The 57,671-nt window shown below is 56.0% G+C and carries 40 protein-coding genes and 1 pseudogene (2 of these 41 cut by a window edge); 22 read left to right on the top strand and 19 right to left on the bottom strand.

What is annotated here, in order from left to right; translation table 11 throughout:
- On the top strand, window positions 1–779 hold the 3' portion of the coding sequence (locus tag FHS27_RS10945) for a DUF1559 family PulG-like putative transporter (protein ID WP_009098317.1). It extends 127 nt beyond the left edge of the window; the window shows 779 of its 906 coding nt (coding positions 128–906); the start codon falls outside the window, past its left edge; its stop codon occupies window positions 777–779.
- Between the two features lie 162 nt (window positions 780–941).
- On the opposite strand, the gene FHS27_RS10940 is transcribed toward FHS27_RS10945, so the two are convergent.
- Complete coding sequence (locus tag FHS27_RS10940) at window positions 942–2,156, bottom strand: argininosuccinate synthase (protein WP_009098315.1); 1,215 nt, start codon at window positions 2,154–2,156, stop codon at window positions 942–944.
- A gap of 141 nt (window positions 2,157–2,297) precedes the next feature.
- Between FHS27_RS10940 and larB the strand changes: the two genes are divergently transcribed.
- Complete coding sequence (larB, locus tag FHS27_RS10935; RefSeq protein ID WP_184304977.1) at window positions 2,298–3,206, top strand: nickel pincer cofactor biosynthesis protein LarB; 909 nt, start codon at window positions 2,298–2,300, stop codon at window positions 3,204–3,206.
- Between the two features lie 34 nt (window positions 3,207–3,240).
- Entirely contained in the window at window positions 3,241–4,122 is an 882-nt protein-coding gene (locus FHS27_RS10930) for an NAD(P)H-hydrate dehydratase (RefSeq protein ID WP_184304976.1), read from the top strand.
- Window positions 4,123–4,244: 122 nt separating this feature from the next.
- On the opposite strand, the gene FHS27_RS10925 is transcribed toward FHS27_RS10930, so the two are convergent.
- Complete coding sequence (locus FHS27_RS10925) at window positions 4,245–5,738, bottom strand: Do family serine endopeptidase (protein WP_184304975.1); 1,494 nt, start codon at window positions 5,736–5,738, stop codon at window positions 4,245–4,247.
- A gap of 328 nt (window positions 5,739–6,066) precedes the next feature.
- Between FHS27_RS10925 and glgC the strand changes: the two genes are divergently transcribed.
- The 7 genes from glgC (at window position 6,067) to FHS27_RS10890 (ending at window position 15,964) form a co-directional block, all read left to right on the top strand.
- Window positions 6,067–7,338, top strand: a complete 1,272-nt coding sequence (glgC, locus tag FHS27_RS10920; RefSeq protein WP_044253781.1) for a glucose-1-phosphate adenylyltransferase — start codon at window positions 6,067–6,069, stop codon at window positions 7,336–7,338.
- Between the two features lie 28 nt (window positions 7,339–7,366).
- Window positions 7,367–8,344 (top strand): GGDEF domain-containing protein, encoded by a 978-nt coding sequence (locus tag FHS27_RS10915; RefSeq protein ID WP_184304974.1) that lies wholly within the window; start codon window positions 7,367–7,369, stop codon window positions 8,342–8,344.
- A gap of 120 nt (window positions 8,345–8,464) precedes the next feature.
- On the top strand, window positions 8,465–9,424 hold the full coding sequence (locus FHS27_RS10910; protein ID WP_184304973.1) for a bifunctional riboflavin kinase/FAD synthetase: 960 nt from the start codon (window positions 8,465–8,467) through the stop codon (window positions 9,422–9,424).
- Between the two features lie 43 nt (window positions 9,425–9,467).
- Window positions 9,468–10,460: a DHH family phosphoesterase gene (locus FHS27_RS10905; RefSeq protein WP_184304972.1), complete on the top strand. Its 993-nt coding sequence runs from the start codon at window positions 9,468–9,470 to the stop codon at window positions 10,458–10,460.
- 55 nt (window positions 10,461–10,515) lie between these two features.
- A complete protein-coding gene (locus FHS27_RS10900; protein ID WP_221225011.1) occupies window positions 10,516–12,648 on the top strand; it encodes an FAD-dependent oxidoreductase in 2,133 nt (710 codons plus the stop codon).
- Between the two features lie 89 nt (window positions 12,649–12,737).
- Complete coding sequence (trhO, locus tag FHS27_RS10895; protein ID WP_184304971.1) at window positions 12,738–13,727, top strand: oxygen-dependent tRNA uridine(34) hydroxylase TrhO; 990 nt, start codon at window positions 12,738–12,740, stop codon at window positions 13,725–13,727.
- Between the two features lie 47 nt (window positions 13,728–13,774).
- On the top strand, window positions 13,775–15,964 hold the full coding sequence (locus FHS27_RS10890; protein WP_184304970.1) for an APC family permease: 2,190 nt from the start codon (window positions 13,775–13,777) through the stop codon (window positions 15,962–15,964).
- Window positions 15,965–15,994: 30 nt separating this feature from the next.
- On the opposite strand, the gene FHS27_RS10885 is transcribed toward FHS27_RS10890, so the two are convergent.
- Window positions 15,995–16,507, bottom strand: a complete 513-nt coding sequence (locus FHS27_RS10885) for a DUF2585 family protein (protein ID WP_246419444.1) — start codon at window positions 16,505–16,507, stop codon at window positions 15,995–15,997.
- A 308-nt stretch (window positions 16,508–16,815) separates the two neighbouring features.
- Here FHS27_RS10885 and FHS27_RS10880 point away from each other — a divergent pair, with 308 nt between their 5' ends.
- The 3 genes from FHS27_RS10880 to FHS27_RS10870 all read left to right on the top strand — a co-directional run bounded on the left by FHS27_RS10880 (window position 16,816) and on the right by FHS27_RS10870 (window position 22,870).
- Complete coding sequence (locus FHS27_RS10880) at window positions 16,816–19,137, top strand: SHD1 domain-containing protein (protein ID WP_184304969.1); 2,322 nt, start codon at window positions 16,816–16,818, stop codon at window positions 19,135–19,137.
- Between the two features lie 169 nt (window positions 19,138–19,306).
- The gene (locus tag FHS27_RS10875) at window positions 19,307–21,673 is read left to right on the top strand and encodes a TonB-dependent receptor (protein ID WP_184304968.1); all 2,367 of its coding nucleotides are present in this window, start codon (window positions 19,307–19,309) and stop codon (window positions 21,671–21,673) included.
- Window positions 21,674–21,913: 240 nt separating this feature from the next.
- The gene (locus FHS27_RS10870) at window positions 21,914–22,870 is read left to right on the top strand and encodes an acetyltransferase (protein ID WP_184304967.1); all 957 of its coding nucleotides are present in this window, start codon (window positions 21,914–21,916) and stop codon (window positions 22,868–22,870) included.
- Between the two features lie 393 nt (window positions 22,871–23,263).
- On the opposite strand, the pseudogene FHS27_RS10865 reads toward FHS27_RS10870, so the two are convergent.
- Window positions 23,264–24,651: pseudogene (locus FHS27_RS10865) on the bottom strand (IS701 family transposase).
- Window positions 24,652–24,878: 227 nt separating this feature from the next.
- On the opposite strand from FHS27_RS10865, the gene FHS27_RS31370 reads away from it, so the two are divergent.
- Window positions 24,879–25,778: a diguanylate cyclase gene (locus tag FHS27_RS31370; RefSeq protein ID WP_261363920.1), complete on the top strand. Its 900-nt coding sequence runs from the start codon at window positions 24,879–24,881 to the stop codon at window positions 25,776–25,778.
- A gap of 158 nt (window positions 25,779–25,936) precedes the next feature.
- On the opposite strand, the gene FHS27_RS10850 is transcribed toward FHS27_RS31370, so the two are convergent.
- Window positions 25,937–26,374 carry a hypothetical protein gene (locus FHS27_RS10850; RefSeq protein WP_390853198.1) on the bottom strand — a complete coding sequence of 146 codons (438 nt, stop codon included), beginning with the start codon at window positions 26,372–26,374 and terminating at the stop codon, window positions 25,937–25,939.
- Between the two features lie 196 nt (window positions 26,375–26,570).
- Window positions 26,571–27,602 carry a DUF1559 domain-containing protein gene (locus FHS27_RS10845; RefSeq protein WP_184304964.1) on the bottom strand — a complete coding sequence of 344 codons (1,032 nt, stop codon included), beginning with the start codon at window positions 27,600–27,602 and terminating at the stop codon, window positions 26,571–26,573.
- Between the two features lie 920 nt (window positions 27,603–28,522).
- Between FHS27_RS10845 and FHS27_RS10840 the strand changes: the two genes are divergently transcribed.
- Both FHS27_RS10840 and FHS27_RS10835 read left to right on the top strand, forming a co-directional pair.
- Window positions 28,523–29,920, top strand: a complete 1,398-nt coding sequence (locus FHS27_RS10840) for a glutamate decarboxylase (protein WP_184304963.1) — start codon at window positions 28,523–28,525, stop codon at window positions 29,918–29,920.
- A gap of 229 nt (window positions 29,921–30,149) precedes the next feature.
- Entirely contained in the window at window positions 30,150–30,995 is an 846-nt protein-coding gene (locus FHS27_RS10835) for a hypothetical protein (RefSeq protein ID WP_184304962.1), read from the top strand.
- A 24-nt stretch (window positions 30,996–31,019) separates the two neighbouring features.
- Here FHS27_RS10835 and FHS27_RS10830 read toward each other — a convergent pair whose 3' ends face one another.
- From FHS27_RS10830 to FHS27_RS10800, 7 genes are all read right to left on the bottom strand, one after another.
- The gene (locus FHS27_RS10830) at window positions 31,020–32,066 is read right to left on the bottom strand and encodes a nucleoside monophosphate kinase (protein WP_184304961.1); all 1,047 of its coding nucleotides are present in this window, start codon (window positions 32,064–32,066) and stop codon (window positions 31,020–31,022) included.
- Window positions 32,067–32,413: 347 nt separating this feature from the next.
- Window positions 32,414–32,917 (bottom strand): hypothetical protein, encoded by a 504-nt coding sequence (locus FHS27_RS10825; RefSeq protein ID WP_184304960.1) that lies wholly within the window; start codon window positions 32,915–32,917, stop codon window positions 32,414–32,416.
- A gap of 177 nt (window positions 32,918–33,094) precedes the next feature.
- Entirely contained in the window at window positions 33,095–33,811 is a 717-nt protein-coding gene (locus FHS27_RS10820) for an SGNH/GDSL hydrolase family protein (RefSeq protein ID WP_184304959.1), read from the bottom strand.
- Between the two features lie 63 nt (window positions 33,812–33,874).
- Window positions 33,875–34,573 (bottom strand): hypothetical protein, encoded by a 699-nt coding sequence (locus FHS27_RS10815; RefSeq protein ID WP_184304958.1) that lies wholly within the window; start codon window positions 34,571–34,573, stop codon window positions 33,875–33,877.
- Window positions 34,574–35,108: 535 nt separating this feature from the next.
- Complete coding sequence (locus FHS27_RS10810) at window positions 35,109–37,466, bottom strand: right-handed parallel beta-helix repeat-containing protein (RefSeq protein WP_184304957.1); 2,358 nt, start codon at window positions 37,464–37,466, stop codon at window positions 35,109–35,111.
- 262 nt (window positions 37,467–37,728) lie between these two features.
- A complete protein-coding gene (gene galK / locus FHS27_RS10805) occupies window positions 37,729–39,003 on the bottom strand; it encodes a galactokinase (protein ID WP_184304956.1) in 1,275 nt (424 codons plus the stop codon).
- A 170-nt stretch (window positions 39,004–39,173) separates the two neighbouring features.
- Window positions 39,174–41,234, bottom strand: coding sequence for a c-type cytochrome domain-containing protein (locus FHS27_RS10800; RefSeq protein ID WP_184304955.1), 2,061 nt, complete (start codon window positions 41,232–41,234; stop codon window positions 39,174–39,176).
- 464 nt (window positions 41,235–41,698) lie between these two features.
- Between FHS27_RS10800 and guaA the strand changes: the two genes are divergently transcribed.
- The 4 genes from guaA to FHS27_RS10780 all read left to right on the top strand — a co-directional run bounded on the left by guaA (window position 41,699) and on the right by FHS27_RS10780 (window position 50,389).
- The gene (gene guaA, locus FHS27_RS10795) at window positions 41,699–43,333 is read left to right on the top strand and encodes a glutamine-hydrolyzing GMP synthase (protein WP_246419441.1); all 1,635 of its coding nucleotides are present in this window, start codon (window positions 41,699–41,701) and stop codon (window positions 43,331–43,333) included.
- A 379-nt stretch (window positions 43,334–43,712) separates the two neighbouring features.
- Entirely contained in the window at window positions 43,713–45,392 is a 1,680-nt protein-coding gene (ettA, locus tag FHS27_RS10790) for an energy-dependent translational throttle protein EttA (protein ID WP_184304954.1), read from the top strand.
- A gap of 139 nt (window positions 45,393–45,531) precedes the next feature.
- Window positions 45,532–45,936: a hypothetical protein gene (locus FHS27_RS10785; RefSeq protein ID WP_184304953.1), complete on the top strand. Its 405-nt coding sequence runs from the start codon at window positions 45,532–45,534 to the stop codon at window positions 45,934–45,936.
- An 82-nt stretch (window positions 45,937–46,018) separates the two neighbouring features.
- Window positions 46,019–50,389, top strand: coding sequence for a hypothetical protein (locus FHS27_RS10780; protein WP_184304952.1), 4,371 nt, complete (start codon window positions 46,019–46,021; stop codon window positions 50,387–50,389).
- A 14-nt stretch (window positions 50,390–50,403) separates the two neighbouring features.
- Here the strand turns inward: FHS27_RS10780 and FHS27_RS10775 are convergent, their stop codons facing one another.
- Entirely contained in the window at window positions 50,404–52,029 is a 1,626-nt protein-coding gene (locus tag FHS27_RS10775) for a serine/threonine-protein kinase (protein ID WP_184304951.1), read from the bottom strand.
- Between the two features lie 161 nt (window positions 52,030–52,190).
- On the opposite strand from FHS27_RS10775, the gene FHS27_RS10770 reads away from it, so the two are divergent.
- Entirely contained in the window at window positions 52,191–52,388 is a 198-nt protein-coding gene (locus FHS27_RS10770; RefSeq protein ID WP_184304950.1) for a hypothetical protein, read from the top strand.
- Between the two features lie 82 nt (window positions 52,389–52,470).
- On the opposite strand, the gene FHS27_RS10765 is transcribed toward FHS27_RS10770, so the two are convergent.
- The 4 genes from FHS27_RS10765 to FHS27_RS10750 all read right to left on the bottom strand — a co-directional run bounded on the left by FHS27_RS10765 (window position 52,471) and on the right by FHS27_RS10750 (window position 56,264).
- Window positions 52,471–53,022 carry a DUF2760 domain-containing protein gene (locus tag FHS27_RS10765; RefSeq protein WP_184304949.1) on the bottom strand — a complete coding sequence of 184 codons (552 nt, stop codon included), beginning with the start codon at window positions 53,020–53,022 and terminating at the stop codon, window positions 52,471–52,473.
- Window positions 53,023–53,182: 160 nt separating this feature from the next.
- The gene (locus FHS27_RS10760) at window positions 53,183–54,478 is read right to left on the bottom strand and encodes an aminotransferase class I/II-fold pyridoxal phosphate-dependent enzyme (RefSeq protein WP_009098231.1); all 1,296 of its coding nucleotides are present in this window, start codon (window positions 54,476–54,478) and stop codon (window positions 53,183–53,185) included.
- Window positions 54,479–54,666: 188 nt separating this feature from the next.
- Window positions 54,667–55,386 carry a DUF2752 domain-containing protein gene (locus FHS27_RS10755; RefSeq protein WP_184304948.1) on the bottom strand — a complete coding sequence of 240 codons (720 nt, stop codon included), beginning with the start codon at window positions 55,384–55,386 and terminating at the stop codon, window positions 54,667–54,669.
- Window positions 55,383–56,264: a 7-carboxy-7-deazaguanine synthase QueE gene (locus FHS27_RS10750; RefSeq protein ID WP_184304947.1), complete on the bottom strand. Its 882-nt coding sequence runs from the start codon at window positions 56,262–56,264 to the stop codon at window positions 55,383–55,385. The genes FHS27_RS10755 and FHS27_RS10750 overlap by 4 nt, the downstream gene beginning before the upstream one ends.
- A gap of 7 nt (window positions 56,265–56,271) precedes the next feature.
- On the opposite strand from FHS27_RS10750, the gene queF reads away from it, so the two are divergent.
- Window positions 56,272–56,646, top strand: coding sequence for a preQ(1) synthase (gene queF / locus FHS27_RS10745; protein ID WP_009104291.1), 375 nt, complete (start codon window positions 56,272–56,274; stop codon window positions 56,644–56,646).
- Between the two features lie 119 nt (window positions 56,647–56,765).
- Here the strand turns inward: queF and FHS27_RS10740 are convergent, their stop codons facing one another.
- Window positions 56,766–57,671: the 3' portion of a cysteine desulfurase family protein gene (locus FHS27_RS10740; protein WP_184304946.1), read on the bottom strand. The gene runs 276 nt beyond the window's last position; only the last 906 of its 1,182 coding nucleotides appear in the window; the start codon falls outside the window, past its right edge — the gene reads right to left on this strand; it ends in the stop codon at window positions 56,766–56,768.

Here is a 57,671-nt window from a genome sequence, read left to right as displayed (position 1 = left end):
CGGTGGCGCGTCCGTCGGGTGGCGTTCGCATTGGAAAGCGGCGGCGTTCGGCGGCGTGGGTGGCGGCTGCGGTTGTGATGTTATTACTCGTCGGTGCGTCCATTATTGCCGTCGCACGGGTAGGTGGTTCGACGGCGCAGAAACTGCGACAAGGACGCGAACGGATTGCGAGTATCAAGAATTTGGAGACGATTGCTCAGGCACTCAACGCATACGCCGCTGATCACGGTGCCTACCCTCCTCCGGCAATCAAGAGCCGCACGGGCAAACCGCTGTTGTCATGGCGGGTGATGATTTTGCCTTATCTCGGTGAAGAAGAATTGTACGACCAGTTCAATTTGAACGCGGCCTGGGATAGCGATCAAAACCAGATGATCACCTACCAAGCCATGCCGTCGGTGTATCGACACCCCAATTCGCAGCCATGGGCGACGGACACGGCTTATCACTTAGTCACGGGGGCGGGGACGTTGTTCCCAAAGACGGGGCCGTTGGGGCCGAAGCAAGTGGTCGACGGTGCGACCAAAACGATTCTGTTGGTTGAGTCGCAGGGTTCGAGTAGCTGGACCGAACCAATCGATTTGGACATCGTTGCTTCGGGAGGACGGATCAACTCGGTGACCGGAAACGATTTCGGTGGCGTGACCGAGGGCGGTGTTTGCGTGGTGACGGTCGACGGTCGTGGGCATTTTCTGCCCGAATCGACGGCGGCGATGACGGTCAACGCGCTGGTTACGCCACGTGGAGGTGAACCGTTGCCTGATGATGTGTTGGATTGACCGGCGTTGAACGCGAGAACTCGCTGGTGTTTTGCACTGGCTAGATGGTTCGCAGGTTAGAGGCAACCGGTTCGGAGTCAGCGTGTTCATCAAACGCAAAACGCCTGCGTCACATTGCAGTGATGCAGGCGTTGTTGAGTTGAGCACGTTTCAATTAACGGCTTAGTATTCTCGCGGGGTGACGCGTCCTTGAACGCGGCATGGCAGACCGTGGATTCGCAGGAATCCTTCCGCGTCGTCTTGGTTGTACGAGCCGCCGCCTTCCATCGTCGCGATTTCTTCGTCGTAGAGGCTGTTGGGGCTCTGACGCGAGGCGACCATGATGTTGCCTTTGTAGAGTTGCAACGTGACTTCGCCGGTGACGGGTTTTTGTGCTTCGCGGATGAACGAGAAGAGGGCGTCCATTTTGGGTGTGTACCAGAAACCGTAGTAAACCATTTCGGCGACTTCCGGTGCGAGTCGGTCTCGCAGGTGCATCAGGTCGCGGTCCATCGTCAGTTGTTCGACGTTCATCAATGCGTCGTAGAGCACGGTCATGCCGGGCGATTCATAGACGCCGCGGCTCTTCATGCCGACGAATCGGTTTTCGACCATGTCGATGCGTCCGACGCCGTTGCGACCCGCAATGGTGTTGAGTTGTTCGACCATTTCGAGGGCCGAGACTTTGTTTCCGTTGAGGGTCACGGGGACGCCGGATTCGAATCCGATGGTGACTTCTTCGGCTTTGTCCGGTGCAGCTTGTGGTGAAACACCCATTCCGAAGTCAACCAGTTCGACGCCGTTGACGTCGAGTTCTTCCAGTTTGCCGGCTTCGTAGGAGATGTGAAGCACGTTTTCATCGCTGCTGTACGGTTTCGCCGTTGACGCTTTGACGGGGATTCGTTTGGCGTCGCAGTACTCGATCAGTTCGGTACGGCCGGGGAACGCGTCGCGGAACGATTTGATTCGCCATGGGGCGATCATTTCGATGCTCGGGTTCAGGGCTTCGGCGGCGAGTTGAAAACGGCACTGGTCGTTGCCTTTGCCGGTGGCACCGTGGGCGTAGGCGGTGGCGCCGACTTCGCGAGCGACTTCGAGGCAGACTTTGCTGATCAGCGGGCGGGCGATGGAGGTGCCCAGAAGGTAAATTTGCTCGTATTTGGCTTGCCACGCGAGGACGGGGAATGCGAAATCGCGGCACAATTCCTCACGGACGTCGACCAAGCGTGAGGACTTCGCTCCGCACGTGCGGGCCTTCTCCATAATGGCCTCTCTGTCCTCACAGGGCTGGCCTAAATCCACGTAAACGCAGTGAACTTCGTATCCTTGATCCTGGAGCCATCCGAGGATGACGGAGGTATCGAGTCCACCGGAATAGGCCAGCACGCAACTTTTCATATCGAATCAACATCCAATGACGAGAGGAATTTGTCTATGTTTTGGGGGTTGATCATTTAAGTGGCCGCTGCCCAAAGACGCAAGCGGCAGTATAAATCGACATTCTTCCATCCAGCGTCATTTTGCCCCACAAAATCTCTGATGAATCCCCCTGCCCCGCAAACCCCTTCTGTCGGCGACGTCGCCCCCTCTGACCTACTCGATTTGCTCGCGTCGGTCGCGAAAGGAACGGTGGGGGTGGAACAGGCCGCTGGCAATGTCGCGTCGATGATTTCCGCGGCAAACGTGGGGACCCGGTCGGATCTCGGCGGTGTCGCCGCCATTCCCGGTGCCACGGTTGATCTGGGACGCCGTGACCGCTGTGGCTTTGGCGAGGTCATTTACGGAGAAGGCAAGAGCACGGATCTGATGATCCGTATCGTCGAGGCTCAGCTCGACGCCGGTCAAACCTGTCTGATCACGAGGATCGACCCGACGTCCGCGGCCCAATTGCGGCGGCACTTCCCTCACACGCATCACAATCCATCGGCGAGGACGCTTCGTATCGCGCAAGATACCGAGTTGCTCGCGACGCCCGTGCTTGACGAGAACGTGGCTCACGTGGCGGTGGTCACGGCGGGCAGCACGGATGCATCGGTCGCGGAGGAAGCGGTCGAAACATTGACGTGGATGGGGATCGCTCATTTGCGAGTCGAGGACATTGGGGTTGCCGGACCGCAACGGTTGTTGGCGGCGGTTCCCTCGCTGCGAAAGGCGGCCGCCATTGTGGTGATCGCGGGGATGGAAGGTGCATTGCCGCCGACCGTTGCCGGTCATGTCGGTGTGCCCGTCTTTGCGGTCCCGACGAGCACGGGCTACGGGGCCAACTTCGGTGGGTTGACACCTTTGATGGGGATGCTGACAGCATGTGCCCCAAACGTAGCGGTGGTCAACATTGATGCGGGATTCAAAGGTGCGTATCTGGGCGGTTTGGTTGCGGCGCAATTAATTACGAACGACAACGGAAAACACTTGAACGAACAACCGGCCAACGAGTACGAAGGCGTTTGAGCCGGTTGGGCACCTCACAGCAATCGGAGATGCGATGCAACGTCCAATCAAACTGCGAGACCGGAGTGCCTCGGATCACAAGGGGACGTTTGGGCGCGTACTTTTGGTCGGTGGGTCTCGCGGTATGGCGGGATCGATTTCGCTCTCGTCCGTCGCGGCGCTGCATACCGGATCTGGATTGGTGGCTGCAGCGGTGCCGGACCCGATTCTCGAAACCGTTGCCGGGTTTCACGCGGCATTAATGACGATCGCGTTGCCTGAAAAAAACGGCAGCTTCTCCAGTGAAGCGTGGACGTCGCTGAATGAGTTAATCGCGAGGCAAGATGCGATCGGCGTTGGGCCGGGGATGACGACGAACAACGGCAGCGTCGCAATCGTGGAGGGATTGCTGCGTCAACGTGAAACACCGGTCGTGTTTGATGCCGATGCATTGAATGTTATCTCGAAACAACAATGGTTCGACGACGACACTTTGGCACGCAAGCAAGACGATGCGTCCTTTGTGTTGACACCCCATCCCGGAGAGTTGTCGCGATTGACCGGTGTGCCCACGAGTGAGGGTGACGGGCAACTCGACGCGGCGAAGCAATTGTCCGACCGATTAGGAATCACGATCGTCGTCAAAGGTGGCCCCACACGAGTAACCGGTCGCGGTTCGTTAGATGAACCGGTTCAAACTTATGTCAACACGACTGGGAACCCCGCGATGGCGACGGCGGGGTGCGGTGACGTGCTGACCGGAGTGATTACCTCATTACTCGGTCAGGGTTTGTCCGGGTGGGACGCCGCTCGGTTGGGCGTTTGGATCCACGGGCGTGCGGGTGATGTGGCCGCATCGGCAATCAGTTCCGCGGGCATGACGGCCGAGCATCTGGTCGAGACGCTGGCGATTGTGGCGGACGAGATGTCGGACTGAGTACGTCGGACTGAGTCGCTAAAAAAACAGCCGGCACGCGGGATTGTTTCCCACCTGCCGGCTGATTCGAGTGAGGCCGGACGCCGCCGTGAAGTACGGCGGCGTCGATAGCTCAAGCGGTTCTATCGGATCACGAGCAGCATTCGAGTGTTACCGCGACGCACGACGACTTGCAGTGGAACTTGTTGACGTTGGGCCTCGGCGAGGAGCTGAGTCAATTGCGCGACCGAGTTCACGGGCCGGTTGGCCGCTGCTTCGATCACGTCACCGACTTGCATTCCCGCATCCGCTGCGATTCCTTCATCACTGACGCTGGTGACGATGAGGCCCTGGTCCAAATCGGTGTACCCGTATCGCTCGGCGGAGCGAGGGGTTACCGGTTCGAGTTCAGCACCCCACGCGGTGCCAGCACCGAACATGGCCATCGCCTGGTCGGTGCGTTCTTGCAAGTTGACGGTCACGTCCATGGTTTGGCCGTTTCGGTTGACCTTCATTTGGACACTTTCACCTGGTGGGCGGCTGGCGATGTAATTCACCAATCGTGAACTCGTTGTGACGGGGCGGCCGTCTGTTTCGAGGATCACGTCACCGGGTTGCAGTTTCGCGTTGGCGGCAGGTTGTCCTTCGAGGACACCGCGAATCAACGCACCTCGGCTCACCTTCAGGCCGAATTCTTCAACGACTTCGGGAGTCACGTCTGCGACTTGAGCTCCCAGGAACCCGCGTCGAACTTCTCCGTTCTCGATGATCGAGGTCAGGACCGGGCGTGCGAGACCGACGGGAATGGCAAAGCCGATCCCCGCGCTCGCTCCAGAGCGGGAAAGGATTGCCGTGTTGATACCGATCAGTTCGCCTCGCAAGTTCACCAACGGCCCACCGGAGTTTCCAGGGTTGATGGCAGCGTCGGTTTGCAAGAAGTCCTCAAATCCGTGACCGTCGTCGACGATCCCTTGAACGCGGTTCTTGCCACTGATGATGCCGGCCGTCACGGTTTGATCGAGACCAAACGGACTGCCGATGGCGAGAACCCAGTCGCCGACTTGGATCGCATCACTGTCTCCGAATGGGACGGCCTGCAAACCGTCTCGGTCAATTTTCAGGACTGCGAGGTCCGTTTCCGGGTCGGTGCCGACGACATCCGCGTCGATTTTTGAGCCGTTGCTCAATTCGACGGTGACGATGTCGGCGCCTTCGACAACGTGGTTATTCGTGAGGATGTAACCGTCTTGGCGAACGATCACGCCGCTTCCCTGGCCTTGTTGTTGAGGTTGGGCGTTTTGGCGTCCGCGTCCATTGCCGTCGCGGAAGTATTCTTCGAAACCGGGTGGCAATTGGCGACGCAGGTTCGGTGGCAGACGCTGAACCCGAGCGGCGACGTCGGTTTTTGTGCTAATGCTCACAACGCTCGGACGCATTACTTCGGCGACGGTGCGAAACGCTGTTGAGATGTCTTGAGCGGTGTTGAGATTCTGAGTTGCGGCACGACCGCGAATTTGCTGGTCGGCAAAGGCGTCGTTGTTTGCGCCGTGCGGCAAACTCATCATGACACCCACAACGAGCGTGGCGACCCAGGCGGTCGCTAAGACGATGCTGATACGCTTCCACTGCATTTGCATATTGGCGTTCTCCTAAAAGGGGAAAGTTGGGGGTTTTCTCAGTGTTCCAGCCGAATAGGGGATTACGTGCTGGTCTTAATTTTTGTTGATCATTCGCATCCGGAGACGCGAGGGCAAATTTGGCAGCGAATTTGCTGCGACAATATTGCATAAGCAAACAACGCACCAATTTGGTAACTTGTTCGTTGGGTGTTTTGCAGTTTGGTGATTGTCGATACCCTTTTGTGTGCACGAAGGGGCCTCAAGTGCCCGATAAATCAGGTGCCTGGATCATTCAGGTAGCCTCAATTCTGTTTCAGTGGGCCTGGGTCGCAGCGAGTCGTGTGAAATGATGGATCTGGATATGATGCAACGAACCCTGACTGTGATCTTGGCAGGAGGTCGCGGGTCGCGGCTGGAACCGCTCACGCGAGACCGTGCCAAGCCGGCCGTTCCGATCGGAGGGTGCTATCGCATCATCGATTTCGTGTTGAGCAATTGTCTCAACAGTGGCATGCGACGGTTGTTGTTGCTGACGCAGTACAAAGCTCAATCGCTCGATCGCCACATTCAGCTCGCCTGGACGAACTATTTCAGTCGTGAGCTCGGCGAATTTATCGACGTTGTTCCTCCACAGCAACGCATCGACGACAATTGGTACCAAGGCACCGCGGATGCGGTTTACCAAAATATTTATGCCATCGAACGTGAGATGCCCGAGCATGTGGTGATCCTGGCAGGCGACCATCTGTACAAGATGAATTACCACACGATGGTGGATTTCCATCACCGGATGGGTGCCGATATCACCGTGGGGGCTTTGCGGGTCGACCGTGATGAAGCTCGCCAATTCGGCGTCATGCAGGCAGACGTGGATAACCGTTTGCTTGAATTTGAAGAGAAACCGGACAACCCGAAGCCGACGCTAGACAACCCGGACGTTTGTCTCGCGTCGATGGGGATCTATGTCTTCAACACCCGGTTCTTGTTCGAGAGGTTGTGCGATGACGCGACGGATCCGAACAGCAGCCATGACTTCGGTAAGAACATCATTCCGGCGGCGATCGCGGACAGTAATGTATTTGCATTTCCGTTCACCGATGAAAATCGCAAGAACGACGCCTATTGGCGTGATGTGGGAACACTCGATGCGTACTACGAAGCCAACATGGACTTGGTCAACGTGGACCCTCAACTGAATCTCTACGATTCTCAGTGGCCGATTCGTTCGTTTCGCCCACAGTTGCCGCCGCCGAAATTTGTGTTCGGCAGCGAGGGCCGATCGAGCCGCAAGGGGGTCGCGCTCGATTCGATCATTTGCCAGGGGGCCATCATCAGCGGCGGCAGTGTGATGCGTTCGATCATCGGGGCGGGATGCCGCGTGAACAGTTATTCCCAGATCGAAGACAGTATTTTGTTTGATGACGTTGAAGTGGGGCGACACAGTCGCATTCGCCGCGCGATAATCGATAAAGGTGTGCGTATCCCGCCGGAAACGGAAATCGGCTATGATCCCGTTTTAGATGCCGCCCGAGGGTTGACGGTGACGGACAGCGGGTTGGTGGTGATCGCTCGAGGGGAGTTGATTCACGCCAACAATTCGGTTTCTTCGTTCGCCTGACACCGGTCCTGCCTGGATTGATGTACTGATGCCGCCCGTGAACCCCCTTTTGCTTTTTGGCAGTTTGGTCCTTGCCGTCGTTTTGGTTTTGATCGGGTTCTGGTTGGGCAGGCGACGTGCGGCGACGCGGAGAATCGTCGAAATACCGCCTCTGGTCGATGATGATGATCGGCAACGGATCGTCGGTTTGCTGCAAAGTCTTGCACGGTGGACAAACGAATATTCCGGCAACGTTTCGACCTACCAATCGGATCTTCAGCAGATCAGCAACGATGTCCGCCAAAGTCTCAGCGCGGCGCAGAGGGATCGCCAATCGGCGAGCGGGCGGGATGATGCCCAAGTGCTCGGCGATGCCCGGATGATGACATTGATCTCTCAGATCATGGGCACCAACGAGGAGTTGCAATCGAGACTACATGCGGCCGAAAAACAGCTCGAAGAACAAACTCAGCAGATCGAATCCTATCTCACCGAGGCTCGCACGGACGGTTTAACGGGGCTGTATAACCGACGTGCGTTCGACAGAAAACTCGATGAAATGTTCGCCGTTTATCGAGGGGGCGGAAGTTCGTTTGTGTTGATTTTGGTCGATATCGATCACTTTAAATCGATCAACGACAACTACGGGCACCCCGTTGGCGACATGGTTTTGCAGCGGCTCGCGTCGTTGCTCGAATCCAACCTGAGTGATGCTAAGATGGTATCCCGGTTCGGCGGTGAGGAATTTGCGATCCTGATGGACATCCCACTCCGTATGGCCGCGGACCGCATGAACAAACTGCGGAAGCTGATTTCGGAGGAACCGATTCAGACCGGCAGCGAATCGATCAACGTCACGATGAGCGTCGGATTGAGCGAGCCGCGAGATGATCTCGTCATTGGTCCGATCGTTCGTCGTACCGACGAGGCGTTGTACTGCGCCAAAAATCGCGGCAGGAATCGAGTCTACTTCAACGACGGTTCGGGGCCGCAACTCGTCGGTGCTCCCGAGATCGCACGGTCGTGATCGTGTCCTAACGGAGTTTCCGTTCATCAGGCATACTGGGCGTCTGTTTCATCCGTCCTGCCTGAGAATGTTGTCCGCCACGAAATGACATCGCCCTGCCCTGCCCCAACCCGAATCTTGATGCTTGACGCGTTGGAAGTCGGCGCTGAGACGCGAGACCTCGTCAAGAACGGTGCGGTCAGTATCGGGAACTTTGATGGCGTTCACGTCGGACACCGCGAATTACTCGCACGTACTCGGGCCAACGCGGATGCCGTCGGCGGACCTGCCGTAGTCGTGGTCCTCGACCCGCACCCGGCCTCGGTGTTGCGACCGCACAGTGCGCCCGCTCGTCTGACCACCATTCGCCGGCGAGCGGAGTTGATGAGCGAACTGGGCATCGACGCACTGGTGGTTTGTCCGGTCAGCATCGAATTTCTCAACCGCACCGCAGAGGAGTTTTTCGATTTCCTAATCGTGCAGCGGTTGCAGGCGAAGGTGCTCGTTGAAGGTCCCAATTTTTTCTTTGGACGCGACCGGGGTGGGGACGTTCATGTCCTTCGAACGCTCTGTGAACAGGCCGGAATGCAGCTCGAGGTGGTACATCCGCGAATCGATGACGGCCGGATGGTCAGCAGTTCACGGATACGCGAAGCCATCTCGGCGGGCGAGATCGAAGCGGCAAACGCGATGTTGCAGTCGACTTATCAGGTGACCGGACGTGTGACCACCGGCGAGCGTCGGGGACGTCTGATCGGATTTCCCACCGCGAATTTGACTGATATCGAAACACTGGTTCCCGAAAACGGAGTTTACGCCGCGAGAGTTTCGATCGGTGAAAGCGGCTCGGCAGAGTCGACAAGTGATCACGCTGACGCACTTGTTGCCGCTGTCCACGTCGGGCCGAATCCGACGTTCGATGAGGAGCAGCGGACTAAGGTGGAGGTTCATTGTTTGGACTATGATGGCGACCTTTATGGCCGGGAACTCACCGTCGAATGGACCGCTCGTGTCCGGCCGATTCAGAAATTCAGCGGCGCCGATGCTTTGACCGCCCAACTGCGGCGAGACGTCGAAAATGTTCGTAAACTGATTCCGTAATTTTTTGTTTCAATCGTTTTATCTTTAGAAAGAAAGTGTCTCCGTGGGAGTCAATTGGAAAGCCTTCGTAGATCAGATCAGCCATTACCAGTCGTTTATATTGGTCAGCCACATTCGCCCTGACTGTGACGCACTGGGCAGTGAACTCGGAATGGCTGAGGTGCTCAAGGCGATCGGCAAAGACGTGCGAATCGTCAACGCTCACCGAACACCACCGGCGCTTTCGTTTCTCGATCCCGCCGGGAACATCGATGTGCTCGGCGATGACGTCGAAGCGGAAGACATCAAGGCTGATTGCATCATGATTCTCGACACGAGTGCGTGGGCGCAGCTCGGTGACATGGGAGATGTGATTCGCGCGGCGCGATGTGACAAGATGGTGCTCGATCACCATGTCGGCGAAGACGCTCTCGGAGCGACGATGTACAAGGACTATCAAGCCGAAGCGACAGGTCAGTTGGTCGTGCAAGCGGCCGATGCGCTGAACGTGCCGATTACCCGCGCGATGGCTGTTCCTGTTTTTGCCGCAATCGCGACGGATACAGGTTGGTTCCGTTTTCCAAGCGTTACACCGGAGACCTACCGTGTTATCGCGAGGTTGATGGAGGCGGGAGTGGTGCCGAGCGAAGTGTACGGTGATTTGTATGAACGCGACACGATCGGGCGTTTGAAACTCCGCGGTTTGATTCTCTCACGCACAACGGCCGAACTCGACGGAACGCTCGTGTACACACATGTCGAAAAAGAAGATTTTGCCGCCTGTGGTGCCGAGGCTAACGATACCGAAGACGCAATCAACTTGACTCTTGCGGTTCGTGGAACCCAGGCCGCGGTGATTTTTGTCGGTCAACTTCGAGGCGGATTTAAGCTTTCCTTCCGCAGTCGTTGCGGTCTCGACTGCAATGAGATTGCAAGTCAATTCGGTGGCGGCGGGCACAAGGCCGCCGCAGGTGCGTTCTTGGAAGGAACGCTGGACGAAGTCAAAGACCGGGTCCTGCCGGTAGTCCGCGAGGCGCTACAGCACGCGTTGGCGTAGCCGACGAAGCATTGAATGTCTTTCCCCACCTATTTCTCGTTCGAGGATTGCAGCCATGTTGTTTCGAATCGTTTTATTGATTCTAGCCATCAACGTTTTCAGTCCGCCGATCGCGCGAAGTAACGAGGCAGAAACGTCACCACATCATGATGTGGTGATTTACGGCGGAACATCTGCGGCGGTGATCGCGGCGGTTCAGGCGAAGCAAATGGGAAAGTCGGTTATCGTCGTTTCGCCGGACCGGCACCTCGGCGGGTTGACCAGTGGTGGGTTGGGGTGGACCGACACGGGAAATAAATCGGTGATTGGTGGACTCGCCAAAGAGTTTTACCACCGTGTCTACAAGCATTATCAGAAGCCCGAATCCTGGACCGCCCAGACACGCCAGTCATACGGCAATCGGGCTCAAGGGCATCGCGCCAGCGACGATGATCAGGCAACGATGTGGGTGTTTGAACCTCATGTCGCGGAGTCGATTTTTGAGGAGTTGGTTGCCGAAAACGAGCTCGCCGTTGTTCGCGACGCGTGGCTGGATCGGGAGACGGGTGTTGAAAAACAAAACGGGCGAATCGTTTCGATCACGACGCTCGATGGAAAAACGTATCACGGCAAGGTCTTCATCGACACGACATATGAAGGCGACCTGGTCGCGGCGGCAGGTGTCGAGACCACGTTCGGACGCGAATCGATGAGCCAGTACGATGAACCTCATGCGGGCGTCCAAACGGGAGTGTTGCATCATGCTCACCACTTCGACGTTCTCTCCGAAAGAGTCGATCCTTACACCGTTCCTGGCGATCCATCGAGCGGAGTGATTCCGCTGGTCAGTGCTGATCCGCCGGGCGAATACGGTAGCGGAGACAAACGAGTGCAGGCGTATTGCTTTCGCACCTGCTTGACTAATCATGATCCGAACCGTGTCCCGTTTCCCAAACCACCGGGTTACGATCCCGCTCGCTACGAATTGATGGTTCGCTGCTTTGACGCGGGATGGACGAACGTATTCCGTAAGTTTGATCCGCTGCCGAATTTTAAAACGGACACAAACAACCACGGTCCGCTCAGTTTTGATTACATCGGAATGAGTTACGACTATCCCGAGGCGAGTTACGAGCGGCGACAAGAGATCATCGAAGATCACCGACGCTATCAACAAGGCTTGCTGTATTTCATCGCCAATGACCCTCGCGTCCCCGATCCCATTCGAACGAAAATGACGGGTTGGGGTTTAGCGAAAGATGAGTTTACCGATAACGGAAATTGGCCTCATCAATTGTACGTTCGCGAGGCCCGGCGGATGATCGGTGACTTCGTGATCACTCAGAATCATCTGCAGAAGCGGTTGCACACGCCCAATTCTGTGGGCATGGGGTCCTATTCAATCGATTCTCACAACGTGCAGCGTTACATCACACCGGACGGGTACGTGCAGAACGAAGGTGATATCGGTATCGGTACGAACGGACCGTATGAAATTGCGATGGGCTGTTTGTTGCCCAAACGCGATCAGTGCGAGAATCTAGTGGTGCCGGTTTGTGTTTCGAGTACTCACATGGCGTTCGGTTCGATTCGGATGGAACCCGTTTTCATGATCCTCGGTCAATCGGCTGCCACGGTTGCGGCAATGGCGATCGATGACGATTCCGCGGTGCAAGACGTTGCCTACGCCGAGGTCAGAGAACGTTTGCTCGCAGACGGGCAGATATTGGAAACGCCGAAAGGGGTGTTGTCGCAGTCGCACGTAAAGACACTGCGTCGGCTCCAAGACGTGGTGGGCGTCACCGTTGACGACAACGCGTCCGTTCGGGACGGAGCGTGGCAAACTAGTTCCTCGGCAACGGATTACTTCGAAACCGGCTATCGACATGATGGTAACGGGAGCGAGGCTATGTCGACGGCTGAGTTCAAAGCGGACCTGCCAGCGACGGGAATGTATGAGGTCCGTTTCGGATTTCCTCCTCACTCGAACCGATCCAAGCGTACGTTGGTGCAAATCCAACACGCCGATGGAACGAGCGAGGTCCGTGTTGATCAAACTCGCTCGCATGGTGAAGAAGCCCCGTTTCGATTGCTCGGTCGATACCGGTTCGACAAAGACACCCCGGCGCGGGTGATCGTGTCCAACGAGGGCGCGAACGGTTACGTGGTCGTCGACGCCGTCAATTGGCGACCCGTTGACGCGGATTGAACGTTCGGTTTGCCGATTTTCGTGTCCGGTTGTAGACTTGGCGATCGTCCCCGACGAACCGTTTTTGCCTCGCTTTGCATGCCGTTGCCGTGACCGATCGTACCCAGAATTTCAGTGATTCCTCCGCAGACGACCCGCTCGTGTTGGTCGCCGCTTTGTATCGATTCACACCGTTGGCGGACTACGAAACGTTGCAATTACCGCTGCAGGACCGCATGCGGGAGAATGGATTGCGTGGATCGTTGCTGCTCGCCGCGGAGGGAATCAATGGAACGATTTCCGGTCGGCCACCGCAACTGCGCGGATTCGTGGAGTGGTTAAGGCGATTGGAGCACGCGGGCCACCGGCCTTTTGAGGCGACGGACGTGAAGTGGTCCGGGTGCGATGAATTGCCGTTTCGTCGCGCTCGCGTGCGTTTGAAGAAGGAAATCGTAACGATGGGGGTTGAGGGAATCGACCCGCTCCAAAGTGTCGGGACGTATGTCGATCCGGAGGATTGGAATGCGTTGGTGGATGATCCTGACGTGGTTCTGATCGATACCCGGAACGATTACGAAGTCGAGATCGGTACCTTCGCCGGAGCGGTCAATCCAAAGACGGACACCTTTCGTGAATTCCCCGAATACGTGAAAGAGAATTTGGATCCGCAGCAGCATTCCAAGGTAGCCATGTTCTGCACCGGTGGGATCCGATGTGAAAAGTCGACCGCCTACCTGAAGGAATGTGGTTTTTCGGAGGTCTATCACCTACGCGGCGGCATCCTTAACTATCTCGAAAAAGTGTCGCCGGAAGAGTCGCGATGGCAGGGCGAGTGTTTTGTCTTTGATAGCCGCGTGTCTGTGAATCATGATTTGCAAGCCGGGCAGTATTCGCTGTGTCACGGTTGTGGATGGCCGGTTACCGCTGAGATGCGAGCGGACGCCAAATACGAACACGGTGTCGCGTGTCCGCGATGCGCCGATGAAATGTCCGACGAGCAGCGCCGTCGACGTCGCGAGAGACAACGGCAAATCGATCAGCAACGCTTGCAATCGCAGGACGCCGATGCTCAGCGAGGTTCCCGATCGCTACCCATCTGAACGACGACTCTGACGAGAGTGAGTCACCGACGGAACGAAACCTCAGTTTGATCGGCGCGACCGGCGTCGGTGTCGGCGCGATCGTCGGAGGAGGGATTTTGGCGTTGGCCGGAGTGGCGTTCGCAACGACCGGGCCTGGTGCGATTCTCGCATTTGCTCTTAATGGCGTGATCGCGCTGCTCACGGCATTGAGTTTTGCGGAGATGTCGTCGAAGTTTCCCGAATCGGGCGGGACTTATTTGTTCAGCCGGAAAGTGCTGTCCGTCGAGTCCGCGTTCACGGTCGGTTGGGTTGTATGGTTCGCCTCGATCGTCGCCGCCGTTTTGTACGCGATCGGCTTCGGTAGTTTTGCCGCACTGATGTTGCGAGAACTCTACGCGTTACAGGGAGTCGTGCCAGAATGGTTAAATGATTCTCGAATCACGCCTGCCATCGCGTTGTCGACGACGCTGGGGTTAGCGTTGGTTTTGATGGTTCGCAGCGGTGGCGGAGGGGCGTGGGTCAACATTGCGAAGGTGATCGTTTTCTCGGTGTTGATCCTCGGCGGATTTTGGGCCATTGCGGGGCAGGACGTGACGCGGACGACACACGCAATGAGCCCGTTCCTGATTGCCGGAACGGGCGGACTGATTCAAGCAATGGGATATAGCTTCATCGCGTTGCAGGGGTTTGACCTGATCGCCGCCGTCGGTGGGGAGGTGCGTGATCCGGCCAAGAACATTCCTCGCGCGATGATACTTTCGCTCGTGATCGCTCTTTCGATCTACCTGCCTTTGTTGTTCGTATTAGTCGTCGTCGGCACGGACGCAAACCTGTCGATCGCCCGGTTGGCGACGGATGATCCCGAAACGGTGGTTGCGGTCGCGGCGAAACAGTTTTTGGGCGTGACGGGTTATTGGTTGGTGATCATCGCGGCGGTGCTGTCGATGTTCACGGCTCTTCAGGCGAACTTGTTTGCCGCGTCACGCATTGCATTGGCGATGTCACGCGACCACACGTTGCCCGCCTGGATCGCTCACACAAGCAAGCGTTGGCGTACGCCCTACGTCGCGGTGCTGGTCACGATGTTGTTGATCGGTGCGTTGATTATTGCATTGCCCGACGTGGCGGCGGCGGGGGCGGCATCGAGTTTGATCTTCTTGGTGACGTTCGCGATCGCGCATGTGCTTGCGATTTTGGTCCGCCGGAGGAGTCAGGATTCGCCACCACCGTTTCGTGCACCTTTTTATCCATTCGTGCCAATCGTCGGCGGGGTGTCGTGTCTTGGTTTGGCGATTTTCCAGGGTGTTGCCGTACCGGCAGCGGGCTCGATTGCGGTGGGGTGGTTGAGCGTCGGTGGGATCCTTTTTCTGACTCTGTTTGCCCGTCGAGCCCGGCTAACGGACGTTTCTAATCTCGCCTCGCATCCTGAGTTGGCTCGGTTGCGGGGCAGCACTCCGTTGGTTTTGGTGCCGATCGCGAATCCTCACAACGCGGCCGCGATGCTCGCGCTCGCCGACACGTTGGTGCCGTGGTACGTCGGTCGAGTGCTCGTGCAAACCGTGGTGGTCGCCCCGGTCGATTGGGATCCGGTCGCTGAACCGGCGCCGCTGAAGCGGTTATCCAACGTGCAAACACGTGTCCTGCAGGCTGCGATGCGATTAGGAGTTCACTGCGAAACGTTGACCACGGTTTCATCCAAACCGCTCGAAGAAATCGCCCGCGTTGCGAAGATGCACCGATGCGAGTCGGTATTGTTGGGCCTGAGCGAAATTACCGAGGACAGTTTTGATTCACCGCTGGAAGGATTGCTCGGAGAACTCGCCACCGACGTGGTGGTGCTGCGTGCGCCGCGAGATTGGGATTTGGCGCAGGCGGATCGAATTCTGGTGCCGATCGGCGGCCGTGGTGGGCATGATTATTTGTTGACGCGATTGCTCAGCAGCCTATCTCGCAAACAAAAGCGGCAGGTGAAATTTCTGCGTGTGGTTCCGACGTGTATTCTGCCTGTTGACCGGCGACGTGTTGCTCGAGATTTGAAACGTACCGCCGAAGAAAATTCCGGCAGCGATTGCGAACAGGAAGTTGTCGAAAGCAACGATGTTCTCGGCACGATTGCGTCGCAGGCTGGAGATAACGGATTAATCATCCTGGGCGTGCAACGACTTGGGCCGAAGCAAAAGCTCTTTGGGGATTTTACTCGCTTACTGGCTCGGCAGACGGATGCCCCGATCATCATTATCAGTCGCCGTGGTTAAAGGGGCGTTCACGCGAGAGCAAAAGAGTGTTTAGCCCGCGGATTGCCAATCGCGAATCGCGTCGATCGGAAACGTCAACATGATGATGTTGATCAGGAGGCTGTCGCGGATCCAAGCCAGGCTGATCAGTTCCAATGCAACCAAGACGCCGACGGACGCCCGCCAGTCGATTCGACGAGCCAACCAGATACCTGCCAGGCACATCAGGTAATCCGATGTGGAATTGGCGATGCTGTCACCAAAGTAGTCAAGCGATACGGTCGCTTCACGATAGCGTTGAATCACCATTGGGGTGTTTTCCAGTATCTCCCATGCGGCTTCGATAAGTGCAATCGCAACAATTTTCGAGAACGCAGACACTCGTGTCGGTAAGAGTGCCGCGAGTACCAACCACAAACCGAGGCCGTGTTCGAAGTGTGAAAGTGCATAAGGGTCAAAGAGATGTTGTGAGTTATGGCTCGACATCACGTCGAATGACCATGGCACCCAATCACCCTTTTCGCACCACCATACGCGACCCATTACTGTAAGTGTGAGCCACATGGTTGCCGCGACTCCGAATAGCGTGAGCGACAGCCTTTGAGGATGCGGGGTGCGCAGGCAATCGGTCGGTTGAGAAGGTTCGTTTGGCATGAGGTTGTTATCGCCCGCGGTGGTTGATTTCGCAAGACTCGGATGCCTCAGCCTACGTGACAATGCGAATGCGATTGATTGCTAGGTGAGCGCGAAATTTGCCGGAGGAGCCGCGGTGTCGCCCTCCTTTTTGGACTCGCATCGCATCGATCGGCTACGATAGTGAGTTCAGTTTCGGCATTCCCCCACAACTCCTTTGCCAAAGGATTGACGATCGCATGTTTGATTTTCGACGTTCTGCCGTTTTTCTACTGGTTTTGAATCTGTGCTTCGGTGCAATCGCGGTTCAGGCCGAAGACTTGATCGACGCTCATGACGATATGGTTCGCTATAAATTATCGAACATGCGAGTGACCAAAGGCATTACCGGTGACCAAATCGCGTTCGATTATCGCCGCACGCGTGAGGGAAGTGGTCGTGCGAGGATTGCCGCTCGTACCGATCACGGTGAGTCGCGAATTCTAGGGATGCCGATCACCATCGAGGCGTCTGGAACGATCCGGCTGAGAGACATGTTTTCGCGAACCCGTGAGATCATGAATCGCGGCAACGATGACTTCGGGATTGAATTCTATTTCGTCGTGGACGTGGCACCGGGATTTGGCCCCGGAGGACGATTCCTCGTGTCCAACGCAGTTGTGCATGGCAAGATGAACACCAAGGTTCAATCTCGTCCGCCAAATGCGGAGGAACTCCGTGCGTTGGAGATGGAACGCAAGTCAAAGTTGCCGCCCGAGAGTGTGCCATCGGGTTACGTTCGTGGAACAGATAATACGCCCCTGGTACCCGGCGCACCGATCATGATCGGATCGATCGGTGAGTGGAAACCGGCGGTGGTGGTCGAGACGCCTTCATCGCAGTTTGTTCGTGCACTCGTCGCAGATTCGAAGACGATCCGAACGGTCCAACGCAAAGACTGGATCGCCGTTTCGAATGACACGCTCAGTCAGATCAAATCCAATTCCTCGCAGTTCACGCTCGACATTCGAACGTTGCCCAAAGGCAATGTCGTGCTCGACGATGACATGCAGCCGCTCGAATCAGCCATGGGCTTGCTCAAGGGGACACCGCTGCTGCGTGAGAAGAATTCGAAGTGGGAAGACGTTTATTTCATCAGTTCGGATAACATCTCGGTGAGAGTTTTGGTGCGAAGCTCGCGAGATTCGAAGGTCGAGTTTGTTCCAGTCAAAAAACTCGTGATCCGCGATCGAACGTTGAGCGACCAAAAGAGCGAGGCGGCGAAAGAGTCATTTGCGGCCAACGTCGCGGAATATGAACGCAAGCTCAAATCAATGTCGGGTACGGGCGGAGCTATGGCTTCGGCGGGCGGGCTGGCAACGGATGTTGTGAAAGATTCACCCGCCCTTTCTCCGCCGTCTTCGGTACCTGCAACACCGAAACTCGGACCAAAACGGCAGTGGTCGGATCAGAGCGGCAAATTCAAAATTGATGCCAAGTTGGTCAAGCAAGAAGACGGGAGTGTTTTCCTTCGTCGAGACGATCAACGCACGATCGAAGTTCCGGTGAACAAACTCAGCGAAAAGGATCAGGCGTATCTGTTAGAGATTGCATCGGTCGAAGAGAGCCCGTTCAACAATGTCGTAGATGTTCCCGGAGCCGGCGGAGACGTGAATTATGCGGAAATGATGCGGCCGGTCACCACGTTCGGTGATTTAAGATGGGGGGCAAAGTCCGTTGCGATCTCGCCGGGAAAACGATTTTTGTTGATCGGACGCAAGGCGGCATCGGCCTCGTTGTGTGACCTGAAGACCGGGGAAATCTTGGTCGATTCGGGACGAATGGATCACATGGGTGATATCGGAGTGTGTGGTTTCACACCTGACGGAAAGCGGATAGTTTTGGGGGGCTACAAAGGCATTTTCGAAGTTTACAAAGCCAGTGACACTGGGAAGTTGGAACTCGAGGGCCAATACCCCGTGCATGAGAAGGAAATCACGAGCCTCGCGTTTTCGCCCGACGGGTTGCACGCGTTCTCGGGTGACACTGCCAAAGTGGCTCGGTATTGGAAGGTGCAAACGGGCGAACTCATTGCTTCGGTTGACGGGTTTGATGGCAAGGTCAAAGCAACACGAATCACTCCGTCGGGTAATCAGCTGATCGCGACAGACGGCAAAACGTTGAAAGCATTCTCTGTTGACGAGTCGAAAGTGATTGCTGAGTTCCAGGTCGGTCGTTCACACGCCTCGGGGCAGGCTGCCGCGATCTCTCCTGACGGTCGAATGTTGGCCGTTGGAGATGGATACAAAATCGATCTATGGGATTTGTCCAAACAACAAAAACTGTCAACGATGGAAGGCAGTGAGATCAACTGGAGCATGACATTCGCGCCGGACAACCGACACCTCATCAGTGGCGGCAATGGCGTGATCTATGTCTGGGATTGCGAACGTCGAATGAAGCTGCAAACCAACACGGTTGGTAAGAGTTTTTATGTTCAGGCGGTCGCAGTGAGCCCAGATGGAACTCATGTGACTTCTCCGTCGGATCACAGCAGCGTTGTCGTACTGAGTGTTCAGTAGAAAGCGGCGTGAAACTCGAGTATTTGGGTTCAAGGCGGTCCGTTGGCAACAATTCTGCAGGTTTTGCGGAAGTTCCGTCAAGCCAAACTAGCGGGGCGTACGAAACCCACTGAAGAGTGCGTTATCAAAATAACGACGATTGCCACGAGCAAGGATGCCGTGATCACAGATGCGTCGAACAGCAAAACTATTGTCTAAATGGAAGCGATCACAACCCGCAATCGCGTGGCGGTTGACACTGCAGTGCACGCTGGTTTGGTGCCTTGTTACGTTTCATACGCTCTCTGCCCAAGATGCCGTTGGACAACGGGGGCGCACACCACTTCAAGGTGGTCAAGAGAGAGACGATAACCTGCACGACGGTGTTGCCCCAGGGAACTCTGAGCGTGAGAGCGAAAAGGATACTAAAAACAAGTCCAACACGACCGATCTCGCCGCCGACGCACGGATCGGCAATCTGTTTGGTAACGTTAACCAAGTTGACGACCTGCCACCACTTCGGGAAGTCCTGGCGACGTCCCCCGCAGCCGATGCGGTTTTGAGGGCCGAAGCGTTGGGACGCCGTACGTCCGACCTCGGAGATTTGCTGAGTCGTTCCAAGTCGGCACACGGTGTCTCGGTTCAGAACCGAACTCCGATTATCACGGACACACGTGTTCGGGGCCAAAGGGTTGGCCAAGTCCTCGCATCGGGATCCTATTGGGCTCCGGCGCGGATGGATTTGGATACGATGATGAGCAAAATCGATTCGCGATTGGTCCAAGACGTCGTGCTGATCAAAGGCCCTTACGCGAGTCGATACGGTCCCGGTTTTCGTTTCGTTGATTTGGAATTCCTCCAATCGCCGCGATTTGAAAATGGCTACGAAGGGCACGGTTCGACCAGTGCTACCTACAACACCAATGGCAAGCAACTCTACGGACGGCAATCGTATTGGGGCGGAAACGAGGACTATGGTTTCCATATCAGTTATGGGCATCGAACCGGCAACGATTATGAAACAGGCCAGGACGGATTTTATATTCCGTCGAGCTATAAGTCTCGCGATTTGTTCGTCGCATATGGGTTCGACTTGACGGACTATCAGAAGATCGAGATGAACGTACTGCGTCTCGATCAAACGGACGTCGAGTTTCCTGGTTTGGTAACTGACTTGGATTTCTTGGTGACGGACGGCTATGAGGTCACGTACACAAACGAGATGCCGAGTTTTGCCGACCGATTCACCGCTGAGGTTTGGTACAACCGCACGCGGTTCGAAGGCAATACGAACCGACCGGGTAAGCATCGCCAGATCCCGTTGTTGCAGCAAACATTCTATCCATCGGTGATCGGTGCGAACGACGGATTCACGACAACCGACGGCGATGCGTTGTCGGGGGGCTATCGGATGGATTCAACCTTTCTAACCGGCAGCGGACAAATCTCTGTGGGGACAGACCTGATCTATTTGAATCAGGAACTCAACGAGTTCGATGTTTACGATCCCGATACAAACGATAACAACTATCCGATTCCGCGCAGTGACTCACTCGATATCGGTTTGTTCATCGAAAAGATTACCGAAGTTACTGACGACGTGTTGGTGACCGGCGGGGCACGTATTGATGGTGTTTTCACCGACTCGCGAGATATTGTGGCCGGTGTGGAAGATCCATTGAGCGACCTCGAAGACACCACGCTTGATAAGTCTTATTTCCTCGGGGCGACATTCTTGACCGCGACTCGGAATTTGGGCCATGGCTGGACCACGGATGCCGGATTGGGGTATGCGATGCGTCAACCAACGTTGACGGAGTTGTATTCCGAGTACACCTACATCGGTTCATTGCAACGAGGTTTGACGTTCCTCGACGGCGATCCCGATCTAGATCCCGAGCGGCTTTACCAGTTTGATCTAGGTCTGCAGTACCAAGGTAAATCGGTACAACTCGGCGTGCATGCTCACCATGCTTATATCGAAAACTACATCACCTACGATCTATTGGATCCGGCGGGAACTTCCGACGGTTTTCAAACGGGGGCTCGGTTCGTCAATACGGACTTAGCAACACTGTCAGGAATCGAAGCCTACGGGCAAGCCGACATCACCTCGATGATATCTACATTCGGAACCATCACCTACTTGGAAGGACGTGATCGCAGTCGATTGGACCCTGCTCGCTTGTCGGCGTTTGATTCTCGCAGTGCCAACGACACAGTCGAAGCGGAACCGTTGCCGGGGATCGCGCCGTTGGATACCCGGATCGGGGTGTTGGTTCAGGATCCGTCGCCCGAGAAAAAATGGGGCGTCGAGTTTTCAGCCCGAATCGTTGATAACCAAGATCGAGTCGCGGCGACATTGGAAGAGGCACCTACGCCAGGGTTCACGGTTTATAACATTCGGACCTATCAACGCTGCGGGGCATTACTGTTAACCAGTGGTATTGAAAACGTGAGCGACAAGTTCTACCGAGAGCACATCGATTATCGATCGGGGCTGGGGGTCTATCAGCCGGGTATCGGGTTCTACACCGGTGCTGAGTTGACGTACTAAGAGACGGACCAGCAATCGTGGTTGTCGGCGGCACGCTCGTAACCGGTGCGACAACTCCCGCGACGGATATCTTACGTTTTGGCCTGTTTCACACGCAGACCACCGAGATGTGAACCAGGGGGCTGTTGCCGTCAATTTCGGTTAGGCACCGTTTCGCTCGGGCGGGTTCCTACTAGAATCTGAGTGTTTCGGCCCCGCAGCCGGATGGCTGCCCTTTTTCACTATTGCATGGAGACCCACGTGGCTCACTTTGACGTTTTCAACGGCGACGCGGATGGCATCTGCGCGTTGCACCAATTGCGGCTCGCCGATCCACGCGAAAGCACGCTGGTCACGGGGGTGAAGCGTGACATCAATCTGTTGAAACGTGTTCAGGTCAATGCGGGCGATTCTGTAACGGTTCTTGACATCTCATTGGACAAGAATCGCGAAGAGCTCGACCGAATTCTCGCGAGCAATGTACCTGTGAGTTACTTCGATCATCACTTCGCCGGTGAGGTGCCTGATTCCGCGCATCTGTCAGCTCACATCGATACGGCAGGTGATGTTTGTACCGGACTGCTGGTCAATCGGCGTTTGAAGGGGCAGTTTCTAGCGTGGGCGGTCACCGCGCTGTACGGCGACAATCTTCATGAAGCAGCCAAGTCGGCGGCCGAGCCCTTGGGCCTCAGTGATGCTCAACTCTCCGAGTTAGAGCAACTCGGCACATTGCTCAACTACAATGGGTATGGTAGTACGTTGGACGATCTTTATTTCGCGCCTGATGATCTTTATCGCAAAGTCCAACCGTACGCGGATCCGTTTGATTTCATCGCCTCGGATACAACGTTCGAGACGTTGCGAAATGGGTTTGACAGTGACATGAAGCGAGCCGGTTCGATCGAACCGAAAGTAAAAACGGAGACGTGTGCGGCATTCTTGTTTCCGAACGAGTCATTTTCTCGACGAGTCAGTGGCGTCTACAGCAACCAACTCGCTCGTGATAACCCAAACAGGGCGCATGCTCTGCTCAGCGAGTTACCGTCCGGCGAATACTTGGTTAGTGTTCGAGCACCCTTGGCAACGAAAACCGGGGCAGATGAACTGGTCCGGCAATTTCCGACCGGTGGCGGACGGAAAGCGGCCGCCGGCATAAACCAACTTCCGGCAGATCAGTTGCAACTGTTCCTGGAAACCATGCAATCGCAGTTTCGTTGAACGGCGCGAAGCAATGGCCTTGGTTAACTGATTCGTGGTCTTCGAGACCGCGTGTTGACTGTGGGTTAAACACGCTATCCCACCGCGCTGCATGACGGGCGCGTTGCATGACGGGCGCGTTGCGGTCTCGATTTGGTTTGATTCGTCGCCCGCTTAAGGCAACGGTCTGTTGTCTCGCGCAATGGCATGGTTTTTCGATGCTGTGGCAGGTGGGGTTGTGTCGATCGGGATGGCCAGAAGGCCGTTCTTCTGTCCTGTGTCCCAGATTCTCCCGATCGGATGCGTTTTTTCGCGTTTCTCTTAGTTGTGACCTATTCTTGCTAGACGAATCCATGTGGATACGTTGCGACTGCCTAGCTGGACAGCGCCATTTTGCTTTTGGCTGAATTGGTTTCACGGTGATTTTGGCTCGACTCTTTTGATTGTATCGGGATCAATTCCCATCGCTCGATAGGCGGCGAATCGTTTCCTTCGGTGGTGGTAGCTCGCTTCGGCGTTGCGGCGTTGGTAATATACGATTCGGTTGAGCTCAGCCTCGTACTGAGCTTCGCGAACTTGTCGCGGTAGTCCAATGCAGCGGATCACCATGTTGGTCGCTCGACGCACCTGCTCGAGCGTCAGCCGTTGAGCATCGGTGACAACCTCACTGCGGCACATTTGATAACGAACCCGAGCACAGAACAACTGCGAAACGATCGTCACGATCATGTGCCGATGCACACAGCCCCAGCCACGACATTCAAAGTGATCCCAGCCGAGCTCTTCTTTTGCTTCGCGAAAACACGCTTCCACTTTCCAGCGTCCAAACGCCACTCGCAACAGCTCACGAAGCGTCCAACCACCACGACCAGGAACACGATTGCTGATAAAGTACTTCACCTCACCGGTGCGAACATTTTCCGCGACGATCAATGTGCATTGCGAGCTAACCAAACGACCATCGTGAGTTTTGCGATAGACCACATGCCAGCGGACTTCCCATACTTCGGGGCCTTTGTGCGAATCACGAACTCGGTATCGCTGCGGCGTTTGGCTGGACAAGCCGGGCGAGTACCTCGCGAGGTTTTGCACTTGGCAAGCCTTCGCATCACGGTCAGCCAACCGCGGAAATTTTTTCCTTCGGCCTTTGGTCTTTCGTGCGGCTTTTCGCAGTACTTTGGGCTTCCGCGTCCAGGCGTAAAAGTTCGGCGGAACTTCACCGACAAACGCTTGCTTCCGCTGGTCGAGTCCATCTAGGAATTGACCGTCGCGTCCGTAGAGTTCATCAAACGTCCAGGCTTTCACCACGATCCCATCGGCCATCGACTCGTCGATCAGCATCAAGGCGATTTGAGGCTTGGTCAGAAACTCGATGTCGTCGGGGACATGCGTTTTTTTCGGCGCGGTCGGTCGTTGGCCCAGTCTTCTGGCAAGTATGTGCGAGCGGCGATCAAGCACTGGAACGTTGTCGTGGCAAACGACAGGGCGACGTTGACGACTGCGTTTTCGACTTTGCCGCGGTTCCCGTTGTACTGTCGTTTGACGCCGACGGTTTCCTTTCCCGCTTTGGCGGTTCCTGTTTCGTCGACGACGCCGATGGCGTTCAGGTCGGACTGTTCGTGGGCGACGATCCTGCGACAGCGACGCAAGACCTCGTCATGGTTCCATTGAACGGACTCGAGAAATCTCTGGAGCGTTCTTGGTTTGACGCCTTGCCCCAGAGCGATCGCTTCGACGTTCTTTCGCTGTAGTTCCGATAGCAGTCCTCGAACAATCGCTGGCCTTTGATGCCGTGGAAGCAATCAGCAAAGAGAGCGAGAAATTGGGCAAGCATTTTTCCGAGCGATGCGATATCTTTGAGCGACATAGGAGCGACCTTCCGTGGTTTCGTCGTGAAACATAAGCACACGGAGGGTCGTTTCTTTTTGGCTCCCAAGTCAAGCGAGATAAGTCCCGTCGCAAACACGACTTACCGCAATCCAAAGCCACGAAGTGGCGCTGTCCAGCTAAGTGTGCTGGCAAATACCGTTTGGAAATTTGCAGTACATTGGCATCTGCGCTCGACTGGCTAACCGAAAATCAATGTGACCTCGTATTACTAGACTTGTCATTGCCGGATGCTTTCGGTCTAGACGGTATCCGGAAAATACGATCACAGTTCGCTCACATCCCGATTGTCATGATGACGGGATTGGACGATGACAAGATGGCTCTCGACGCCCTCGATGTTGGTGCCCAGGATTATCTGTTGAAGGGTGACACGAGTTCACGGGAGTTGGAGCGAACGCTGCGGTATGCGATTCAACGTCAGTTGATTCAGAGCGAGAACGCGCGACTGGTAACGGAGTTGAAACGAGCTGCGAGATCGGATGCATTGACCGGCGTGCTAAATCGACATGCCATGATTTCTGAATTCGAACGGCATTGGGTCGATTCGTGTTTGAGCAATTCACCGTTGTCGTGCATTATCCTTGACGTTGACTATTTCAAGAAGATTAATGATCAATTAGGGCACGTAATTGGCGACAAGGTTTTGCGAAGAATCGCCAATCGTATTCGCAGCCACGCACGTCCAGGAGACTGCGTTGCAAGATACGGTGGTGAAGAGTTTTGTGTCATCTTGGTTGATGCCGATGAAGATGTCGCGCAGGCCTGGGCGGAGCAGGTCCGCGCTGAATTGGCCGATTGGACATTCCAGCTCGGGGACCAGCAAATAGGTGTGACTGCGAGTTTTGGTGCTGCGCAGCGAAATGCTCGAACCACAACAATTGAACAGCTGATTAATGCAGCTGATCACGCGCTTCTGAACGCCAAAGAGACTGGTCGAAATCGAGTCGTCACGTCGCGTTCACTTAAAGCAAAACAAGGTGTCTACGTGACGAAGTCGATTGTCAACTTCGACGCCTTAACTGTTTGCCCCGTCATCTGATCATCGAGAGGTTCAGTGAAATGGGGCGGCATGTTTGCGCATGCTGAGTCATTGCGCAAGCGTAGGTTTCCTGGTGGCATTTGAGTCAATCAGATCTCGTCACCTCTGCGATTCGGTTTTGCTCACGGTGTGCCGGTTCGCCGTGGGTGGTGGACCGTTTAGCGGATGAAACTGAGTGTGAGCTCCTCGGTCGATCCGCTCACATCGAGATCCATCGTGAAGCTTTCTTCCGCAGGAGGCGCGTCTTTTAAGGCCTGGCTTAGCGCCGTTCCCATTGCTGCTTTGTTATTAGGTTGCAGAAACGTCAATTCAGTTTTTGGAGCGCGATCGGCAGTGACGACCACGCGAACATCGAATTGGCCTTCACGCAGTTGCGAGGTGGGAGGAACGGTGAATTGACCGTTGATGATTGGGGTCATGGCTGTCGGCGAGTCGACACCGGACTTGGGAACCAAGCTGAGCTTGCCTTTCTCGACGGGAGTCCCGTCGATGTCAACGGTTCCCGAAAGCGTGATGCCCGATGGGCCGCAAGCGACAATGGTGCACATCGTGCACAGCATGAAGGTTGTGAACAAGCGATAGCTAGGAGAGGTCACGAAAGGCGTACACATTGAAGGAGCAAACCGGATTGGATACGAGTGACAGGAAAATGAAGTTGTCGAAGAAGGGGGATGCTCGAACAACGCTCAGATGAGATCGTTGTTCGAGAGAGCGTTAGCGAAGCACACGAGAATGATCGGCATGCGGGCATTCTCGCGTGTGTGGAGATCTCTCAACGCGATATCGTTTGGTTTAACGTTCGTGTTTGTTGACTTCGTGGCCAGCTTTCGTGAGGAATGCTGTGAGCACATCCTGAGCGATTGAGTAAGTCACGAATTCAGTTGATCCGTCGGCGAGGACGAAGTGTGAACCGCCGGCGTGATAGCTGAAGTAGAAGTTTTCATCGTTGTCGGGGAGGTTTCCAAGTCCACCCGTCATGTCTTCGTCATCCAATGGGCCACCAACACCGTCGGAGTTGATCGGGAAACCATAGTAGGGAACGAATCCGCCGCCGCGCTCATCTGGCGAGTCGTAGCATAGAACCGAGTGTCCTACGCCAAACGGTACACCAGTGAAAGTTGTCAACCATCCGCCTGTTTGAACGGAGCCAGGTTTCGCTGGAAACAGGCCTCGTTCACCGACTAGAAGCGTGTTGCTAGTACCGTCCAAAACCGAGGCAAAGCGAACTGGTCCGTACGCGGAACCTTCACTGTGGAACATTCCGTCGGCTGTGTATTTGAACACCGATGGGAAGTTGTTGAAGTTCGAAGCGTCGGTTCCGTGATACTGGTTTGAGGAACGACCGTAGTGTCCTCCATTTCCGAAGTAGTTGGTGCTCGCGCTAACCGCGATCACCGATGAGCCAAAGCCGACATTCACAGGAGTTTGTGAAAGTGGGTCGCTCGGGCAGTTCAGGATGTTGATTTCGGTCAAAATCGCATCAGAATCGAAATCTGGTCCGTAGAGTTCGAGTTTGTTGCTGTCGAGGTCGCTTTGTTCGACATAGGGCAGGATGGCGCGAAGCCAGGTTCTGCCGACTCCGACAAAATTGTCGTTATCTGCCGACGCAGGAAACTGCTTGAAAGTGCTTTCGTAATTGTGGCACGCAAGTGCCAGTTGACGCATGTTGTTACTGCATGACATCCGACGTGCGGCTTCTCGGGCAGATTGCACTGCAGGTAAGAGCAGGCCTACCAGAACGCCGATGATGGCAATGACCACGAGTAACTCGACGAGAGTAAAGCCATGGCGAGAGGGAGTAGATTTGTTGGTGTGAATGCTCACAGTAGGTCCTTGAATGGAGGGAATTGGCAATTGGTTTACAGGTACCAAACGGGGGTATGACTGCACCGGGGTGGGTCATCGTCACGATGCTCTACTCGAACGATCAACGAGAATAAGGAGGGCTCGTTGAATGACGTGTTTTACGATTGGGTGCGTCTTCGCCACGCGAACAAAAGCAACGCGCGGGCCAGTCAATCAAGAACGCCTTTTGTTTTTTATTGGCGCCCAAGGGGTTTAGAATTCTGTGGTTGCCAAAACTCCTTAGCCAGATGCTAGCGTTTAGGATGTTTCCTAACGTTGCGGCAAATGACAAGTCTATATTTGCGCGCGGTTATTGCTTTCGGCACTCGACGGTTGCTGACGCTGTCGGGTGCTAAGGGCTGACGCACGATATGCACATTTTTAGCACACGATTGCGCAAGACATGGGCGATGCCAAGCGGTTCATTCGAATGCGTGTACTGATCTTCTGCTACGCATCAAGAATGCCAATGTGAAAAGGTGGCAGCCAGAGTAAAACAAGTCACGATCGAAACGGGGGCAACCATTTTAGTGGTGTTTGCGACGAGGGATCGGGCGCAACGCGATCGCTTTGAATTGGGAACCCGGACCTTGTAGTGAACGCAACCTCATCAGGTGTCAACTGGTTATCGATATGTTTCGCGGTTGACGTAGGAACGCCCGGGGAGAGGTTTGGTATCAGCTTTTTCCGAAAATATATGGTCTGTCCCTAATGTCGCGAAGGTGAATGACACCTTGATGACGTGGATAGGAATGAACGGACTTAGAGCCCCCTTTGTTGAGGTGTCGGCGTTTTCGGTGCTGGTGAGGGTGGTTCGGTATAACAATCCGTTCAAGACCATTTTTCGCAGGGACGACCGCGCTGGCCGGTTCGTTCGCCCAAAACTGAACGGAAAACACATGCCTCTACACAGTAAAGATGACATTCGCGAAATGATCGACGACGAAGTCTATGCGTCTTCGGATCTTTCGGCGCCAATGCCTAAGTTCAAATTTCCAACCGATGAACAGTCGTCTCAGCACATTTATTCGTCGGTTCATGACGAATTGATGCTCGATGGCAATTCCCGTCAGAACTTGGCTACGTTTTGCCAGACGTGGGCGGAACCGGAAGTGCGCAAGTTGATGGACGAGTGCATGGACAAGAATATGGTCGACAAGGACGAGTATCCTCAGACTGCGGAGATCGAAGGTAGATGCGTTCACATGCTCGCCGATCTTTGGAACTCGCCCGAATCGGCGAACACGATCGGATGTTCCACGACCGGTTCGAGCGAAGCGGCAATGTTGGGTGGCATGGCAATGAAGCGTGCTTGGGAAAAACGTCGAAAGGCTGCGGGGAAGCCGATCGATCGACCGAATTTGGTGACGGGGCCGGTTCAGGTTTGTTGGCACAAGTTCGCTCGCTATTGGGATATCGAGCTTCGCGAAATTCCGATGGAGCACGACCGTCTGATCATGACGCCAGAGGAGGTCATCAATCGTTGCGATGAGAACACGATCGGTGTGGTGCCAACGCTCGGTGTAACGTTTACCTGCCAGTACGAACCCGTCCAAGCGGTCGCGGAAGCGCTGGATCAATTTGAAAAAGAGACCGGTATCGATATTCGGATCCATGTCGACGGGGCGAGCGGAGGATTTCTGGCCCCGTTTTGTGCGCCCGATGTCGTTTGGGATTTTCGGCTTCCACGCGTGAAATCAATTAACACGTCAGGTCACAAGTTTGGTTTGGCGCCGCTAGGTGTCGGTTGGGTAATTTGGCGTGAAGAAGCCGATTTGCCGGAGGAAGAAATCTTCTGGGTGAATTACCTAGGAGGCAATATGCGAGACATCGCGTTGAATTTTTCGCGACCTGGGGGCCAAGTCGTTTGCCAGTACTACAATTTTCTGCGGCTCGGACGCGAAGGGTATCGACGAACGCACACGGCGTGTTACGAAACGGCAAAGTACATTGCAGGGGAGATCGAGAAGCTGGGGCCGTTCGAAGTGATCTATGACGGAGATATGGAGTCCGGCATTCCTGCGTTGTGTTGGAAAATGAAAGAGGGAGTGGATCCTGGGTTCACGCTCTATGATTTTGCGGATCGATTGCGGGCGAGAGGTTGGCAGGTACCGGCGTATTCGCTGCCGGCCAATCGTGAGGAATTGGTCATTCAACGAATCTTGGTTCGGCACGGTGTGAGTCGCGATTTGGGGTCTATCCTCGTTGACGACATCAAGCGTGCCATCAAGCATTTCGAAACACATCCGGTGCACACACCCATGACACCAACCGAAGCATCCGGATTCAAGCACTAGATCATTTTCATTTTGGTCGTAGTCACCGTCGCCCGACGGTGGACCGCGTTCTGGTGAATGTCGCAGCCTTTGATAACCAGCGTCATTCACAGATACGCTCTAGTTAACGACGGGATGAATACACCACGTTTTGCAGGTGCTCGCGTTTTGCAGGCATGCCAGACAGCCTGCAGTTGTTGGCCGGTGTGTCGATTCTCGCATGACGACGTTTGGCTGAAACAGAGTACCCATGCAACTAGCAACTGATGAGCACGAGGAATCGCATTCAACGATTGAAGCGTCGGGCGGATGGCCGTTTGTGTCGCGGCGTGTGAGGATTATCGATGGACGGATCCAGGCGTGGGAGTCACGAAAACATCGTAAAGGCCTTTCGCCGCTGGGCCACCATCGCAACGCATCGTTGCTTTCCGCACGACACTTGAATACTTGGGTCGGTGTTGTCTTTGCAACGGGTGCGGCTTGCTTTGCCGTTGCGAGTTTGTTGAGCTTGTTCCCCGATTTTGCGGGATTGAGCGCGTTCAGCATACGTATCAACGTTCTCTATTTCGCCGGTTCCATTCCGTTCACGATTGCGGCGTGGTTGCAACTCTTTCAGGCAGCGAACGCGAGATTCGAGGCAAAGGACCAGGGGCGAATTGTGTGGTTCGGTTGGTATCCGACCGAGATCGGTTGGCTCAGTTGTGCGTTGCAATTTGTGGGAACGGTTCTTTTCAATCTCAACACGTTCGACGCGATGTCATCATCGCTCGAGTGGCTGCAGGAGGACTTGATCGTCTGGGTTCCCGACTTCGTTGGTTCGATACTATTCCTCGCGTCGGGCTATCTGGCGTTTGTCGAGAACTGCCATGCACACTGGGCGTTGCGTCCACGCAGCCTTTCGTGGTGGATCGTTGTCATTAATCTGCTCGGTTGCATCGGTTTCATGATCTCCGCCTGTTTCGCGTTCGTGTTTCCGGGCGGATCTAGGGATCTAGCCATTGCGTTCTCGACGGCGTGGACACTGCAGGGGGCCGTGTGTTTCTTGATCGGCGCTTTGTTAATGCCGTTGGAAGCGATGGAAACGGCTCCGGCATGAAGCGGACTTTGAATTGCAAGATCGTTAGGATTCTTGTTTGGGATACGGTCTCAAACCCAACAAGATTTCTGATCGTTCGGTGAGTGGTTTGGACGCGTGAGATTGTTCGGTGTGCTCGGCGAGTTGACTGCGCAACAGCTCGTAGACTGCTTGGCGATCGAGGCTCGTGTCGATTTCAATGCACTTGTTTTTGCTTTTGAACAGTTCCACCGTCGGCAGCGTTTCCGCTTTGAATGTGTCGAAGCGAAGTTTGAGACTTTCGACGTTGTCGTCGCTTCGTCCGGTGTATTTGGCGCGACCTAAGATACGTTTTTTGAGGACCGGGTAAGGGCATTCGAAATACAGCATCTTAGGCAGTTCAGTGTCATGACCGAAGATTTCGTACCATCCGTCTAGGTTGGACAGCGACCGGGGGAAACCGTCGAGGAGAAAGTTCTTATTGCCGGTCGTACGAATGATGGTTTCCATCGTGTTCTTGAGGAGCGTCACCGTGATTTCATTGGGAACCAATTGCCCTGCGGCGAGGATCGACCTGATCGTTTCGGCCGTTGGCCCTCCGAGTTCTCGTTCGGCGCGAAGCAGTTCTCCCATTGATAGGTGCGTCCAACCGAGTTGATGTTCGGCCAATTCGCACATCGTGCCTTTGCCCGCACCGGGGCCTCCGAGTACGAACACGACGTTGGGTTGAGGGCACGGTTGCCGCGGGTCGAAGTGGTGAACGACGACTTTTGGCGCTGGCGCAACGCCTTTTTTATAAACGTGCCACTGACGATCCGTCGGTGGCAATTCGTCTTCGCACGTGATGTCGTACGCAAGATGCCCATCGAGACGCGAGATCCTCCAAGAACGGTAGCTGTTCGAGTACGACAACGCGGGACTTCGAGCGGCTTTGCCGTCGGCACGGTCCCAGGCCCTTTTTCCGTTCCAGTAGCCGATGCTCGACAGGGTGCCGGATTCGGACTGGGTAGGCGGAGCGGTAGAGGGGATGAATAAACCATCCACTTCGGGCAGGCCCGCTCCAGACACTTCAATAAAGAATGTGTTGGGCTCGAGTTGGTTGTTTTCGTCCATGGAATCAGATACCGAAAAAGGGGCCACGTTGGTGATCATTCCTGCGTGCCGATATCAGCACACGACCATGGGAGGCGAAACAGTTGCCGCTCACCCACTCGCTTGCACGATGTTGACACGGATTGAATGTGAGGTCGATCGGTGGCATTCGAAGGAATGCTGGCCGGACCGTTGCACGGCGGTGGGATCGTGCCGAGCGATTGTCGCGAGCAGCTCGATAGCGGTCCATGCAACGAAAGGCTAGAGATCAGGGGCCTCAGAGTGATCTCTGTGGCCGCATTCAACGATCACGCGGATCGAATTCGTCTGATGACGTGGCAGAGAAGTGAGATGACGAGCTTAATGCGTTAGCGTTGCTTTTCGCGTTCTTCGATTCTCGCAGGAAAATCGACAACGACTAATTTTTGGTTCTTTTGATCCCAAGTGTATTCTTGGTAGTACGGCAGCATTGGCAATCGAATTCCATCCGGTTGTCCCTTCTTGATGATCTCGGCCATGAAGACTTCATGTGTCAGCGGTTTGGGATCTTGGATGCTCTGCGCATTGCGAAGCTGAATTGCGTGTTCCACACCCATTCCACCAATTTTGCCGACTGATGTTCGGTAAGCTTCGGCGTTGATCATCAGTGGGTTCTTCGACTCGATCTTTGTGCTCGCCGGTACAGCCCCCTCACTCAATGCTTGTTCGAGATCGAGCACATTTTGCGTTGTCTTGCCGACCGTTTCACGCGGCGTTGCGTCATCGGATCCGGATGTCGAGGAGGCAGATGTGTCTGAGGTCGAACTCGAAGGGAAGCAACCGATGGGGGCGGCGAGCACGAGCAAGAGGCCAGCGTGGAAGATGTTTCTCATAATGGGATGCCTGTTGGGGATGTGGCCGCATGAGTCTTGAGGGCAAAAGGATGATTGCCATTGATCGTCACGAATCCGATTAAAGATACTGTGGAACGCGAAGCACAGCAACAAACGACCCCACGCGGTCGTGCGTCATGCGAATCGCAAATCACAGCGTCTCTGTAGGTTGGCTCATCATTTTTTCGGTAACAAACCGAGAGTCATGTCGATAAACGAGGTGACCTTTTCCGCGATGATGCGGTTGCCCTCGGGGACATAGTGAACGTCATCGGGGGCCTTGCCGAGTTCGTTCATTCGGCCGACGAGAATGCCGTCGAGATCATTCACCATGACGCCGTGCTTCTTCATCACGCGTCGTGCTTCGGCTTCGAACGCGGCGGATTTCTCGGGTGACGCGAGGACCTTGATTTTGTGTTCGGGTTCGGCGCAAGGAGGTGTCGTCGTTGCAAAAATCAGGACATCGCACGCCGGTTGGAGTGCCATGACAATCTTCTCCAAATTGGCTCCGTAATCTTCGACGGAGATAAGGCCGTCTTGTTTCCACCCGTACAAATCCCACAATCCGAAGTTGAAGTGAATGACGTCCCATCGCTGACCGGCGACCCAGTCATCAACGTGCTCGGCACCATAAGCGGAGAACTGGCAATTACCTCGGACACGTTCAACGTTGGCGGTGCCCTGTAACGCCTCTTGGACCAAGGGTGTGTACGCGAGCGATATTGAATCACCGATCAAGAGAACTCGAGGAAGGCGTGAGTCAGCTGAGTTCGTCTGGCTCGTCGAAGGGTTGGTTGCTGTTGAGGTTGGCTCGGTTGCGAACACGTCTGGAGCATTCCCTGCAACGAATAGGAGAACGAGTGCGAGGCGATTGAGGGCGGATCGGAGAGGCATGATGGTTTGGCGGGTGCGGGATGGTGGGGGGCGGTGTGGTCGTCGTTGGCTTTGGGGTGAACTTCAGTTGGTCGGTTGGGTGACGGCAGTCCAGATTCGGAGGTTGTCGAAGTGCACGTAGTCATTGAGGCCGGTTGCTTGGATTCCAAAGTTGGTTTTCTTTTCGGTGAGTCCCGGATGTTTCCCTCGTACCTCCATGTCTCCAACTCGGGCAATGAGTTGATCGCCGACGATTTCGACGGTGACGGTATGCCACTGACCGATGGCGAGGTTTAGTTTCTGAGACTCGAGGAGAATATTCTTTTTTTGCCAAGGTCCTTCCTCAATGGGCAATCCTTTCTTTCGTGCCGCATCGGACATCAATTGACGCTTCTTGGATTCACCGAGTTTGGTGATCGAGATCTCGGTGGGTTTGATAACGCAGTTCGCGAGGTGCACCAGATCGTAGTTGATTAGCAGTTTGGCGTACGAATCGCCTTCAAACCTGACATCGAATTGATAGATGACGTCTTGGTGATTGAGGAGGAATTTGCGGAAAGCGGTGTGTTTGTTTTTGGCGAGCTCCTTGCCTTTGATGAATTCCCGGTCAACGATTTGCCAGTCTCCGACGCCGGTTGATAAGCGAGGAGCCATCTCGATGAATAGCTCTTCGAAGAGGAGTTCGCCTTTGTGTGATCGTTCCAATTCATCGTCCGCCTGGACCGAGATGGCCGATATCGGCATGCAGAGGAGCAATGGCAGCAGAATGAATGATCGATTCATCTTGGGCGACCTCGTGACAATTGGTTAGGGCTCCAACGTCGGTCAGCGTAGGATGATCGACGGATGCTATTCTAACCTGGGCCGGCGGGCGTATGCGAGAAACGCACGTGCGAGTGGAGGTCTGCCGGTTGTGGTCGCCTGGTCGGTTGACTCGTTGCTCGGACCGATTGCTCGGGCTGCGTTGGGCGGTTGTTGACGTGGCAGTCCAACGCGGATCATTTGCCGATGCGGATCAATGCTGACGACTCGGTCAAAGTCGATCCGTACTGCGAGTTCCGCTGGGTTGCGAGAGTCTTGATCAATCCATTCGGTTGTGTGCGCCCCCTTTTGATGTGATTCGCAATCTGGATTTCCGACGCTCGCCAAGCATTTCTTCTCAATGCCATTGAATGGCTACCCTGAGTTTTGCTGGTTCGCAAGGGCGTTTTGGGTAGTCGTTGGTGCGAACGCGTTCCCGCGTGTGTTTTTACAGGGGGATCGGGAAGGCCGGAATTGGCGGGCCGTTATTGCATTGGGTTCAGGTTGATACGGTGGTTTAGAACGTATCGCCGCCAGCGTTGCCGGAGCCTGAGTTGCCGGACGTGGTGCCGTTGTTGGTGCCGGTGTAGCCCTGGTCGCGGTTATCGACGGAGATGTTGTTGGAGACGGTTCCTGTCGCGGTGTTCTCGACCATGTCGATTCCGTCGTCGTAGTTTCCGGATGCGAAGTTTCCGTCGAACAGGCCGTTGTTTTGGTTGAAGTAATATCCGTCCTCAGCATTGTCGGTCGCGTTGTTACCCGTCATCTGGTCATTGTTGCCGTAGAATTGGAAACCGTCGTTTCGGTTGTTGATTGCAAAGTTGCCGCTGAAGGTTGAGAGGTTGTAGGAGAAGTCGTATCCGTCGTCGGTGTTTCCGATTGCACTGTTTCCGGTCATCGTTCCGGCGTTGTTTGAGAAATCGAAGCCGTCGGATCCGTTTTGGTGGGAGGAGTTGTCGTTAAAGTCGCCGAAGTTGTTTCCGAACACGAAGCCGGCAAACGAGTTTCGTCCCGAGTAGTTGTCGACGATGGTGCCGTTACTGTCGTTAAACACGAATCCGTTTCCGTAGTTTTCGTACGATGTGTTGTCGCTGATGGTGTCAAAGTTGTCTGCGAACCAGAACCCGTCGAGGAAGTTGTCGAAGGCAAAGTTATCGCTCACGGTGCCATTGTTCGTCGTGATGCGGAACCCTTCGGAGGCGTTGTCGGTGGATTCGTTTTTATTGAAAAGGCCTTCGTTGTAGATGACTGCGAAACCGGCGAAAGTGTTTTCGGTGGCTTCGTTTTCGGTCACCGTCCCATCGTTAGCACCGATGACGAATCCATATTCACCGTTTTCCATCGCGCGGTTTGTCGACAAAGCCCCGCTGTTGGATGTTAGATAGAACCCAGAGTTTGCGTTGTCCTGAGAGGTATTTTGCGTCAGGGTTGCGTTGTTGTCGTCAATTTCGAATCCGGCTCCTGTGTTGAAATAGGCGCGGTTGAGGCTCAGAGAGCTGGCGGAATCCAACGCCGCGAATCGGAATCCGCCGCCGTTGGCGTCGAAGACACCGTTGCTGAAGATTTGAACGTTGGCGAGATCGTCGTAGGAAGCACCGTTGAAACTCGAGATGCCGTGAAGGCCGCCTTCGATCTCGAAATGGCCGATGCGAGTGTTGTCGGTGGCGACGATTACCGATTGGGTTTCGTCACTGCCATAAAGTAGTGTCGGTGTTCCGATGGTTGCGGTGACGCCCGTGTCGGCTCCCTTAACCATGAACCCGCCTCCGAGCAGGTTTTGACCCGTTTGGACGACGATCGAGTCGGTGGTCGTTACTTCGCCTGCGCCGCCATCGATGATGACGGTGTCGGTGGTTGCTGCGGCGACCGTTGCGGCGAGATCGTCGGTGTCGGCGTCGAGAATGGTGACCGATCCGATTGCGAAGTTCTGTTCCGCGTGCAGAGCTACTTCTTCACCGCCGGGCGTTGGCGTCGGTCGGGTGACGACGTCGATGTCGCGAACGATGACGTCGGTCATTCGCCGTTGCATGTAGGTTCGGCGTCGCGTTCGCCCGCGATCAGTGCCGAGAGGAAGCCGCATCATGAGGATCGCTGCGGTCTGTCCGCCACGAACATCGTCGTGTTGATATTGGGCGCCAACGGTTAGGCGAGAGTCTTGTCCCATCCACGGCAAATCATACGAACGCCATTCGGCGCGCACCCGCGGTCCCGCGACGGTGCGAGCGTTACTGGAGTCGGTATCGAAGTAGTAAGTCCCCGCGAACCCGCGGATTTCGCTGTCGCACCAATTCGGTGTCCTCCACAGTAGCGCTCCCGCTTCGAGATCAAAGCCGTGGTAGGCGCGTTCCTCGTTGTTCTGGACGACTAGGTTTCCGTTGGTGATGACGGCGGTCGGAGCAATGACTTCTTCCGAACCGGATTCCGGAATGTAGAGATTTCCGCGGAAGTCAAAGCGGGCGCTCAGGAGTTCTGTTCCGAGTGTCCCTTGAGAGAACCAATTGCCGTTGCCGGATTGTTTGAGGTCATAGAAGCCGTAGCCGCCCCAGATCCATTCGTCATTAAAAAGGTGTCGAAACGCAAGCCCCGCGTTGCCTTCGCCGCCACCGACATCGGCGAATTGTCCTCGGACGTCCGCGAACAACAGATTCTCGTCGTTGGACATCAACGGAATAAACATGTCCGTATGCAGGCGGATGTCTTCATCGCTGGGGCGTGCGCCTAGTGAGATGTACGCGCGATAGAGCTTGTCCGATTGGGCGGAATCGTAGGCTGGTTCTCCCACCCGCCATTGCGACTGCGCGGCAGAGATATCGGGGAGCAAGCAGCATCCCAACAGCAGGAAGCATCGAACGAGTTGTCGTTGAAGTTCGTGCACGGTTGTTTCCGGAATCGCGTACGAGGGAATCAGTCCCCAGACGTTGGTCCGGGCAGTCTGTTCAGAGCCTCGCTGTTCTATCGACCAGCAAGCGGGGGATCTTGGCCCCATCTTCTGTATCGGAATCCGATGGAAACGATTGAATCGGATTTAGTAAATAATCATAATCTCGCTGGGAAACTTTGCCGGTTCTGGAAAGAACGAGGCCAGGTACCGAGTTTCACGCGCGATGAGAGTCGACGAAGCGAAACGGCCGAGTCGATTAGGAGGTCGGCAGGATGTGAGCGCCGAGGGCCGGGCGGCTGGTAAAGCAGGAAGGCTCGACGCCGGTTTCGGCTTTGTATCGGGTGATCAATGCGTCGATCAACGCCGGGGCGGAATCCTTTTTAACCAACGTCACCGTGCAGCCACCGAATCCGCCACCGGTCATCCGCGAGCCGATCACGCCTCCTTCGGAGTTAATGCCCCGGGCGAGATCGACGAGCAAATCGAGTTCGTCACAACTGACCTCGAAATCATCGCTGAGCGAGTCGTGGCTGGCGTACATGAGTTCGCCGACTTCTTCCCATCGTCCTGCCGAGATTGCATCGGCGGCTTGCGTGGTTCGTTCGATCTCGCCGACAACGTGTCGGGCCCGTTTGTATTCAGGTTCGCTGAGTTGATCGCGGGCGGCTTCGACGTCGTCGATGGAAATGTCTCGCCAGGTCGACTTGCCGATCTTTTTCAAGGCCGAGTCGCATTGCGATCGTCGTTCGGCATACTCACCACCGTTGAGTTCATGTTTGACGTTGCTGTTGGTAATCAACAGGGTGATGTCATCGCTACCGAAAGGGACAGCCGTGATTTCTTGGGAGCGGCAATCGAGTAGCATGAGTTCACCGGATTTACCGAACACGCTGCTGAATTGATCCATGATCCCGCAGGGGACTCCGGCGTAATCGTGTTCGGCCTTTTGGCAGATGAGAGCCTTCTCTCGCATATCAAGTGTGGTCGACGTGGCGGCCTCGAGCAGGGTTGCGGTGGCGACCTCGAGTGCCGCGCTGCTGGACAAACCGCCACCGAGTGGGACGGTCGAATCAAAGCTCACGTTCAACACGGGAGTTTCGCGACCGGGCTTTTGGAATCCGGCCAAAACACCTTGGACGTAGCAGGCCCAGCCCGGTGCGGACGGATTGCTGCCGGGGCTGTCAGTGCTGGTGAGAAGGGCACTCGAGTCCATGCTGATGCTGTGATATTGAGACTGAGCCTCATCGGCGTCGTCCGGTCGCGACCCCGCCATGACGACGTATCGTTCGATCGCCATTGGCAGTACGAATCCGTCGTTGTAATCGATGTGTTCACCAATCAAATTCACCCGGCCAGGGGCGGCGACGATGAATTCGGGAGAGCGCCCGTATCGTTTTTTGTGAGTTTCGCTAACGCGGGCGGCGAGTTCAGAGAGAGTTTCGGTTGCAGTGTCGTTTTCGGTTGTGGTCATGAATGGCTTCTCGTTTCCGGTGCTCTCGCGTAGTTTTTGCCCCTCTAAAATACCCGCCATTGGAGTGGTGGGGAGGAGGTAAGGGCGATTTTGTGAAGAATCGTCCTGAGATTTTTTATCATAATCTCAGCAAAACGGCTTGGGCTAGAAAGCCATCTGCGACGTTTTGGCGATAGCGATCGGGGCCCGGCGGGAGAGCGCTCGCGGCGATTCGGCAAGGAGAAACGAGGTTATTTCACCCATTGAAGCCAAGCGTCAAAGTAGTCCGTCGGGGACACGCCCATGCCCGCGAGAAACGCGTCGTTGAACTTTTTGCCTTCGGAGAGATGGCGGATGACGGTGTCGAAGCCGCGTCGTTTCTGCCGCGTGAGGAAGGAGTCGCAAACGGCAGCGGCGATCAGGTCGGCTCGCTCGGGAGCGAGCTTTCCGGCGAAGAAGTCTTTGCCGGATTTCAGGCTGCCCACCGCGGTGACGAGTTCGGATTGGATGCGGGCCAGTTCGTCGCGGTCGCGTTTGGTGTCCGAGGAGGCGACGACTTTGCCGAGGCCGTCGGAGAACCATCTCGGGACGGAGGCGGCGCGGCTGCGGACGGCGAGGCTGGCGATGGGTGCGACGAGTCGATCCGCGATTTCCTGTTCCTCGTCGCTAGGCGATGCGACCACGGCGACATAGGCCTGGATTCCGTCGTAGGACCAGTGCGATTCCCAATCCGAAGGAAGGCTGCGGCGTTCCACCATCTGAGCGAATTCGCTGTAGTCGTAACGTCGCGGCATGACATAGATGGACGCGCGACCGCCAAAGAACGATTCGGCCGCGTCGCCTTTGGACGCAAGATCCGTGGCGGGCAAAATCATGGAGGCTCGTTGTAGAGCCGCTTCGGCTTGGTCGGCGACCAGTTCGAGCGTTGCCGAAGGCACGTCGCCCCAGAGTGCGAAATGGTCGGAGGTGTGGTTCGCCAAACGGTCAGGCGTTCCGCCCGCGAGGCTGAAGTCTCGCATCGCGATTTCGGCGCGCCGCGCGGTAACTTCCGCGTCCGTGGCTGCGGCGAGCCATGCTTTTTGAGACATCGTGTCGAGTGATTCTTCACGAAGGTTTGGATCGATCGTTGCGCCTTCCTCGATCCATTTCGAGATCAGTTGAATCTCCTCGTCTTTCAAAGGCGGTCGTCCACCGGCGGGCATGCGGTCGCCTTCGGTGCCACGGAGTTTCTTCACCAGGAGGCTGGCTTCGCCTCGTCCCGGTTGGACGATCGGGCCGCTGTCACCGCCACGGAAGAGTCGTGCGAGGGTATCCATCTGCAAGCCACCACGAGCCTGCATCGCACTGATGTGGCAACCGGAGCAATTGGCGACCAGAACGGGGGCGATTTGGCTGGCAAAGTCGACCGTTTCTTTGCCCGTGGGCGTGCCGGCTTTGGGAGTCGGTGACATTTCCGGTGTTGCCGTTGGGGTTGCGGCGGGGGCCGACGTCGCCGGCGTGAGGCTGGTCAGTTGGACGGACGGATCGTTGCCGTCGAATTTGGCGCCCTCGTTGATCCACCGTTCCAGGATAGCCAGTTCGATGGGGGTGACTTTGCCGCCGCCGCGAGGCATGTCGCCCGTTTTGATGGTTTCGATCAGGCGGCTGCCGATCGTGTCACCGGCGAAAATCACGACGCCTTCGGGTGGTCCTTTCATCAGTTCCGCGAATGTGGCGAGAGAGAAGCCACCTTTGCTGCCGCGGATATGACACCCGCCGCATTTGCCGGCGAGAATCGGTGCGACCTGTTTTACAAAACTGACTCCCGTGTTTTCGGCGCTAAACGGGTTCAACATAGGAGTCGCGGTTGTGCCGTTGCCGGACGCCGGTTGTTCGGCTGAGGTTGTTGGCATCGACGTCGCGACAGCGTCGGGGCGTTGCGGCGGCTGAAACGGCGAGATCGCAACTCCTTCGAGTTCAATCAGCACGCGCGCGTCGACAATGCGTTGCATTTTGGGGAGCAGGACGTCGTACAGTTCTGGCGAACCGGCGCGGACGGCAACGTCGACCTGGTTCATCGCCTTTTCGAGCGAGCGGGCGGACTCCTCGAATTGTCCCGCGTTGAACTGTTCGCCCGCCTTTCGCATGCTGACGCTGATCGCCGTGATGGCTTGTCGTGACCGGGTGTCCAGACGTGGCGGTTGCGATTCCGCGGCGTCGGCGGGGCGGATCGAAAAGACGAGAAACACCAGCACGTAGGTCGCGGCTAAGTTCCGAGCGAGGTTCGAGCAGGGAATGCGGCAAGGGCGAACGCGGCTGAAAAAGCGTGGCATGAGAACCCGACGAAGAGAGACGAGGCGATTGGACTGACGCGATCCGGCGGATGCTTTGACGGATGATCAGGCAGACAGGTGGGTTGGGGACGTGACCCCATCATAAACCGCTAAACGCATTCCCGCACAAAATGAACTCGCAAGAAGTTCGCCGGCCGTGGCTGCGGCGGCGGTTGCCGTGTCGGTTTCGGTGCCAGAGAGGATGCCAGAGAAGGCGGATGCGGGCGTCTCCCGTGCGCGCGTCTCTCTTGCGGGCGACTGGAGATACGAGGCCGTGGGTGGACGGTTGTGTGGATGGTAATGGTGAGAGGTTGGTCCTGCAGGATCAGATCGGCTTCGGGGCGGTTGCGTTTCTGAGCGTTTGACTCCCCCCTGGCAATGTGATGTCTTTAGCCCCTTGGGCATTTTGCAAACTACTTCTAAACTGCTGAATTGGCCCGCACCGCAGATTTTCGGCGAATCCGATGAGCAACCGCGAAACAACCGCAGATCCCTCTCTCGATACCTCTCCTTCCTCAGCGACCGCGACTCAGGCGGATGACGCTCAGGGGGCCGTTTTGACCGACCAGCGAATTCTAGTGCTGGATTTCGGATCACAGTACGCTCAGTTGATCGCCCGCCGCGTTCGCGAACAGCATGTGTATTGTCAGATCGTTCGGCATGACATTACGGCCGAACGGATCGCCGAACTGGCGCCGCGCGGCGTGATTTTGTCGGGTGGACCGAACAGCGTTTACGAAGAAGGTGCACCGCAGATCGATCCGGCGATCTTTGATCTCAACATTCCCGTGCTGGGAATTTGCTACGGAATGCAGGTCGCCTGTCAGGCCCTCGGAGGTAAAGTCGACAACACGCCGAGCCGCGAGTTTGGCCGTGCGATGTGCGAGTTCCTCGACCACGATTCGATCTTCCGTGGGATGAAGGACTCCGAGCAGGTTTGGATGAGCCATGGCGATCAGGTTTCGCAAATCGCGGATGATTTCACCGTGATGGCGAGAACGTCGACGTGTCCCTACGCCGCGATCCGGCACAACACGCGTCCTGTTTACGCGATGCAGTTCCACCCCGAAGTCACCCACACGCCACACGGCGGTCAGATCCTGCACAACTTTGTTCGCGAAGTTTGTGGTTGCGACGGCACATGGCGGCTCGGCGATTTCGCGGACGCTGCGGTGGAGCAAATTCGCAAGCAGGTTGGTGACAAGCGGGTGATCTGCGGCCTTTCCGGCGGTGTCGATTCGTCGGTGGTTGCGGCATTGCTCTACAAAGCGATCGGGTCGCAGTTGTCCTGCATCCTTGTCGACAACGGGATGCTCCGAAAGAACGAGCAGAAGATTGTCATCGAGGAATTCTCGAATCACTTTAAGACGGACCTGCATGTTGTTGACGCCGAAGACCAATTCCTCAGCGACTTGGCGGGCGTGGAAGAGCCGCAGGAGAAACGTCGCCGGATCGGTTATGCGTTCATCGAATGCTTCAAATCGGAGGCGACGAAAATTGAGGACGCTCATTTCCTTGCTCAGGGAACGTTGTATCCCGACGTGATTGAGAGCGGAGCGGACAAGGATGGCCCCGCGGCAACGATTAAGCTTCACCACAACGTCGGCGGCCTGCCTGAGGAGCTCGGGTTTGAGTTGATCGAGCCGCTGCGAGATTTGTTCAAAGACGAAGTCCGCCGCCTCGGTTTGGAACTCGGTTTGCCAGAGCAACTCGTATGGCGACACCCCTTCCCCGGTCCTGGGCTCGCGGTGCGATGCCTCGGTGAAGTCACACGGGAGAAGTTGGTCGTGTTGCGTGAAGCCGACGCGATCGTGGTCGAAGAGATCGAAAACGCCGGTTTGTATCGCGAAACGTCCCAAGCGTTTGCGGTCCTTTTGCCGGTCCAAAGTGTCGGCGTCATGGGCGATGCACGGACGTATGACAACGCTGTGGCGGTTCGCTGTGTCAATACGGACGATTTCATGACGGCCGATTGGAGCCACCTACCCTACGACCTGCTCGCCCGAATCAGCACGCGGATCATCAACGAAGTCAAAGGTGTCAATCGCGTTTGTTACGACATCAGCAGCAAACCACCTGCCACGATCGAGTGGGAATAGTCCGGTTTGCGTTTCGCTGCGGTTCCCGATGTACAAACCTCGTCGTCCGTTTACGGATTTCACCGGTCCGACGGTCGAGAGAGGGGGATCAGAAGCGAACGATTGTGGTATTTGGAATATTGAATTCTTCCGAAGGGCACTAAAATCACTCCACGCCGGCGACCGCGGTTGCCGCTCTCGTCACGCTCAGCGAGACAACCAACCAGGCGGCCTTGCCACCGACGACAAACCTGGACGCGAATTTTGGTCAGCCGAAATCTCGGTCCAATCCAACTGAAACCAAACTCCCATTTGCAATCGAGGTGAGTGAGATCTTCGCATAAAATTGCGACCGAAGACGCTCTCCTCCATCCATCCTTCAGCCCTTTGAATATTTCCTATGGCCGGACAATTTATCTATCAAATCACCGACCTGACAAAGAAACACGGTCAGAAGAAGGTTCTTGAGAACGTCAATCTTGCGTTCTACCCAGGCGCCAAAATCGGTGTGCTCGGCCCCAACGGGGCGGGTAAGTCGACTCTGTTGAAGATCATGGCAGGTGTTGATAACGAATACGAAGGCACCGCCCGATTGGGTAAGGGATTCACCGTCGGGTATCTCGAGCAGGAGCCACCGCTGGACCCGACCAAGACCGTTTTTGAGAACGTCCAGGTCGCTGTTGCCGAACGACAAAAGGTGTTGGACCGTTTCAACGAGATCACCGGTTTGCTCGGCGAAGTCACCGATGACGATGAGATGACGAAACTGTGTGACGAGATGGCTGTTCTTCAGGACATCATCGACGCGAACAACCTGTGGGAACTTGATCGGTTCGTCGAAATGTCGATGGCCGTCATGAATTTGCCGCCCGGTGATTCGGAGATCACCAACCTGTCCGGTGGCGAGAAGCGTCGCGTCGCGTTGTGTCAGTTGTTGATTCGCCAGCCCGACTTGTTGCTGCTCGACGAACCGACGAACCACTTGGATGCGGAGAGCGTTTCGTGGCTCGAGCAGCATTTGGCCAAGTACCCTGGGACCGTGGTGGCGGTGACGCACGATCGTTACTTCCTGGACAATGTCGCCCAGTGGATCTTGGAAGTGGATCGCGGCAAGGGAATGCCATTCGAGGGTAACTACACCGCTTGGTTGGAAAACCGTGCGAAGCGGATGGCTCTTGAGGAGCGTCAGCAGAAGGCACGCGAGAAGAACTTGGCTCGCGAGCTTGAGTGGATTCGCATGAGTCCGAAGGCGCGTCAGGCGAAGTCGAAGGCGCGGATCAAGTCGTATGAAGAAATGTCAGCCGAGACGTTTGAGGATCGCCCAGACGAACTGGAAATTCAGATTCCGTCGGGCAAACACCTCGGTTCGCTCGTGATTGAAGCCGAGAAAGTGAACAAGGCGTTCGGCGACAAAACGTTGATGAAGGACATGTCGTTCCGTTTGCCACCAGGTGGAATCGTCGGCATCATCGGTCCCAATGGTGCCGGTAAGACGACGTTGTTCAAAATGTTGACGGGCCAGGAACCAGTTGATTCGGGGACGATCAAGGTGGGTGAAACGGTCGATTTGGGATACGTCGATCAATCTCGTGACAAGCTCGATCCGAACAAGACAATCTTTCAAGAAATCAGTGGCGGCCACGACACAATCGAAATGGGGGGGCGTCCCATGCATGCCCGCTCGTACGTTTCGCGGTTTAACTTCAAAGGCCCCGATCAAGAGAAGAAGGTCGGCATTCTGTCCGGTGGAGAACGCAACCGCGTTCACTTGGCATCGTTGCTTCGCAAAGGTTGTAACGTGTTGCTGCTCGACGAACCGACCAACGACCTCGACGTCGATACGCTGCGGGCACTCGAAGAAGCGATCGCGAGTTTCGCCGGATGCGTTGTCGTGACGTCGCACGACCGTTGGTTCCTTGACCGATTGGCGACCCACATTTTGGCGTTCGAAGGTGACGGCAAAGTGGTTTGGTGTGAAGGCAACTTTGACACCTATGAACGCAATCGTCGCGAACGCATGGGTGAGGATGTGGACGACGATTCTCCGAAGTCGCGGTACAAGAGCATCCACGCCGGTTAGGACGTGGTGGTCGGTTCTCTGCCGCCCCTCGTTAAATAATTCAAATCCGATAAAACATGGGGGTGCATGTCGACGCGTCCCCATTGTTGCGTCGCTCTGAATCCATACTCATATCACTCAACCCTAGGTAATCGACACGATGACGATCCTGCGAGTCGGCCCAAACGAGAAGTACAACGACGGATGGGAGGCTGCCTTCGGCGGCGGAGCCACCCAAAAGCCCAAGAAGAAGACATCAAAGAAGTCGGTTAAGAAATCGGCGAAGAAGAGCGTCGCTAAGGCGGCAAAGGTTTCAAAGCGTGCTGCCGTGAAACCTTCGAAGAAATCGGCTGCTGTGACAGCGAAGAAGTCTGTCAACAAGTCGACAAAGAAATCGTCGAAGAAGTCTGTCAAGAAATCGGCAGCGGCCCCTTCGGTGAAGAAGTCAGTGAAAAAGTCTGCCAAGAAGGCGGCTAAAAAGTCGGTGAAAAAGAGCGTCAAGAAGACCGCCAAGAAATCGGCAAAGAAGAGCGTTAAGAAAACGGTCAAGAAGAAGCGAAGCTAGGGCGATCACGGAACCTCAGCGACTCGGTTCCATCCTCAATGGCTGGTCGGGTGCTACTTTAATGTCGGGTGCTAGTTAAATCATGTCTTCAAATCCTCATCGCGAACGTCCGCAGGACTCGCCTCGCCGTGAGGACTCGGGCTCGACTCAGCGGTCAAGCCTACCGCTGCGTGGCATCTTGTCTGGTGGTGATTTCGAAGCGTCCTGGCGTGCCGCTCTCGAGGGACCGTCGCCCGAAGGGCGTGAGGCACTGCAAAGTCTACTCGGCTATTTAACGTTTTCGTCGAGTCCTGCTGCTCCCGCGGTTTTGAAAGCGTGGAATCGGGTTCATGACGAAGCATCCGGGGGTGACGTGCTCTCGGGGCCGCCTCCGTTCCTGATCATCCGTCACTGGTTGGAAGAGACGACCGAGAAACTCTCGGCCGAGTCGACTGCGTTTGCTGATGTCACTCGCCCACGGACGGTGATTCGGGTGTTGTGGTCGAAGCTGTTGCCAGCGTATTTGGACTTTCACCGCGACCTCCTGTTTCACCTCGAACCGGAGGTCATTTTCAACGGGTTCTTCCTCGCTCGTTGTGCGGAGGCTCTCCTTGAGCACATCGGCGAGAGCGATTCGATTGCAGATGAGAACGCGTTGGTGGACCGCGTCATCACGCAACTGAATGACTATGTCGGTTATCGTCCGGTCGCCGTTCTCGAAAACCGAGCGTGCCAACCGTATCCTCACGAGTTCGTCCGTCCGATTCCGGTGATGATTCACGACGCGGGCATCTCCGCGGGGCCCTACCGTGAATTGATTCGACGTGCGTTGTTTGCGATCACGGAGGCGCCCGAAGACATCTTGCGTGCGGCCGCGATGGACCCGGCCCAGATCCGCGAATTGTGTTTGGACCCGCGGGCATATGATTTTGATCATCCGGTCAACCGTCGTCCGAATTATCACTTTGGCGGTTGGGACGAACGGTCGATCGATAGTGACGGCCGGTACGACCGGTTTATCCTCCGCAGCGTGACGTTGGATTCGTTGCTGAAGCGACTCGAGGAAACTCCCGATCTGTCGAAAGACGAACTGCTCGACGAAGCCGCATCGGTTCTCGCGGGGACCATGTTGATGGCCTCGGGTGTGTCGGGTTGGGGGCCAGGGGCTTATTCCAGCGACGTCACGTTGCGGTCGTTGATGGTGCCGATCGCGAATTACCGTGATGAGTTTTACCGGTGGCGGATTTCGCAAATCGGCGGCGCTCATGGTGAGCGTTTGTTGGCGGAATCGCAGACCCGGCATCAACCGTTTGGTGCCGCCCGGCAGCACCTCAATGCGTCATTGGCGCGGAGTCGAGCCGTGCAATTGCAGCACGTGCAGCTCGCTCGCATCTACGCTCGGATGGGATATCCGGACGCTGCGGCGAAGCAGGCGGATGTGGTATCGGCGGCGTCGGCGCGACTGATGTGCCGAATCGATTGCGGCATGACGCTCGGTCTTCGAGCATTACGATCGGGCAATCTCGAAACGGCCATCGAGGTGCCCGAAGCAACGTTTGATTTGATTCGGCGTGCGATCCAATGCGGTGGTTTGATGGATCCGTGGGATATCCTCGGGTTCACCGGCAACTTCAGTTTGTATCCGGGGATCGAAAACACGATCCACGATTCGCGGCTGGATGAGTTGCTGTTCATCATCGAGAGTTTGTTCGGTTATATCGCGCGGGTTTGGAGTGAAGCGGCCGCGCGAGATGATGAAGCCGCGTATGACCGGATGGACGTTCAATACCGCGAGGTCGCGCAGTGGTGGCGAACGTTCGCCGCGCATACTGTGGAGTCGGTCGAAGCGGCCGATCCGTGGGAGTCGTATGAGTCGGCACGGCTCGTCGCACAGGCGCTTCGGTTGTGGCATCGGGGCGGTGCCCGTCACGGTGACATCGCGTTTTGGGCGCCTCACGCAGATCTGTTTGATTCACCTCGTGCGTACATGTTGGTGATCTCGGCGTTGCTCGAGCGGAAGGATTTTGTTCCCGCTCAGGCGCTACTGATTCACTGGCTCGGACAGGCCGATCGAGTCGGGTTGCGGAGCGGTGCGAGTTCATTGCCGCGTCTCGCGGAACGTTGGTTGTTGCAACTGCGGGCTCACATGCGTGACGTTCCCGCTGAGTTATGGCCGCGGGTCAACAAGTTCTTTGATTATCTCGAAGCCAACGCGGAATCGTTTTGGTCGGCGCCTCAATTCGAGGTCGGTGACGCTTCGGTGACCAGTCATTCGGCGGACGATTGGGAGCAGGAACTCGCCAGTGCGACGGATGATTTATTTGCCCCCGGCGATGAAGACGACGGAGACGAAGGTCTCTTTGACGCCGCTTACGAAGGCATGATCTACCGCGACACGACGGACGACGGAAACGAAGGTGCGATCTTCGACACGTCGGGCGATTCCGAAAGCGTCGATGAACTCGAATCGGAAGTAAAGCGTCTCGGCAATCGTCTTGATTTTCTGCAGGCTTTGGCCCGGATGTGGGCGGTCGGTGCGGACGTCGCCATCACGCATCAGCAACTTCAGAAAGACGAATCCGGTGCGGACCCGGTATCAACGGACGCTGTTGCGGAAGGGATGCTGCGAGATCATCGTGAGCAGCAGATCGAGTCGTTGCAGGCGTGGGCGCGACGCGCAGTCGAAAACCGGATCGGATTGCTGAAACTGCTCAGTGACGTCCGGGCATACAAAATCAAACCTGCCGGTACTGATAACGAGTCGATGCGAACCTACGACCGTCGACGCGTTCTGCGTGACGGATTGATGGAGCGCGTGATCGAAACGGCGGTTGAGATGTCAGACGCTCGCCGTCTGATCAGCAGTGCGTTGTGTGCCTTGCAGGGAGAGCTTTCGGCGGACCTCGGCGAAGAGTTCTTGGAAGACGACGCCGGTGCGATTGAGTTGTTTGCGGCACTGATCGCTGGTGATTCCAAGCGTGCCCGGGCAACTTTCCCAGGGTTCGTTGATTCGATTATCCAACGCAACCTTTTGTACATTCCGTTATCTCGCGGCGGCGATCCGGTAAAGATCTATGTGGCCCGTCTTCGCGAGCGGGTGTTGCGGCATCTTTTGCACTGGATGCCACGGCGCGGGTTGATCACGGAGACATGCCGATTGATCGAGACCGCACGGCAGATGGAACAGCGAAACCCGATCGGTGCGGGTGCCGTTACGGAATTCGATGGCTTGTATCGTGCCGGTTACCGATCGCTCGTCGGATCGTTTTCCGAGTCAGTGCTGCACAGCACGTCGCACAAGGCGACCGGCGAACCCGAATCGCCTTCGCCGGAAACGCCGACGTCCGAAATGGAGCCCCCTAACCTGTCGTCACCGAAGGCGTGGCAGGACAATGAGGCATCCTTGGGGGCCGAAATCGATGGTCGGCAGCTCACGGCCACGGATCAGCATTTGATTTCACAGACGCTCATTCCGTTGTTGGAAAAGTTGACCGAGGTGATGTTGGGCAGTTGGCTCGCCCACAGCCAGACGCTTCGTTTGTCTCCGCTCGAATCGGTGAGTGACGGTGCGAAGTGGAAGCGAATGGTGGGCTTCATCAAAATGTTTGGTGATCCGCTTTTCACACAGGGGTTTTTACAGCTCAGTAACATCCGTGCGGTCTTGCACCAGGGTGTTGAAAATTGGCTCGGTCGGGCGCTCGAAGACGGTGATGATCTTCTCGATGACACCGAATTGATGAGAGCGATCACGGAGGGACGCATCGAAATTTCCGAAGCGGCGCACTGTGTCACGTTGGTATTCGAATCCTTGATGGATCATCACGCCGAGTATCAGGACTACAACAGCACAACGACGCAGAGTGATCGCGGGGAAATGATTTACACGTTCCTCGATTTCTTGCGATTGCGTGCACGCTATGAACGCGTGGCGTGGAATCTGAAGCCGATCATGTGGACGCATCAGGTGCTCGTTCGGATGGGGCTCGACGAAGCGGCGTTAGCGTGGCGTCATAGTTTGAACGAACGGATCGCCGCGGAGGCGGAGTTGTACGTGAAGCGTTTGCGTGATCTGCAGAAACGTTACTCGATGCGGATGCCTACCGTTGCCGATCGGTTGGAAGAGCGGTTTGTCCAGCCAATGACGATCGATCGCATGCGTGCGTTCATTGCCCCGGCCATGGCGGATGCGGAGGCTAATCGCGATCATAGTGCCGCGTTCGAGATGCTCGAACATGAAGCCAATCAGTTGTCGCGCAATCCGGTCGGTGTTGGTTTGGATCTGCCACCGTGGCTCAGCGCTCTCGACAAAGAGATCGAAAAGATCGGTAAGCGAAATCTTGCGAGCGAAATCGATTTGCAAGATCTGATCACGATCCCGGTGAGCCCGCTCACGCTCGATGAGCTCCGGACGCAATTGGCGACGGCATCGACGCAAGGCCGGCGTTTGCCTCATATGAAACGCAAATCGAAGTGATCGGCGGATATCGGTTACGACGAGCCGGTTTCACTCGAGCTCAATCGTGATGTGAAGTTACCCGCTGCTGCGTTGTTTCGGCGAACGTGCCGTGCCCAGAACGCACCGAACTGCAACAGCAGACCGAAGAAGCTGATCAGTCCGATCAGCGAAATCGCCTGCGCATCGTCGCGTATCCAAAATGGCAGACTGACAAATGCGATTAGCAGCGGGACGTTTGCGATTTCAAACCATAGGCCTTTCTTCAAGATCATGCATCCGATGCCGATCCAAAGAATCGCCCATGGTAGAAAGATCGTGGATGACAATTGGTTGCTATCGGCAGATTGTGCGTCGAAGGCTCCTCCGGCGATGAAGAAAATCCATGTCATGGGTGTGATGACGAAGTACGTTCCTAGCATCTCTGTTGCGTGCGATGGGTACCATTTGATGAAACGTTCGATCGGCGTGGGCGGTCGTGCCATGATCGGTTCGTAGTTGATGAATCGCAGCAAATCGTCGCGAAGTTCCGCGGCGGTTTGGTATCGGTAATCGGGTTGTTTCTCCATGCACTTCAAAATGATGGTTTGCAGGTCTCGGTCGACCGAATCATTGAGTCGTTGCGGTGGCGGAGGAGCGTCGTTCATCACCTGCAACAGCAGCATTTGAACGGTTCCACGAAACGGGCGTTCGCCGGTCACCATCTCATAGAGGATCACACCGAGCGAATAAATGTCGCATCGTGAATCGGCTTCACGGCCGAGCCCGGCGGCCTGTTCGGGAGCCATGTAGGCGGCCGTGCCGAGGACGTCGCCTTCGGACGTGACGTCGACCTCGTTTTGCATGTCTTTTGCGAGGCCGAAGTCGGTGATGTAGGCCTTTCCGTCGGAGTCCGTCAGGATATTACCTGGCTTGAGATCGCGGTGGACGATACCTTTGCCGTGCGCGTGGCTGAGTGCATCCGCCAAGTCGGCGCAAACTGCGGCGGCCTCGATTCCCGCGAAAACTCGCTGCTTCTTTTTCACGTCCGCGAGACTCGGGCCGTCAATGAACTGCGAGACGATGACGGGAAGGTTTCCTTCGACCAAACAGATGTCGTAGACCGAAACGATCCCGTCGTGGCTCAGTCTCGCGGCAGCCTGCGATTCACGAGTGAAACGCTCACGGGCCGATCCTTTGAAATGCTTAGCGTGAGGAATCTTCAATGCGACCATGCGGCGGAGTTGGGTATCGTAGGCTCGCCAAACGACACCGAAACCGCCACTTCCGATTTGTTCGTTGAACTCAAATCGTCCGATCTTTCTGAGTGATTTTGGGATCGGAGAGCGGTCTGTTGATTCGTGGTCAGCGTAGTTTTGATCGCACCGAGTCATGTCGGAATCGGGTGGCAATGTTTTGACGGCCAATTCGCGATACGCTGCGTCGATCGCGTCAGGGTGCTCGGGGAAGCGTGTCCGGTAATGCTCCGGATCGGGTAGGAAGGTGGATTTCTGTTTCCACCAAAGATCGATCTGCAGCAATTCGGTAAGCAGTTTTTTGGGATCGGAGGAGATCGCCTGTTGCAAGTACGCTTCGATCGCGGGTTGTTCACCGGAGCGATGGGCCGACTCGAATCGGTTGCAAATTTCATCGAGTTCGTCTCGGTCGGGGACGTTGCTCATAGAATCGTTACAACCACTACTTTCGCACGTTCGAGAGGAAAACTCGTCTGGATGATTAGCAAAGTATCACGGAAGATTCTGCTCGATGGCGAAGAAGGAGCAAGAGTTGCGATAGCCGGACGACATGATTCGGTGCGCGGTTACTCCACGAGGCAGACATTATGAGTGCAATCTCAGCTCCCGTCCAACAGGTTCTGCAAGCGCGTCAGGATGCAACGCAAACGAAGATTGACATGGCGTTGCTGGGCAAGCAACTCGATGTTCAGCAGGACACAGGTGACGCGATCAATCAGATGATTCGCGAAGTAGTTGACGTTCAGAAGCAGATTTCCAGCGGTCACATCGACGTGCGCGTTTGAGTTGTTCGAGGCGAACCGCGTCAGCTGCGATTCAATACCGCCTCGACCGTTTATGCGACAATCATGCGATGCGCTGGCGTCCTTAGGATGCGCTGACTTGGGCAGGAGCGATGACTTTTGCATCGTCTTCTTTGCCGCTCCATTGTGGCAGTTCGATTGAAACCGCTTGCCAGCCTGGATGGACTAATTTCGCTGTTGCCTCATCGCTGCCCGAGGAGGATTCACCGATCCAGCGATAGCGTGCCGCCGATGCTCCTGCGGGGACCGTGATGTTCTCGTTCTCTTTGGCGTCGACAAGTTTTTCAATCTTGAGAATTCGATCGAGCGATTGACGGCATTGTTTCAAACAGGGCCGTGCGGCGGCGCCGACTTGCGCGTCTTGATACTGATCGAGGTCTTCGTGGATGAGGTCCACCAATCTCGCGTCACGCTGCAGTGTTGCCAGCAGGGTGATTGCGGGGTTCTGCGTTGGAGCGAGTTTGCGAATCGGTTGTGTCTTCTTCGTTGATTCGCTCGGCAACGGTTCTTCGAGTCGTGGCTGTTCACTCGAATCAAGGGCTTTGGCCATCCGTTCGGCGGCCGCTTGATCAAAAAGTGCTTTCCAGAATGCTCGCAGTGCTAAACCCAAACGCATTGCGTTCCCTGTAGTTGATGAAAGTTGTCGAGGTCATCGAAGACTTTGGTCGATGACGGGGAGATCAAACTCGCGAGGAGTTTTGAGGTGTCCGTATGAATAACGGCCGATTGGAATGGGACCAATCGGCCGTGTCCAGCAGTGCTGCCTGTCGAACGGGTCAGGTACCGATCGGTTCGGAGGTCGGTTTCGACGAGGACAGGCATTTGCCGATGTGTCGGACGGCCTGCCGTAAACGGTGTTCGTTTTCGACGAGCGACATTCGCAGGTATCCTTCGCCGGCAGCCCCGAATCCACTGCCGGGACTGACGGCAACGTTGCCTTCTTCGAGCAGTTTCATCGCGAAGTCCATGGTGCTCATCTGGCTGCGCCACGGTTCGGGGACTTCGGCCCAAACAAACATGCCGGCCTTCGGAGGAGTGACTTTCCATCCGAGTCGTCGCAATCCGTTGACGAGCACATCGCGTCGACCTTGATAGATCTCTGATTGCTGGAGCACGTTGGCTTCGGTGTCCCGCAATGCCACGATCGCGGCGATTTGGATCGCCTGAAACATTCCGTAGTCGTAGTAGCCTTTGATGGTTCCGAGGCCGCGTACCATTTCTGAGTTGCCCGCACAAAAGCCAACACGCCATCCGGCCATGTTGTAGCCTTTGCTCATGGTCGTGAATTCGACACCGACGTCTTTTGCGCCGGGAGCAGCCAAGAAGCTCGGTGGCACGTATCCGTCAAAGGCGACGTCGGCATAAGCGAAATCGTGAATGACCAGCAGCCCATACTTTTTCGCCAAACGCACGACTTCGACGAAGAAGTCTGGTTCGATCACAGCCGACGATGGGTTGTGGGGGTAATTGACGATCAGCACTTTCGGCGACGGCGTCAGGTTTTCGCACGTGTAGGCCACGTTGCTGAGGAATTTGTCCGGATCGGCGACATCGAGAGCCACCACGTTGCCCGATGCCAAAATGACGCCGTACATGTGCACGGGGAAGTATGGCGATGGAATGATCGCGGTGTCGCCCGGTCCCATCAGGGCCAAGCACATGTGGGAGAACCCCTCTTTGCTGCCCAGGCACGAGATGATTTCGGACTCGGGGTCGAGCCGAACGCCGTACTTGCGATAGTACTTGCTGGCCACTTCGCGACGGAGGTTCGTGATTCCGTTGGATTTGCTGTACCCGTGATTGGTCACGTCCGCGGATGCGTCGTGAAGTTTTTGGATCACAACGGGATCCGGCGGATCGGACGGGTTGCCCATCCCGAGGTCGATCACGTCGTCGCCGGCGCGTCGTTTTTGGTAGAGCGAATTGTTGATCCGGCCAAACATGTACGGTGGCAAACGATCGACCCGCGAGGCAAATTTCACCTCAAACGGATGGGGGACCGGGTCGGTTGTCGGAGAACCGATTGCCGGAGCATCGATGTTCGGCAGGTCTGGATCGAAGGTGTCACTCATAGCAGGCTGAGCTGGGACGTGAGGTCTAAAAGGGGAAAGCCGGGGCCGCAAATGTACTCGATGCGGACCCGATCACGGGTATTGTCACACGGGTCGGCCGGTTCGGTGTAGGGGGTAACGTCTCTATTTTTTAGCGAGTTCGCCCAAAACCACGTCATTTGGCTCGAAAATAGCGGCACGGAGCCGATCTACAGGCTCAATCGTACGATCCAATCAACGACCGTCACGACGCCGATCGCCACGATCGCCCATCCGATTCGGTAAGTCGTTGCGTACTCAGGCATTCGGCCCGTCCAGACCACGCGACTCGCAATCAGGGCGACCGCCACCACTAGAAACGCTAGACAGGCCCCACCGGAATTGGTTCGGAGGCTGGACCACCACTGGCCTCGTGTCCAATAGCTCCATGACGTCGTCATGCCACATGCCGGGCAACGCATGTCGAAAAGCACCCGCATCGAACACGGGGGGAGTCCGAGTTGCTGGTGCGTCCCGAGACCCTGCGTGGATGGCGAAAGCGTTCGTGCGATTCCCAGCGGCGTGAGAATGCCCAGGACGACCAAGGCAGCCGTGACACGTAAGCTCAGCGGGCTGCGAGAAACACGGTTTTGATCACCGAGACTCGTATTCTCAAGGACAATCGCGGCCGCTGCCATCGTGCCTTCAGGAGCAGCCGGTGTGGTTTCGTGCTCGATGGGATGAACGAGGACGGGCGGTGCGGTTGCCGGGGCATTGCAGCCCGGGTCGTTGCAGCCCAGGTTATTGCAGGCCGGTTCGACGAGGATCGGCTCCTCTGTGGCTGGTTCTTCCCGGGCCTGCTCACGTGAGTCTGGCTCGTATTTGCGCCGCTCAGCGTGGATCGCATTGGGCGAATCGAATTCATCGCGAGGCGTGTTCCAGGAGTTCATGTTCCCCGCCGGTTGCCGTACCAGCGAATTTGCATCCGGTCGCAGTACTCAAACCCGTGTTCGCTGGCCCACGGTGCGAGCCAAGTAGCGGCGGCGTCGAGTTGTGCGACGGTGACGCCTTGGGGCATGATCCACACGTCCGAGGCGGCGACTTCTAGGTCTGCGACCACGCCGAGGATTTCGTCAAACTCGTCGGGAGAATCGACGACAAATTTGACTTGGATGTTAGACGATCGCGAGATGAGTTGCCTCATTGTTGTGACCGGCATCCGACGTTCTTCGTGGGTTTGAGACCATGTCGGGTGTTCGGCGGCGTCGGGCGTGCTGCCACGGAGTTTTGGACTCAGTGACAGTAGATCGCAGGGGAAATCAACATCGACAGTGCCGGCGGTTTCCACCGTCACGTGGAAGCCGGCGTTCTGCAGCGTTGTGGCCAGTTCAGGAAAACCCGCCGCGATGAGAGGTTCGCCACCGGTCAGGACGACGTGTTGGACACGAATAGAGGTGTCGGTGCCACGGGAGGAGTCCTCGTCGGTTGCACGGTCGTCCGCCATCGGCATTGACGCGTTTTGTGCGTCGTTGAGCAACGAATCGATCGTGAATTGTTTTCCTTCTGGTTTCCACGACGCGTATGGGGTGTCGCAGAACCAGCACCGCAAATTGCAGCCGCTCGTGCGGATGAAGAAGCTGGGAACGCCGGTCAATTGGCCTTCACCTTGACGGCTGGTAAAGGTTTCAGCGATCCGCAGACGAGTGTTCGAGGCGACCAGGGATGCGTCGCTCGGTGCCGAGTCCCCTTTTCGCGACGTTGCGTCCGGGTACAACAACGCGGGCACTCCCTGTTCTCGTTCTTTCAATATTTCGAACCGTTTGACCATCAATCTAGTGAATTCCAACCCCTCTGAGTTTCGAGACATTCTCGAAGTCTTCGACAACCCGGCCCGTCAGCGTAACTTCACGATCGAGCATCACTGCCCTGAATTTACGTCGGTTTGCCCAAAAACTGGCCAGCCCGACTATGGCACGATCGTTTTTACGTACGTGCCCGACGAAGTCTGCGTGGAGCTGAAGAGTTTGAAGATGTATCTGCAGCGATTTCGTAACGAAGGCATCTTTTATGAGGCTGTTACGAACCGAATTCTGGACGACTTTGTGGCCGTCGTCCAGCCTCGCCGCCTCAAAGTCGAGAGCCGCTGGACGCCCCGAGGCGGGCTCAACAGCAACATCATCGTCGAGTATCCCGATCAACCGGCGAAGTAAGTTTGCCGGCGGAGTCTCCTCCGGGACGTTGTTTTTGCGGCGTTTGTGCGTGATCTGATCGTCGCGTCGACTTACTACCTCCACAGGCAACGCTGAACGAGAAGGTGTTTTGCCCTGTGTCAGGGTGAGGCACATTCGCAGGCTTCTGCGATTAAGTCGATTGCCCGGTCAATTTGTTCGCGGCTGGTGGTCCAACCGACCGAGAATCGCAGGGTTCGCCCGATTTGTTTGTCCGTTCGGCCGATGGCGCGGAGTACCCGGGTGAATTCGTCCGGTGGGCTCTCGGATAATGCCCCGGCAACGACGAGCTGACGGGCTGCCTTTTGAATCCGTCGGGCTTCGCATCCCATTTCGACGGTGACTGTGTTAGGCAACCTCTCGGAATTCTCTGACAGCACCGTGATTTCGCCGTCGAGGGTGGAACGCAGACCCTGCACGAGACGATGGCAGAGTTCCTGCAGGGTGGCTTGGGCCTCGTCGACGCATCGAGCCGTCAGGGATGCAGCGGCACCGAGGCCAACGATTCCGGGCACGTTTTCGCTGCCCGCTCGGAGTCCCATTTCGCGTGATTCGCCGTAGGAAATAGGGTGCAGATCCAGGCCACGTCGAACGAAGAGGGCCCCGCTGCCTTTGGGGCCGTAGAATTTATGGGCGGTCAATGACAGCGTGTCGACTCGCAATTGATTGACATCGACGGGCAGCCGTCCCACCGCGGCGGTTGCGTCGCAGTGAAGGCGGATTCCTTGATTATGGCAACGATCGGCGAGTTCTCGAACGGGTTGAATCGTGCCGAGGACTGGGTTGGCCAATTGCAAACATGCCAGCCGCGTGGTCAGTTCGAACCGCGACTCGAAGTCGTCTGCCGAAACCACGCCGGCTGAGTTGCATGGAACGAAATCGACTTTCCACCCGAGAAGTCGCAGGTGTTTTGCGGCCGCCATGACGGCTTCGTCTTCGATCTCGGAAATCAACGCATGGGGCGGCGGCACGTCGCGGTTACACGGGTACGACGGAACCAGTTCATG

It is taken from the genome of Aporhodopirellula rubra (assembly GCF_014192335.1).
GTDB classification, from domain to species: domain Bacteria; phylum Planctomycetota; class Planctomycetia; order Pirellulales; family Pirellulaceae; genus Rhodopirellula; species Rhodopirellula rubra.
This window is presented reverse-complemented; position numbering and strand designations above follow the sequence as displayed.

Bases quoted from the DNA above. Each gene is read 5' to 3' on its own strand.
- FHS27_RS10760 (WP_009098231.1), bottom strand. From the start codon at position 54,478: ATGAGTGACACCTTCGATCCAGACCTGCCGAACATCGATGCTCCGGCA.
- FHS27_RS10820 (WP_184304959.1), bottom strand. From the start codon at position 33,811: ATGCCTCTCCGATCCGCCCTCAATCGCCTCGCACTCGTTCTCCTATTC.
- FHS27_RS10770 (WP_184304950.1), top strand. From the start codon at position 52,191: ATGAGTGCAATCTCAGCTCCCGTCCAACAGGTTCTGCAAGCGCGTCAG.
- FHS27_RS10840 (WP_184304963.1), top strand. From the start codon at position 28,523: ATGCCTCTACACAGTAAAGATGACATTCGCGAAATGATCGACGACGAA.
- FHS27_RS10880 (WP_184304969.1), top strand. From the start codon at position 16,816: ATGTTTGATTTTCGACGTTCTGCCGTTTTTCTACTGGTTTTGAATCTG.
- FHS27_RS10755 (WP_184304948.1), bottom strand. From the start codon at position 55,386: ATGAACTCCTGGAACACGCCTCGCGATGAATTCGATTCGCCCAATGCG.
- FHS27_RS10835 (WP_184304962.1), top strand. From the start codon at position 30,150: ATGCAACTAGCAACTGATGAGCACGAGGAATCGCATTCAACGATTGAA.
- FHS27_RS10775 (WP_184304951.1), bottom strand. From the start codon at position 52,029: ATGAGCAACGTCCCCGACCGAGACGAACTCGATGAAATTTGCAACCGA.
- FHS27_RS10815 (WP_184304958.1), bottom strand. From the start codon at position 34,573: ATGAATCGATCATTCATTCTGCTGCCATTGCTCCTCTGCATGCCGATA.
- guaA (WP_246419441.1), top strand. From the start codon at position 41,699: ATGAGCAACCGCGAAACAACCGCAGATCCCTCTCTCGATACCTCTCCT.
- FHS27_RS10750 (WP_184304947.1), bottom strand. From the start codon at position 56,264: ATGGTCAAACGGTTCGAAATATTGAAAGAACGAGAACAGGGAGTGCCC.
- FHS27_RS10940 (WP_009098315.1), bottom strand. From the start codon at position 2,156: ATGAAAAGTTGCGTGCTGGCCTATTCCGGTGGACTCGATACCTCCGTC.
- FHS27_RS10900 (WP_221225011.1), top strand. From the start codon at position 10,516: ATGTTGTTTCGAATCGTTTTATTGATTCTAGCCATCAACGTTTTCAGT.
- galK (WP_184304956.1), bottom strand. From the start codon at position 39,003: ATGGCGGGTATTTTAGAGGGGCAAAAACTACGCGAGAGCACCGGAAAC.
- FHS27_RS10825 (WP_184304960.1), bottom strand. From the start codon at position 32,917: ATGAGAAACATCTTCCACGCTGGCCTCTTGCTCGTGCTCGCCGCCCCC.
- FHS27_RS10785 (WP_184304953.1), top strand. From the start codon at position 45,532: ATGACGATCCTGCGAGTCGGCCCAAACGAGAAGTACAACGACGGATGG.
- FHS27_RS10885 (WP_246419444.1), bottom strand. From the start codon at position 16,507: ATGTGGCTCACACTTACAGTAATGGGTCGCGTATGGTGGTGCGAAAAG.
- ettA (WP_184304954.1), top strand. From the start codon at position 43,713: ATGGCCGGACAATTTATCTATCAAATCACCGACCTGACAAAGAAACAC.
- FHS27_RS10830 (WP_184304961.1), bottom strand. From the start codon at position 32,066: ATGGACGAAAACAACCAACTCGAGCCCAACACATTCTTTATTGAAGTG.
- FHS27_RS10765 (WP_184304949.1), bottom strand. From the start codon at position 53,022: ATGCGTTTGGGTTTAGCACTGCGAGCATTCTGGAAAGCACTTTTTGAT.
- FHS27_RS10910 (WP_184304973.1), top strand. From the start codon at position 8,465: ATGCTTGACGCGTTGGAAGTCGGCGCTGAGACGCGAGACCTCGTCAAG.
- larB (WP_184304977.1), top strand. From the start codon at position 2,298: ATGAATCCCCCTGCCCCGCAAACCCCTTCTGTCGGCGACGTCGCCCCC.
- FHS27_RS10780 (WP_184304952.1), top strand. From the start codon at position 46,019: ATGTCTTCAAATCCTCATCGCGAACGTCCGCAGGACTCGCCTCGCCGT.
- FHS27_RS10800 (WP_184304955.1), bottom strand. From the start codon at position 41,234: ATGCCACGCTTTTTCAGCCGCGTTCGCCCTTGCCGCATTCCCTGCTCG.
- glgC (WP_044253781.1), top strand. From the start codon at position 6,067: ATGATGGATCTGGATATGATGCAACGAACCCTGACTGTGATCTTGGCA.
- FHS27_RS10925 (WP_184304975.1), bottom strand. From the start codon at position 5,738: ATGCAAATGCAGTGGAAGCGTATCAGCATCGTCTTAGCGACCGCCTGG.
- FHS27_RS10930 (WP_184304976.1), top strand. From the start codon at position 3,241: ATGCAACGTCCAATCAAACTGCGAGACCGGAGTGCCTCGGATCACAAG.
- FHS27_RS10915 (WP_184304974.1), top strand. From the start codon at position 7,367: ATGCCGCCCGTGAACCCCCTTTTGCTTTTTGGCAGTTTGGTCCTTGCC.
- FHS27_RS10875 (WP_184304968.1), top strand. From the start codon at position 19,307: ATGCGTCGAACAGCAAAACTATTGTCTAAATGGAAGCGATCACAACCC.